Here is a 55,889-nt window from a genome sequence, read left to right as displayed (position 1 = left end):
GGGGAACGGGGCCTTGTCGGTATGCACTAGCTTGAGTTGTAGCGCACACCCTGTCAGGCACAAGTTCTTGCCCGCAAAACCGCTTACAGAAGCGTTCTAGTCTTGTTGTAGCTGCGTACCACTACGCCCACAGTTCTAGCCAGCACCGCAACGCTGGGTCTCGTCGGTGGCGCTGGATACTGCCGGGTCAGATAGCATGGCGACCGCTGCTGACGCGCAGGGTGCTCAGCAGCGTGTCGGTATCGTCGGTGCCGGTTTTCTGCAGCAAACGGCCCAGGCTGCTGCGTAGCCAGTCGAACTGGCCAGCATAGTGGCCGTCTTCATGCAGCAACCAGTTGGCCAGCCTGCATTCCTCGGTGCTGAAACCGTAGACCTGGCGCCAGATGGCGCTGGCGGGCGGTGCATGGTCGCCGACCATCAACAGCAGTGCGGTGCGGCTGATGCTGAATACCTTGTCGGTCCAGGCGGGTGGCATGGGCAGGCAAAGCAGCCGCCAACCATGACCTTGCCGTTGCAGCCGCAGCGAGCTGGCATGGGCTTGCCCCAGCAAGCCCGATGCAGCAGCCAATGCAACCCGCAGGGCGGTGTTCATCTCCGGTGCATGTAGCCGTCCATCAACCAAGCTCAGTCCGCTGTCGAGGCGGAACACCACGGCGGCGGCTGCGTTGGCGTGCAGCACCCTGCCGTCAATGCTGACTACGGCCAGGGCGGTGTCAGGATGACTGGGTTCAGCATGGCGCCGGACGATGGGTTGGCGCAGAAGGCGGGTGTGCGGCCTGCGCGGTGGGCTTGCTGTATTGGGTAGGTACAAGTGGGCTAGTGTCATGCTGGCTCTCCTCCAGTGATGCAAGATAGGCCAGTGTCTGTGCCCGGTAATCACCCGGATGGAGGATAGGGCGGTGCCATTTTTACCATGCCGACAAGCGGTCAGCTTGATTGGGCTGCCAACCAACCATACAACCGGCTGTTGTCTGCCCAGGCGGCGTTGAAGCGGAAGTGCCGGCTGCTACCGCCGTCCGGCAGGTAGAAACGCCCTGGAGCGAGGGCGATGCCTACGGTGGCGGCTGCTTCGGTCAGGCGGCTGACATCCATCTGCGGCGGTGCCTCCGCCCACAGGAACAAGCCGCCTGCGGGCTGGTGGAAAACCTGCCAGCCCAGTTCGGCCAGGCGGCCGCAGACGCGGGCCTGGGCTTCACCCAGGCGGTCGCGCAGGCGGTCCAGGTGGGTGCGGTGGTGGCCGTCGGTGAGCATGGACAGGGTGGCGGACTCCATGATGGCAGAGCCGGTCAGCCCCGCCACCATCTTGAGCTGTGTGGCGCGGGCCAGCAGGTCGGCACGGGCCAGCAGAAAGCCCACGCGCAGGGCTGGCGACAGTGTCTTGGAGAAGCTGCCCAGGTAGATGACGCGCTCCAGTCCATCCAGGCTGGACAGGCTGGGGCTGGGGTGCAATTGCAGGTCGGCAAAGGGGTCGTCCTCCACGATATGGAAGTCATGGCGGTCGGCCAGCTTGAGCAACTGGTGTGCCGTGGCGGCCGTGGTGCTGGTGCCGGTGGGATTGTGCAGGGCGCTGTTGGTGAATAGGGCCACCGGCTGGTGCCGGGCTGCTGCCTGCGCCACGGCGGCAACATCCGGCCCTGCCAGGGTGCGGGGGATGCCGACCAGTTTGGCGCCATGCAACCGTAGAGCGGCGATCAGGGTGGAGTAGCCGGGGCTGTCGACCAGTACGGTGTCGCCGGGCTTGACCAGCAGCCGTACCGCCAGATCCAGGCCCTGGCTGGCGCCGTGGGTCAGGAGGATGCGCTCGGCTGGCGCCTCCAGGCCCCGCAAGGCTAGCCGCCATTGCAGATGGCTGCGCAGTGTCGGCAGGCCTTGCGGATGGCCATAGCGGGTCAGTAGCTCGCCCGGTGCCTTGGCCAGATTGCGCAGCGCAGCGCGCACGCCGTCTTCGTAAAGCCAGTCATGCGGTAGCCAGCCGCCACCAGCTTGTAATTCCAGCTCGGCATCCTCGTAGACGCTGCGCAGCAGCCAGGCGTCATCCACTGGGGAGCGTACCGGCGCCACCGGCGTGCGCTGCCGTGAGGCCACAAAGTAGCCGCGTGCCCGCTGCGCCGTGATCCAGCCACCGGCTACCAGCCGGTTATAGGCCTCGGCTACGGTAAATGGGCTGACACCCGTCGCCTGGGCCAGTCCACGCACCGATGGCAGCCGGGCACCTTCGCCGAGCAGGCCGCGTTCTATCTTGCCTATCAGGCCCTGCACGATCTGCTCGGTGAGCGGGCTGGTGGCACTGGGGTCGAGTTGCAGCATAACTGTACTGACCTCGGTATCTGTACATCTAGCTGCCGGATGGCAGGGCTTGTATATGGCGGTATAGCTGAATTCTCGCTGATACTGGCGACCAGTGACAAATGGCCGGCAGGTGCAGCGGCCAGTACATGACCAATACAGATCAGCCCCCAGCCACGGAGACCACCATGGGCCAGAACGATAGCGAGCAACTGAATCTCAATCCCTACTGGATGCCTTTCAGCCATAACCGCTACTACAAGCAGGATGCGGCCCACCGGGTGCATCGCATGCTGGCCCGGGCAGAAGGCAGCTACTACTGGACCACCGAGAACCACAAGCTCTACGACGCCTTGTCTGGCCTGTGGTGCTGTGGCCTGGGCCACCGGCACCCGCGATTGGTGGAGGCCGTCAAGCAGCAGCTTGATGTGCTGGACTATGGTACGGCCTTCCAGATGGGCACGCCGGGCGTGTTCAAGCTGGCCGAGCGCATCGCCGAGGCGGCGCCGGCAGGCTTTGAGCATGTGTTTTTCTGCAATTCGGGCTCCGAGGCAGTCGATACGGCGCTGAAGATGGCGCTGGCCTATCACCGTGCCAGGGGTGAAGCCCATCGCACCCGCTTTATCGGCCGGGAGAAGGGCTATCACGGTGTGGGTTTTGGCGGCATCTCGGTAGGGGGCATGGTGGCCAACCGCAAGATGTTTGCTGCAGGCATGCTGCCTGGGGTGGATCATCTGCCGCACACCCACAACCTTAAGGAAATGGCGTTCAGCCGGGGGGAGCCGCAATGGGGCAGCCACCTGGCCGATGAGCTGGAACGGCTGGTGGCCTTGCATGATGCCTCCACCATCGCTGCCGTGATCGTGGAGCCCATGCAGGGCTCGGCCGGTGTCATCGTGCCGCCGCAGGGCTATCTCAAGCGCCTGCGTGAGCTGTGCACCAAGCATGGCATCCTGTTGATCTTCGACGAAGTGATCACCGGCTTTGGCCGCATGGGCCAGCCCTTCGCTGCCCAGTACTTCGATGTCACCCCCGACCTCATCACCTTTGCCAAAGGCGTGAACAATGGCCTGGTGCCGATGGGCGGGGTGATTGCGACCAAATCGATCTACGACACCTTTATGACCGGCCCGGACCATATGGTGGAGTTCTTCCATGGCTACACCTACTCGGGCCACGCGCTGGCGGTGGCAGCAGCCCATGCAGCGCTGGATGTGATTGCCGAGGAGCAGATCTACCCACGGGTCAATGCGCTCAGCAAGACTCTGGAAGAGGCTGTGCATGGCCTCAAGGGCGAGGCCAATGTGATCGATATCCGCAACTGCCAGCTGGCGGCGGCAGTGGAACTGGCACCCCTGGAGGGCAAGCCCGGCCTGCGCGCCATCCGGGTGTTCGAGGAGGCGCTCAAGCGAGGGGTGTTGTTCCGTTTTACCGGCGACATCATTGCCATGGGGCCGACTTTTGTTTCTACACCCGAAGAGATAGGCCATATGGCCGACGTGTTGCGGGAGTCGATCCGGGCGGCCGGCTGAGGCGCGCTCGTCATCAGTCACCTATCCGCTGCCGCCGCCTACGCTGGTGTGACGGCCGCATCTGAATTACCCATACGCAGGACAGGCATCATGGCAAATACCATACATCACTGGATCAACGGCGCCGAAGTGGCGGGCACCTCAGGCCGCTACAGCGAGGTTTACAACCCGGCACAGGGCGAGGTCAGCGGCCGCGTGCAATTGGCCAGCAGCGAGGAACTGGATCTGGCAGTGGCCGCCGCCAAGGCGGCGTTCCCGGCCTGGGCGGCCACCCCGCCGCTGCGGCGGGCGCGGGTGATGTTCAAGTTCAAGGAGCTGCTGGAGCGGCATGCCGATGAAATCGTGGCGGCCATCTCGCGGGAGCATGGCAAGGTCAGGGCTGATGCCCATGGCGAGCTGGTGCGTGGCCTGGAAGTGGTGGAGTTCGCCTGTGGCGCCCCCCATCTGCTTAAGGGTGAGTTTGCCGAGAATGTGGGTACGGCAGTAGACAGCTACAGCCTGCGCCAGGCGCTGGGGGTAGTGTCCGGCATCACCCCGTTCAATTTCCCGGCCATGGTGCCCATGTGGATGTTCCCGCTGGCCCTTGTGGCAGGCAATACCTTTCTGCTCAAGCCCAGCGAGCGTGACCCCTCCACTGCCTTGATACTGGCCCGCTTGCTGAAGGAGGCTGGCCTGCCAGATGGCGTGTTCAACGTGGTGCACGGCGATAAGGTAGCTGTGGATGCCATCCTGGCCAATGACGATATCCAGGCAGTCAGCTTTGTGGGCTCTACCCCCATCGCCCAGTATATCTATGCCACCGGCACGGCCCGTGGCAAGCGGGTACAGGCTTTGGGCGGCGCCAAAAACCATATGGTGGTGATGCCCGATGCCGATCTCGACCAGGCCGTGGATGCCCTGATGGGTGCGGCGTATGGATCGGCGGGAGAGCGCTGTATGGCTATTTCGGTGGCGGTGGCGGTGGGCGACGAGGTGGCTGATGCCCTGGTGGCCAGGCTGGCGCCCAAGGTGCGTGCGCTCAAGATAGGTAGCTGGGATAGCTCGGACGATGTGGAAATGGGACCGCTGGTGACACGCGAGCATCGCAACAAGGTGGCCACTTACATTGATGCCGGCGTGGCCGAAGGCGCAAGCCTGGTGGTGGATGGACGCGGCCATGTGGTGCAGGGTTGCGAAAGCGGCTTCTTCCTGGGGGGCTCGCTGTTTGATGGTGTCACCACCAGCATGAAGATATACCAAGAGGAAATCTTTGGACCGGTACTCTGCGTGGTGCGTGTCGCCAGCTACGAAGAGGCAGTACGGATTACCAACGAGCATGCCTACGGCAATGGCACCGCCATCTTTACCCGCGACGGAGACGCGGCGCGGGACTTTGTCGCCCGGATACAGGTGGGTATGGTGGGGGTGAATGTTCCCATACCCGTACCCATGGCGTTCATGAGCTTTGGTGGCTGGAAGCAGTCGCTGTATGGCGATCATCATGCTTATGGTGCAGAGGGCATACGCTTCTATACCCGCCTGAAGACCGTGACTGCACGCTGGCCGCAATCGATACGCTCGGGCGCCGAGTTCGTGATGCCTACCATGAAGTAGCTTGCACGGTGCCATCGCCTGCCAGGTGGCGCATGCCTGGCAGGTGGGTGATGGGCGGGGCGGCAATCCGTACGGTAAGGGCTAGACTGGACTTATCTGCAGGCCGACTGCAGACGGAGCACTATCATGGACAAGCAACGCAGAAAGGCACTGCAACTACTGGGTGCCTCACCCTTGCTGCTAGCTGCTGCCACACCGCCTGAGCGCTTTGTGGTCAGCTATAACGATGACTACGCGCCGTACTCCTATATAGACAGCGCCACCAGTACCAGCCGGGTGCTGGGGATACTGCCCGATGTGCTCGACCCCATCCTGAACGAGCTGAATGGCCTGGTGCCGTCCAACGTCGGTCTGCCCTGGCGGCGGGCGCAGATGATGGTGCAGCAGGGGCTGGCCGAAGCCCTCTGTACTTTTGCCTCGGACGAACGCAAGCAGTACGCCCTGTTCCATAGCGTGCCGGTGGTACAGCTGCAGCCGCATCTCTTCTTCAATGCCTACCACCTGCGCAGGGCAGAACTGGAGCGCATCAAGACCCGCGATGAACTCAAGGCTTTTTACCTGGTGGACCAGAAGGGCAACCAGTGGGCGGAACAGGTGCTGAAGGATTTTCAGCACGTGGAGTGGACGCCGGGGCATGACGCCATCTTCAGGATGGTGATGGCCACGCGCGGGGATGTGCATATCTCCTTAAGCCCCATCGTCACCAAATGGCGCCTGCGCAAGCTGGGCATATTGCAGGAAATCGTCTCCATCCCCGCGCCCTATATTGCGCCCAGCGTGCCGTTTCACCTGGGGATACGCAAGGATCACCCTCGTGCTGCCGAGATATTGGGGCATATCGACGAGGTACTGAGGGTGCCCGCCACCCAGCGCCGCATAGAAGATGTCGTGCGGCGCTATGCCTGAGCCCTGGCGGGGCCTGTAAATATTGACCGGACTGTCCCAGCAAAATGCAGGCAGTCAGCGGCTGGCTTGGTGCTATATTGCCGCGCACCGCTACCGCACGCCGCTACCGCATGCCGCGAAACAGATGCGCTGCATAGGCGGTAACACAAGATTCTGTTCAATACATTCAAGGTATGCACGTGATAAAAATATCCCGCCTCACCTCCCTGGCTGCGGCCTGCCTGTTGCTGGCCCAGCCCGCGTATGCAAGCGACCAGCCTGCCGTTGATCCTGCTGCACCACCCGCTGCCGAGCCTGCTGCAAAGAAGTCTGAAGCGGACATAGCCGCCGAAGCCATGCGCGAGATGCAGGAATCGGAACTGTTCCAGACCTATATGGGCATCATGGGTGAGCTCAGCCCCCTGGTCAGCAGCGAGCTGGACCTGGAGACCAAGCTGGAGCGCATCGAGAAGTTCGACTTCTCCGAGCCTACCCAGCAGCGCCTGAAAAAGCTGTTTGGCAACGCCAGGCCCTTGCATTTCAGCAAGCAGAAACTGGCCGATGGCGACATTGCCGTGGATTTCAAGCTCGACCCGCTCAAGTACCACGACGAGCCTGCTGCCAGCCTGATGAACTGGTCAGGCATGGCTGGCCGTGCCCTGGTGAAGTCCGACATGCGCCGGGTCACCATGACTGCCAGCTCCGATACGCTGGACATGGACAACAAGGAGCTGACGCTGAAAGCCAACGGGCTCACCATGGCGAGCAGCCAGATGCAAGGGCCGCTGGATTTGTGGTTCGGCAATGGTGAAGCCAGGGTGGAGCTGGTTACCGTCACGCCCAAGCGCTTGCCCATGACGGTGCAGCTGCAATCCATGCGCTATGGCTTCGATATACAAGCCAAGGGCAAGACGGCTGTCATCGGCTATGCCGGCTCGATCAAGGCCATCAAGTGGGGTGAGGACAGCGTAGAGGATGCCAATCTGGCCGTACGTATCAGTGGCCTGCAGTTGGAAGCCCTGGCGGCCATGAACAAGGAGGCCAAGGCACAGGCTGCGCAGAAGCAGGCACCAGAGGCCCAGCTTAGCGCTACCCTGGCCATGGTGATGAAGCACGGTGTGGCCATGGTGAAGCAGGGCGTGGTGCTGGATGTCGATGATATCTCTGCCCGCTATCACGGCCACAAGGCCCAGATCAAGGGTCAGGTCAAGCTGGCCAAGCTGACCGACCGCGACCTGCAGAACTTCGACCGTATCATGAAGAAGGTGCAACTGCGTTTTGATGCCAGCGTACCTCTGGGCATGGTTCGCGAACTGGCGCGCACCATGATGGGCAAGCAAGGTGGTGAGGGCGTGGACAAGCAGCAACTGGACGAGGCCAGCGAGCAGATGGTGCGCAGTGGTATCGATACGCTGAAGAAGAACAACTGGGCTCGCCTGGAAGGCGACGTACTGCGCAGCACCTTGGTGATGAACCAGGGCAAGCTGCTGCTGAACGGCAAGCCGCTGTCGCTGTCTGGAGGCAAGAAATCGAGCAAGCCTAAGAAGACTGCCAAGCCTGCCAAGGGCTAAGCCAGCTAGGTGCCGAGTACCCGCAAAGGGCCGCTGCAAAGCGGCCCTTTGTGTTTGATCGGTCGACAGCAGGGCAACTGGGCAGGGCGTGCCTTTTACGCGACAGGCAGACGCTTGAGGGCGCTGCTGTTTACACCGCGCGCGTCGCCGTGCGGCGTTGCGCTCTGGGTATTTTGTCCTTGGATATCAAGCCCGTGCCGCTTCGATGTCTAGATGCGTGCCATGAGTTGCTTGGTGGCAGAGTGTGCTTGAGGCACCCTGGCGTGTGCGGGGGCTTAGCCGGCGCTGGCTGGCTATGGCATGCTGCGCCGCTGACCCTAAGAGGAGAGTGCCATGACTGCTCGTGTTTCCCTGGTGCTGGGGGCTACTGCCGCCCTGGCTTGCTCGCTTGCCGTGTCCGCTGCTCCGCAGCGCAGCCCTGCCGATATTATCAAGCAGTCTGCCGCCAGCGATTGGCGCCCTCTGGACGGGCAAAACACCCTGGTGATGGAGCTGAACGGCGGGCAGGTGATTTTTGAATTGGCGCCCCGTTTTGCGCCGCGCCATGCTGCCAATATCCGCAAGCTGGCGCGCAATGGCTATTACGATGGTCTGGCGGTGATACGGGTGCAGGATAACTTTGTTACCCAATGGGGCGACCCGGTGGACGAGGAGAAAGAGCCCGCCAAGGTCAAGCCCTTGGGCGATGCCGAGGCCAAGCTGCCAGCGGAGTTCTCCATTGCGTACCGAGGATTGCCTATTGCCCGGCTGAAGGATGCGGATGGCTTTGCGCCGGTCACCGGTTTTAGCGAGGGCATGCCGGTGGCGGCTGACCCCAAGAAGAACCGTGCCTGGATACCACATTGTTATGGAGTGATAGGTGCAGGCCGTGGTAACACGGTGGACAGCAGCAACGGCAGCAGCCTTTACGTCATCATCGGACAAGCGCCGCGTGCATTGGATCTGAACATCACGGTGGTGGGGCGCGTGCTCAAGGGTATGGAGCTGCTTTCCGGCTTGCCGCGTGGCGGCAGCAATATGGGTTTCTATGACAAGCCCGAGCAGCATGTGCCCCTGCAACGGGTACGCTTGCTGGCCGATATCCCGGCAGCCGAGCGCCCTGCGCTGGAGGTGCTGCGTACCGATACGCCCACCTGGCAGGCACTAGTGGAGTCGCGCCGTCATGCCAGTGGTGATTGGTATGTGCATAGCGCCGAGCACACCAATGTCTGCAATATCGGCATTCCTACCCGCCCACTGGTGCCAGCAGCCAGCTGACAGGCGCTGGCGGGCCGCACGCCAGCTTGACTAAGAGCCTGTTCAAAGTCTTTTCGCTGCGTCGCTGATCTGGAAAAAGGCCAGGCACAAGGCGTGGTGCGCAGGCAATAACCAGTTATTGCCAAGCGCCACAACGCAGTGGATGGCCGTTTTCCAGCTCAGCCCTCCGGGTTCGCAGCCTTGCCGGCGAATGGCGGCGTTGCAAGCCGCTTATGGTACCGATACCGGAACCCGTACCGCTGCGCGGCTTGCGCCTTGCCCGTCATCCGGCAAGGTTGCGAACGACGCGGCGAAAAGACTTTGAACAGGCGCTAAGTGCCTGGGTGGTTACGTGCAAGCTCACGCAAGCCGGCCGCCAGGATGGGGTCGTCGGTGTTGTCGGCAGGCTGGGTCAGGTCTACCAGGATCGGGGGGAGGAAGTCCTCGCGCGGTGTGCCCCGGACATGGAGCAGCCGCTCGGCTGGGACATTGGCACTGATGCCGCTATGTGGCAGGGGGATGGTGTAGGTGGCGCCCAGCAGCCCGGCCATGGCGGTGCCGACGACCTGGGCACGGCCCAGGCCATGCAGGCCTATGGCCAGGCCTTCTCCCATGCTGCCGGTCCAATGGTCGACCAGTACGACCAGCGGGCGGGTGTACTGGAATGGGCCGCGTGGCTGTACCAGTTCCAGCCAGGCTCGGGCAATGCCGGTTTGCTGGGCTTCCAGCGGCAGCTCGTGCCGCTGATAGGCGGCTTCCACAGCAATAAAGCGGCTCATGATGGCGCGGGCTATCTTGCTGTTGCCGCCGCCTGGGGTGTCGCGCAGGTCAAGGATCAACCCCTGGCTGTCGCCTAGCTCGGCCAGGGCCGCATCAAAGGCCGTAATCAGTGCGTCCTGACCCAGGCTGTTGTTGAGCCGGATATAGCCGGCGCTGCCGATACGCCTATGACTCAGGGGCGTGCTGGCCTGTGTGCTGACACCTGCCAGTGTGACCTCCAGCGGCCTGCCGTCTGCCAGCAAGCGCAGCTGGCGCGGCTGGTCTCGCCTGCCGGCCAGCAGTGCACGCAAGGCCCAGTCGCGGGCCCGTTGGCTGGTCTGCGGCGCCACCCGTCCGAGTTTTTGCGCCACGGCTACGGTAATGGGCTGGCCCTGTATATGGGTCAGTACCATGCCCGCTTGCAGGCCCGCCCTGGCGGCGGGGCTGTCTGGCCGCACTTGTAGCAGCCGGGCGGTCTCGCCCTGCCAGGCTGCCCACAGGTCGGTGCCCGAGGGGACCAGCCTTGGTGAGCTGGCGGTGTTGCGGTTGAGCTGGGTGTGGTCGTCGTGCAGTTCTTCCAGCAACTGCTCCAGTACCGAGATAAAGGCCCGCTGATCGCCAGCCTTGGCGGCCAGGGGGCGGTAGTGCGCCACGGCGGCCTGCCAATGCTGTGGCCCGTCGGTGAAATAGGCGTAGTTGGCCGTGACTTCGGTGGCCAGGGTGTCGAAGTCGGCCAGGTAGTCGCTGGCATGTGGGGCTGGGGCGGCCTTGCTGCAAAGGGTGCCGAGCAGCAGGCCCAGGGTGCAGAATAACTTCCTCATGCAGATGGGGGCTTGATGTAGGTGGATGCCACATTCTCGTCCCCATGCGGCCTTGCGGGTGAAAAAACTCTCCTCGCGCAGTTCTGCCAGACCGCCGCAAAACCTGGCAGGTGTGCTTGGGGAGGGGGGCGCCGGCAATCCCGCTAGCGGAAATAAGGGGCAAGGTGCCGATCCAGCTCGGCGATCACCTCGTTGGCCAAGGTGATGCACCGGCCATCGCGATTGACCAGGGCGTCGCTGGCGCAGCCATGTAGGTGGGTGGCCAGGCAGGTGGCCTGCCAGGCAGTGAGGCCTTGTGCCATCAGTGCGGCGATCAGGCCACTCAGCAAGTCGCCTTGGCCGGCATTGGCCAGTGCGGCGCTGCCGCTCTGGTTGACCGCCATGAGGGCGCCGTCGACGATAACGCTACCTGCGCCCTTGAGCACGATGGTGGCATGGTAGCGGCGGGTCAGTTCTGCCGCTGCATCATAGCGGTGCTGCTGTACCTCGGCTGTGCTGCAGGCCAGTAGCCGCGCGGCTTCGGCCGGATGGGGCGTCAACACGGTAGGCGCCTGGCGCAGGCGGGCGGCCTGGGTGAGGCGTGGGTCGCTGGCCAACAGGTTGAGGGCGTCAGCATCCAGTACCAGTGCCTGTGGGCTGCTCAGCGCATGGTGCAACAGGTCGGCAGCTGGCGCGCCTTGGCCCAGGCCCGGCCCCAGCAGTATCAGATCGGCCGCATCCATCAGCAGGGTATCGGCTGGACGCAGCATCAACTCGGGGCGAGCCAGGTCTGCACTGGGTACCGGCCCCAGCAGGCCGGTAAAAACCTTGCCTGCACCGGCCTGCAGTGCGGCCCTGCCGGCCAGCAGGGCGGCACCGGTCATGCCCTCGGCGCCGCCTATGATGCAGATGGTGCCGTAGCTGCCTTTGTGGCTGTCGGCCGCGCGCGGTATGCGGATGGTTTGGGCTACGGTGGCGGTATCCGGCAGCGCAGCCTGATCCAGCGTGGGGGCGACCAGCCCCAGCTTGTCCAGCAGGCAGAGCCCGGTATAGTCGCGGGCTGCGCCGGTGGCCAGCCCACGTGCCTGACCGATGAAGCTCAGGGTCCAGCGGGCCTGTATGGGGGCGCCCAGCAGTGCGCCGCTGTCGGCATGTACGCCGCTGGGCACGTCCAGCGCCAGTATCGGTTTGCCTAGCTGGTTGACTTGGGTAATCAGCGCCTGCCAGTGTGGCGCCAGCGGGCGGTTCAGGCCCAGGCCGAACAGGCCGTCGATGATGACGGTGCAGGCCCCTGTCGGCGCCTGGGCGCTCTCGGTGCCGCCGCAGCGCTGCCAGTCGCGGTAGGCGGTGGCGGCATCAGCGGGCAGGTTGCCTGGCCCGGCTGGCATGCAGACGGATAGGCTATAGCCCAACTGCTTCAGCAAGGTGGCGGCAACCAGTGCGTCGCCACCATTGTTGCCCGGCCCTACCAGCACGCCGATGGGTGCTGCCTTGCCGAAACGGCGCGAAATAAAATCGGCGGCAGCGCGCCCGGCACGTTGCATCAGGGGTAGGTTCAGCTTGCGGGCCTGCTGTTCTATCTGGCGTAGCTGCGATACGGTATGGAACATGGCGGCTGGATACGGTCATAGCAAGAAGGGGCGATGTGTTCTGGATCATAGACTGCCCAGCGTGGCGCTTGTTGATGTAATACCTGCGGCGAGTGTGAGATAGGGAATGAAACAGCTGCTGATACTGCATGCCGGGCAGACCGAGGCCGGCCATACCTATGCGCTGGCGCAATCGGCGCGGATCGGTGCTGCTGCGCTGGCGGACGAGGTGGCCACGGTCATGCTGCCGGCGCTGCAGGCGGATCTGCCGGATTTGCTGGCGGCACAGGGCCTGCTGCTGGTGACGCCAGAGAAGTTTGGCTATATGGCGGGTGCGCTGAAGGATTTCTTTGACCGTACCTTCTACCCCGCCCAGGGCAGGATTGCGGGCCTGCCCTATGCACTGGTCGTGGTGGGCGGCAATGACGGCAGCGGGGCGGTCTTGGCGGTGGAGCGTATTGCCCGTGGCTACCCGCTGAAGGCCATTGCCGAGCCACTGGTGGTCAAGGGCGCGCCCACCGAGACGCAGTTGCAGCAGGCCTGCGAGCTGGGTGAGGCCATGGCCGGTGGTATCGCCATGGGCATATTCTGATGGAGTGGCCTGTGCCGCAAGGCTGGTGTGTCTATTTACTGCGCTGTGCCGACGATAGCCTCTATTGCGGTATCAGCAATGATCTGGCGGCGCGCATCGTCACTCACAATCGCGGGCGCGGTGCCCGTTACACCCGGGTACGTCTGCCCGTGGTGCTGGCCTATGCCGAGGCGTGCGAGGACAGGTCCAGTGCCTCGCGGCGGGAGGCGGCCATCAAGAAGCTGGATCGCAAGGCGAAGCTGGCCTTGGTGGCGGCAGGATGCAACTGATTGAAGAAAAAGGACTATGGCGCCGATTGGAAGAATCAATCGGCAGGCCCGCTTGAATTGACAGGAACTGGCCTGAAATTCTTGATTGGTTTACTCGGGTATTTGCTGCCCGGTACAATTGACCCCTATCGCATCAGGATCGCATCATGAACGCACCCCACAAGCCCGCGCCTCTCGAGGACGTGCAAAGCTCGCGCGATGTACGCAACATCGCCATCAACAAGGTCGGCATCAAGTCCCTGCGCCATCCCGTCAAGGTGGCCGACCGGGCCGATGGGGTGCAGCATACGGTTGCTGGCTTCGATATGTATGTGTATCTGCCTGAGCACTACAAGGGCACGCATATGTCGCGCTTCGTGCAATTGCTGAACAGCCACGAGCAGGCGATCTCGGTGGCGTCGTTCGAGCAGATGGCGCGCGAGATGGTGGGAAAGCTGGAGGCGGAATCGGGCTATATCGAGATGCGCTTTCCGTTCTTCATGAACAAGACGGCGCCAGTATCAGGCGTGCAAAGCCTGATGGACTACGATGTCAGCCTGATCGGCGAGATACGGCAGGGAGTGTTTACCCAGACCATCAAGGTGGTGGTGGCTGCGACCAGTCTTTGCCCCTGTTCCAAGAAGATCTCGGAATACGGTGCGCACAACCAGCGCTCGCATGTGACCATCACCGCCCAGGTGAATGACAGGGTGTGGCTGGAAGAGCTGATACGGGTGGCCGAGGAAGAGGCATCCTGCGAGGTCTACGGCATACTCAAGCGGCCGGATGAGAAGTATGTGACTGAGCAGGCCTACGACAACCCCAAGTTCGTGGAAGACTTTATCCGCGATGTGGCCGCCAGGCTCAACGGCGACCCCCGGATAGACCGCTATGTGGTGGAGGTGGAGAACTTCGAGTCTATCCACAATCACTCTGCCTACGCCTTGATCGAGCACGACAAGCGCATGGCCTGATCCAAGTGAGCGTAAAAAAACCGCCCGAGTGGCGGTTTTTTTACGGGCCGGTGATGCTGACAAGCGCTTACTCGTGTACCGGATAGGGCAGCGGCAGGAAGTTGAGTAGCGGGCCCTCGGGGCTATCAAGGTGGACACCGTGCTCCACGCTGGCCATCTGTACCACGACCAGCGCTTCCCATAGGCCTTCGCCAGCCGGCGCGGCCTGGGCAACCTGGCCGCAGGCCTGGCCGTTCATCTCCGGGCTGTAGACGGCTTGTCCGGCCTGCATGGGGGCGGTGGCACTGACTCGAAAGGTACGGCGCTTGAGCTTGCCCAGGTATTGGGTGCGGGCGACGATTTCCTGGCCGGGATAACAGCCCTTCTTGAAGCTGACGGCGCCGATCAGTTCCATATTGGCCATCTGTGCGACAAAGGCCTCTTGGGTTTCGGGCAATATCCAGGGTATGCCTGCGCGGATGTCCGACAGTGTCCAGGCAGCTGTACCCGATGCTTGGGCGCCAGCGGCCAGCAGGGCGGGCCACGCCGCCGTGGCGGCGTCGGGCGTCAGGCAGAGCAGCAGACGATCCTGCCCCAGACGGGCAAGCAAGCCGCCGGCCAGCTTGATGGTCTGCATGGCCTCGACTGGGGCTGTGCCGAACACGGCCAGCGCGATGGCGGTGGCTTGCGGGCCACTCAGGCCCAGCAGCACGCGCTCGTCGCTGGCATCGGTGGCGCGGGTCTTGCTGCGCAATACGTACATGCTCAGGCGCTTTTGTACCCCTGCCTGCAAGGTGCGCGGCAGCATCAGCAGGACATCGTCGGCTTCACGCAATACCAGGAAGCTGGCCAGCATACGGCCCTTGGGGGTGGAGTAGCTGGAGTACTGGCAACCGTCGGCGGGCATTTTCTTGAGATCGCTGGACACCTGGCCATGCAGGAACGCCAGGGTCTCCTCGCCGCTAAAGCGTATCAGGCCGAACTGCTGCAGTGGCACCAGCGCGGTGTCTGCTGCCGCAGTGGGAAAGCTGACCTGACCTTGTTCATCGGTTTGTGCGCCCTGGCTTGCCAGGTAAGTGTGCCAATCCATTGCTGCTATTGCCTCCAAATGACGATCGCCGGCCAGGGGCCGGCGATATCCATACTGATGATTAACTGTCGGCTCAACCGTCGGTTATCACACAGCTTAACGGTTAAAAGATCTGCGTGGTGTTCTCGCTGCTACCTGGCTTGTAAGCGCCAGCCGAGCGCAGCTCTGGAGCATCCAGCGTGCCGGCGATGGCCAGCGGCGCGTTGACCACGATGCTGCCACTGGACAGGCGGGTATTGATACGGCCACCCAGCTTGCGCTCCGGGCTGATGGTGAGGCCGCCACTGGCCGAGAATTTACCCGAGTTCAGCTGCAGGCTGCGCAAGGAGACCTGGGTATCTTCCAGCAGATATTCGCCGGCCAGGGTGTCGAAGCGGGTCTGGCCGCCGCGTTGCAGCACCGATGGGCTCTGCGACTTGAGCGGGGTGATCAGGTCGAAGTTATGCAGGTTGCCATCGCGTACCGAGAACTTGACCGACACGCGGCGCTTGGCGAACAGGTTCTCATAGCTGTCGCCGCTGAACTCGAAATCGGCGGTGGCAGCCATGCGGCCGGTGGAGCGGGTGGTGGCGCTGGCCAGCGAGATCAGCGGCTCAACCTGCATGCTGCGTGTCTGCAGGCTGCCAGTCAGCTTCCAGCCCTCCACCCAGCTCAGTTGCGCCACGCCCACGGCGGGCGAGCCGAAGATCAGTGCCTGAACATCGTCGATCAGGATACCGTCCTTGTCGGCCATGCCGCGGAGTATCAGCTGGTCAAAGCGAGCGTCGGGGTAAGGGCCAGGGGCAACCCAATTGTTGGCGGTAAAGTCGAGGCCGAACTTGTCGCCCTCTGGCTTGATGGTGAGGGTGGCGCGCTCGTCTGCGTCGGTCAGGGTGACCAGCTTGAAGGTGCCGTCCTGATTCAGCTGCAAGGTGCCGGACAGCGGGCCGATCTTGCGTTGGGTCAGCTGTATGGTCAGGTCTTTCAGCTTGAGCTTGGCGAAATTGATATCGCGACCACCCGGGTTGGGCTTGAGCCGGCCAGGCAGGGAAAGCGCAAAATCCTGCTTGAACTGGGCTTGCTCCAGTACCACATCGGTCAGCTCGGTACGCAGATTGATCAGGTTGCGCAGGGTAATGGGCACAATGATCTGGGCAATTTCTGCCTCGCCCTGCTTGCCCATGGTCAGCTGCTTGAGTGCTAATTGGGGTTTGGGGTCGTAGCTGAAAGCGATATCGCTGATGCTGACAGGGATGTCCAGGCGTGCGCTAACTGCCTGTTCGATATCGGCTTTGTAGCGATCGTAGGGGAATAGCAGCGGGATGGCAGCCACGATGGCAACCAGAACCACGACTATGATCAACAGTTTCTTGAGGGCAGACATGAGGCCTTCTTATAAGTTTGAAATCGAAACGGGTGTTGACACGCCAAGCACAGCCTTTTAGTATAGCGGCTTCTTTAGTTCCTCGATAGCTCAGTCGGTAGAGCGCCGGACTGTTAATCCGTAGGTCCCTGGTTCGAGCCCAGGTCGAGGAGCCAAGTTTCCAAAAGCCGCACAGTCGAAAGATTGTGCGGCTTTTGCTTTTTCCGCAAGGGTGTTTGACGCGAAGAATAGTAATCGCTAAAACACCTAGGTGCCTGCCACGGATTCCTGCGACTGCGTATGCGATTAATCATATGGCATGCAACTGGCTGGCGTCGCCAACGTTAAACCGAGAGGATCGCATGACAATGGCAAATGAACAAGCGGCCAAACTGCCCTTGATGAAGCGATTGATCCTTGCCATGCGAGGCGGAGTGGGCGGCGGGCTGTCTGCCATGCTGGTGGTTTTGCTGGTGGCACTGGTGATTGCCATTGGCGCAGGCGGCTTTCTGGGCGGCCTGGTGATGGCGACCAAGCGTAATCTGCATGCCGAGCAGAACCTGATTGCCCAGGTGAAAACTGCCAAGCAGGCGCAAGCCAAACTACTGGCCGAGAAGGCTGGGCTGGAGAAAGAACTCGAAGCCGCCAAGGACGCCAGCAGCATGCTGGGCAAGGATCTGGCTACCCTGAAAGAGCAACTGGCGGCAGCCCAGGTCGAGCGCGAAACCATGAACAAGGTACTGGCTGAAATCAGCGAAAGCCTGCGTAGTGGCGGCGCTGCAGCCAATCCCAAGGCCGCCGCAGTGGTGAAGGGCGCCATGCTGAAGTTTGGCGACAAGGAGTGCGAGCTGGAGGGCGGCGCCATCAAGAGCAAGGACGATGTGAAATGCCTGAACCTGAAGGACGCCATCGACGCCATGAATAGCGGACCGGGCGGCTATGGGGCCAAGCCAGCCAAGCCGACAGAGACGCCTGCGTCCAAGCCGGTGCAGAAGGGGCATTGAGCGGCCGTGCGCTAGGCGCTGGGCGGCATCGTATCCAACCCACCGGTTAGCGTAGGCTCAAACACGGCGGGATCTCGGCCAAAAAAGCCGGGCACCATCTCAAGATGGTGCCCGGCTTTTTTACGGCATTAAGCGGCCTTACCAGATACGGATGCGATCAGCCTCGGGCTTGAACATGCCGTCACCGGGTTGGGTGTTGAATGCCTGGTGGAACGCGCTACTGTTCATTGCCGGGCCGATGGCACGGAAATCATCAGGCGCATGCGCGTCGGCGGTCAGGCGCCGCAGGCGTTCCTGCTCGCGTATCTTGCCGCGCCAGAGTTGGCCGAAACCGATGAATACGCGCTGCTCGCCGGTAAAGCCGTCGAGGGTGTTTGATGGCTTGCCGTTCAGGCTCAGCTGGTAGGCCTTGAAGGCGATCTGCAAGCCGGACAGGTCGGCGATGTTCTCGCCCACCGTCAGGCGGCCGTTGACGAAATGTTTGGGCAAGGCTTCGTAGCGGCCATATTGCGCCACCAGCCTATCAGCCAGCTTCTCGAAGCTTTTGCGATCGACCGGGCGCCACCAGTTGCGCATATTGCCGTCACCATCGTACTGGCTACCCTGGTCGTCGAAGCCATGGCTGATTTCATGGGCGATGATGGTGCCGATTGCACCGTAGTTCACCGCGTCATCGGCGTCGGCCTTGAAGAATGGTGGCTGCAGCATGGCTGCCGGGAAGACGATCTCATTCAGGGGTGCGTCGTAATAGGCGTTGACGGTTTGCGGTGTCATGCCCCATTCATCGCGGTCGACAGGCTTGCCGAGGAAGGACAGCTTGTGCCGGTAATTGAACTGATTGGTGCGCAGTACATTGCCGACCAGGTCATCGGCACGGATATCCAGGCCGCTGTAATCGCGCCATTTGTCGGGATACCCGACCTTGACCCGATACTTGGACAGCTTGTCCCTGGCGGCGGTTTTGGTAGCCGGGCTTAGCCAGTCGACCTGGTCCAGGCTCTGCTGATAGGCCTTGAGCAGGTTACCGGTCAGGGTTTCCATTCTGGCCTTGGCTTCGGCGGGGAAGTATTGCGCAACGTAGCGTTTACCTATGCTTTCACCCAGCGAACTGTTCACCATGTTGACTGCGCGTTTCCAGCGCGTAGACATCTGGCTCATGCCGCTCAGTGCCTTGCCATGGAAATTAAAGTGGGCCTCGGCCAGCGGTTTGCTCATGAGATGCGCCGTGCCGTCGAGTACGCGCAGGCGCAGGTAGTCACGCCAGACCTCAAGTGGTTCGCTCGCCACCAACTGGCCCACTGCCTTGGCGTAGCTGGGTGTGCGCACGTCAACTACCTGCACCTGGCCCATCTCGGCACCGTCGAGGAAGGCTGCCCAATCGAACTTGGGCGCGGTTTTAGCCAGGCCGGCACGATCGAATTTATTGTGCGACTTGTGCGGATCGCGCAAAGCCATACCATCCCACTGGGACTTGGCTAGCCGAGTTTCCAGTGCCAGCACGGCTTTGGCGCGGCGGGCCGGATCAGTCTGGCCGGCTTGGTGCAGCAAGGCTTCCAGATAGCTTAGATAGCTGGCGCGGGTGCTTTTGTAGCTGGCGTCCTGCTTCAGGTAGTAGTCACGGTCGGGCATACCCAGGCCGTGCTGGTCGACCATCACCACATACTGTGAGGGGTCGTTGTCGTCGACATTGACGTAGGGCCGTAATGGTCCTTCCATGCCTTGCACAGCCAATCGGCCTAGCAATCGGGTCAGTCCCTCGCGGTCGGTCACGCCGTCGATCTCTGCCAGCAGGGGCTTGACCGGTGCCATGCCCAGCCGGTCGGCCAGGGCTTCATCCATATAGCTTTGATACAGCGCGGCCATCTGCCGGGATTCGGGAGAGTCGGGGTGGGCGACAGCTGCCTCCACTATCTCGCGCACCCGCTTCTGCGACAACTCGTACAGTTCGTCAAACGTGCCCCAGCTGCTTTCGTCGGCCGGGATCTCAGCCTGCTTGATCCACTTGCCATTGACGGCTTGAAACAGATTGTCCTGAATACGGACGCTGGGATCAAAATGGTCGAGTTCGATGCCGGAGCGCCCGGCGGCGGCGGCAGGCAGGGCCAGCATGAGAAGCAGGGCAAGCCGGCTCGGGTGGAGGTTCATCCTTCTATTTCCTTGTGTAGGGCGGAAAGAAACGGCGGCCAAGCAAGCATCCGCAGGGTAAACGGCGTAGCAAATGCTATGCCGCCGCGCTACGACAGAGCATCAGGCACAGAGTGCCTTGAGCACCAACAAATTGTGCATCTGACGGACGCTGCGGCGAGTCTGGCACTCACCGGGGCTGTCGGATTCCAAACGATGGTAGCCGCCCTCGGGCATGCCCAACAGCAAAGAACCCGCCTAGGGGCGGGTTCTTTGCAGGGTACTGCAGTGACATTAGCAAGCCATCGTCACTTCACGCGATTGGCGTACATAAAGCTTTCCAGCCCCGACTCTGCCAGGCTGAACCAGCCTTGCTCGATGCCGCGGAATTTCTTCCATTCGGTGTAGACCTTCTTGAATGAGGCATTCTTGGCGGCTTCTTCTTCGTACAGCTCGAAGGTGGCTTTCTGGGCGGCCTTCATGATATCGGCTGGGTACTTGTGCAGCTTCACGCCAGCCTGCAACAGGCGCACCAAGGCCTGGGGGTTTTTGGCGTCATACTCGGCCTGCATGGCGATGGCAGCTTCGGCGGTGGCTACTTCGAAGGCGGCTTGGTAACTCTTGGGGAGCTTGGCCCATTCGTCCAGGTTCACGTAGAAGGAAATCTGCGGGCCCGGCTCCCACCAGCCTGGGTAGAAGTAATTCTTGGCGACCTTGTAGAAGCCCAGCTTTTCATCGTCGTAGGGGCCGACCCATTCGGCGGCATCAATGGTGCCTTTTTCCAGGGCGGGGTAGATATCACCGCCGGCCAGGGTTTGCGGTACGGCGCCCAGGCGTGACCAGACTTCGCCGCCTATGCCAGGGATGCGGATCTTCAGGCCTTTGACGTCGGCCAGCGATTTGACCGGGTTGCGGAACCAGCCGCCCATCTGGGTGCCGGTGTTGCCACCGTAGAAGCTGATGACCTTGTAGTCGCGCAGGAACTCACGCATCAGTTGCAGGCCGCCGCCGTAGTACATCCAGGCAGCTTGCTGGCGCGACGACAGGCCGAAGGGGACGGCAGTGTCGAAGGCGAAGGTTTTGTTCTTGCCCACGTAGTAGTAACCGCAGGTGTGGCAGGCCTGCACCGTGCCGTTCTGTACGGCATCCAGCGCCTGCAGGCCGGGGACGATTTCACCGGCGGCGTGTACCTTGATCTGGAACTTGCCATCGGTGAGGTCGGATACACGCTTGGACAACTGTTCGGCGCCGCCATAGATGGTTTCCAGGCTCTTGGGAAAGCTGGAGGTAATGCGCCACTGTATGTTGGGCTCGGCCGCTGCGATGGCGGGGGCGGATATCCCTGCGGCAGCAACGCCGGCTACGCTGGCCTGTTTGAGAAAACTACGTCTTTCCACGGTCTGCTCCTTCTTCTTGGGTTTGAGTGCGGTATGGGCCGCACCCATCTACTAAGCGCCACTAACAAAACCCTTCTGGCGTTGTTGTGCGAGATTGCCGTACCCACGTACTGTCAGCGCACGCACGCCTAGCCAGAACCGCTACGCTGGGCTTTGTTAGCGGCTCCAAACCAAAACGCAAAGAAACTACGGCGACTTGCCTGCCTCCTCCAACAGGGCTGCCGCAGGGTCGGGTTCCGGCTCGGCGCCGGCAGGTAGGGTGGCGCCGCTGCCCTCCATCAGGGCGGCTCCCCCATCGCCCTCGGTCTGTTCAGGCGTATCTTGCGGCAGGCTCTGCAGAACTTCTTCGGTGGTCTGCGTACTCTCTGCCGCCGGGCCGTGCAGGGCGTGGGTGACCAGTTTGGGGAAGGCGATCACCAGGGCCACCATCAGGATCTGGATGATGACGAAGGGAATGGCGCCCCAGTAGATATCGGTGGTCTTGATGCTCTTGGGGGCCACGCTGCGCAGATAGAACAGGGCGAAGCCGAATGGGGGATGCATGAAGGAGGTTTGCATGTTCACCCCCAGCATGACGCCAAACCACACAAGGTCTATGCCCAACTTGGCGGCGATGGGTGCCAGCAGGGGGACGATGATGAAGGCGATCTCGAAGAAATCGAGGAAGAAGGCCAGCACGAAGACCAGGATATTGACCACCACGAGGAAGCCAACGACGCCCCCCGGCAGGCTGTCGAACAGATGCTCTACCCAGGCATCGCCATCCACCCCGATAAAGGCGATACGGAATACCCGGGCGCCGATGAGGATGAAGACCACGAAGGTGGTGAGCTTGAGGGTGGAGTTCATGGCCTGACGCGTCAGGTCCAGATTCAGCTTGCCCTTGATCATGGCCAGGATAATGGCGCCGGCGGCACCCATTGCGCCGCCTTCGGTGGGGGTGGCGACCCCCAGGAAGATAGTGCCGAGGACCAGGAAAATCAGCATCAGGGGGGGCACCATGACGAACACCACCTTTTCTGCCGCACGGCTGAGCAACCCCATCTTGGTGACGCGGTTGACCACGGCGGCACCAAAGGCGATGGCGATGCCGATCAGGGCGGAGACGATGATGCGTTCGTCCATGGGTCTGTCGGTGGCGGCGTAGTGGAACTGGTCGTACGCCACGCCAGCTACGATGGAAACGGCCAGCAGTGCCAGCAGGGAGGGGGTGCCGCTGGAACCATTGTCCTCGCGCAGGGTGCGGGCTTCGGGCGGCAGGGCAGGGGCCGCACTGGGGCGTACCACTGTGACGATGAAGACATAGAGCACATAAAGCAGGACCAGGGTCAGGCCTGGCACCAGTGCGCCAGCATACATATCACCGACTGAGGTGCCCAACTGGTCTGCCAGCACGATCAGCACCAAAGAAGGGGGGATGATCTGCGCCAGGGTGCCGGACGCGGCAATCACACCGGAGGCCACCCTGGCGTCATAGCCATAGCGCATCATGATGGGCAGCGAGATCAGCCCCATGGAGATGACCGAGGCCGCCACAACGCCTGTGGTAGCGGCCAGCAGGGCGCCGACGAAAATGACAGCGTAGGCGAGGCCACCACGGATGCGCCCAAACAGCTGGCCTATGGTCTCCAGCATATCCTCGGCCATGCCTGATCGCTCTAGTATCAGGCCCATGAAGGTAAAGAAGGGGATGGCCAGCAAGGTGTCGTTGCGCATGATGTCGAACACCTGCTGCGGCAGGGCTTGCAGCAGGGCGGCGGGCATAAAGCCCAGTTCGATGGCAATGACGGCGAACAGCAGGCCGACGGCAGAAAGCGAGAAAGCAACGGGATAGCCGATCAGCAGAAACAGGATCAGCGAGGCGAACATCAACGGCGCCATGAATTCTGGGCTCATGCCTTGTTCTCCTGCTTGGGCTGGGAATCCAGATTCTGGGCAATTACTTCTGCTATCTGGCCGGTGTGCTTCTCCGCTGGATTGGGAATCAGGCCTTGCAGGAAGGCCAACCGCTTGATGATCTCGGCTGCAGCTTGCAGGATCAGCAGGGTAAAGCCGATTGGAATCAGTGCCCAGACGGGCCAGCGCACCAGGCCGCCTGCATCACTGGAGGTTTCGCCCGAAGTCATCATCTGGGTCATGACCGGCCAGGAGAAATACAGTACGGCTATGGCCATGGGGAGCAGAAAGAGCAAGGTGCCCAGGATATCGACCACGGCTTGCTTGCGTGGTGAAAGCCGGCTGAGCAGGATATCGATGCGGATGTGTTCGTTGTGCTTGAGGGTGTAAGCCGCGCCAAGCAGGAACATGGCGGAAAACAAATACCACTGGATTTCGAGGAAGGCGTTTGAGCTGGTATCGAACGCCTTGCGGATAACTGCGTTGCCGGCGCTGATCAATACGCAGATCAGTACCAGCCACTTGGCCATCTGGCCGATGCGCTCGTTCAGCGCATCGATCCAGCCGGCCAGACGGAGTAAGGCTTGCATCTTGGATTGTCCCCCTTGTTCTTGGATGCTCCTTCATCCCCGGCCTGCAACCGTCTTGAGGGCTGGCTTGGCGGGATTAGAGCATTCGCACCATAGCATAGGGCGAAAGCCGCTGATAAGCGTGCCGAGCGGGTATTTCCGTAAACCCTGATCACTTGGGTGGCTTGTCGGGCACGCAATGGTGCTGACGGGGGTATATGTGTTGCCTGAAAAGCAAAAAGCCACCCCGCAGGGTGGCTTATTGTTTACGACGCGTAGCGATCAGGCCAGCGCGTTGGCGATGCGCGCCAGGGCTTTCTCGAGATTGCCCATGCTGGTGGCGAAGCTGATGCGGAAATAGCCTTCGGCGCCGAAGGCGGAGCCGGGAACCACGGCTACATCCTGCGCTTCCAGCAGATAGCTGCCCAGTGCCAGATCGTTGGGGGCGGCGATCTTGCCTTCCTTATACAGATTCTGGATGGCGTCGCGGGCATCGACAAAGGCATAGAAGGCACCCCCAGCAGTCAGGCACTTGAGGCCACGGATGCTGTTGAAGGTCTTGACCACGAACTCATGACGTTCGTTGAAGGCCTTGAGCATGGGGGCGAAGCACTCGGCCTGTGGGCCGTTGAGCGCAGCCTCGGCCGCCACTTGGGAGATGGAGGTGGGGTTGGAGGTGGATTGCGACTGGATGTTCTCCATGGCCTTGATCAGCCACTCGGGGCCGGCGGCATAGCCTATGCGCCAGCCTGTCATGGAATAGGCCTTGGACACGCCGTTGAGCAGAATGGTCTGCGGATACAGCTCGGGGCAGGCATTCAGGATATTGGCGAAGGTGGTGCTGCCCAGCATCACGTGCTCGTACATGTCGTCGGAGGCGATCATGACCTTGGGGTGCTTCTTGAGGACTTCACCCAGGGCCTTGAGCTCCTCCAGGGTATAGACGGCGCCGGTGGGGTTGGAGGGAGAATTGATCACCACCAGCTTGGTGCGAGGGGTGATGGCTGCGGCCAACTGGGCGGGGCTCAGCTTGTAGCCTTGTTCGATGCCACATTCGACGATGACAGGCTTGCCCTCGGCCAGGATGACCATGTCGGGATAGGACACCCAGTAAGGTGCAGGGATGATGACTTCGTCGCCTGCGTTGATATAGGCCTGGCAGAGGTTGTAGAAGCTTTGCTTGCCACCACAGCTGACCAGAATCTGCTTGGCGGTGTAGTCGAGGCCTTGATCGCGCTTGAACTTGGCGACGATGGCGTTTTTCAGACCAGGTGTGCCGGAAACCGGGGTGTACTTGGTAAAGCCTTTGTTGATCGCGTCAATCGCGGCGGCCTTGATATGGTCGGGCGTGTCGAAGTCGGGCTCGCCTGCAGCCAGGGCTATGACATCACGGCCGTCGGCCTTGAGTTTCTGTGCCTTGGCGGTAATGGCAAGGGTGGGCGATTCCTTGATGGCTTGGACGCGATGCGAGAGTTCCACGACAGGCTCCTGAATAAGCGGGAAAAAACAGAGGGAGGAAGATTCTATCAGCCACCGGCTGCTTTGTGCGGTGCAAAAAGCCCGGCGCGCCGAGTGGCGGGCCGGGCGTTCCGGGTGCATGGGGCTGGCCATGCAGAGCCTGCTGGGGTTGCCTAGAACAGGTAGGCAAACAATGAGGAATCGCCCTGCACGACCTGGCCGTTGATGGTGACGGAACCGGTGGTGCTGGCGGCGGTGATCTCGCCTGTGGGGCTGATGTTAAGCACGAACACCAGGTTGTTGAACACCACGTTGTAGGTGGTGCCGGCGTAGGTGTAGACCAGCGGGCCGTTGTAGCTGACGCGGTAAATGCCGTCGGTGTAGTTGTAGTTGAGGCCGAAGGTCAGTGAGCCGTTGGCCGTAAAGCCCGGTGCGTTGGGTGGGGCGAAGTTGCTGAAGGTGAGGGTGCCATCCCAGGTCAGCAGGGTGGGTGCTGGTACTGGGGTGGTGACAAAGCTGATGCAGATCTGTCCGGTCATGGACAGATGCCCGCCAGAGACCTGGGCAAAGAAGTCACTGCTGCTGTCGATAACGGTGCATTGCGACGGCAGGTTGGTGGCCTGGGCCGTGGGCGCAAGCAGGGCGAGTGCAAGGCCGAATAGCGCGAGTAGTTTCTTCATGGCGAGGTCTCCCAGGGGGGGGGCTGGCTTGGAATTCTCAGTCTAGAAAATTGCCAGCCTGGCGCCAGGGGGAATCGACGCCATTTATCCGATATTTTTTACCATGACAAAGTCGTCCATGAGGTAGCCCTGGCCGATATCCACGGTAACGCTGTCACGTACGGTAAAGCCGTTGCGGGTATAAGCCGCGATGGCTTTTGCGTTGTGCTTGTTGACCGCCAGGACCAAGGTAGCGCATTGCCGTGCCTGGGCTTGCGCCACCACATGCTGCAGCAACTGGCTGCCCAGGCCCTGGCCGTGCAGATCGGGTAGCAGGTAGAGCTTGTCCAGTTTCATTTCGCCAGGCGCGCTGCAGTAATACTGTGTGAAGCCGACGACCTGTTCGTCCGCCAGCGCCAGATCAAGCCACTGATCGGGGCCGCTGATCTGGTGCTGCAGGGCGGTGGGGTTGTAACGCTGGGCCAGCATGTAGTCTATCTGCGCCATGCTGATGATGGCTGGGTAATGCTGGCGCCAGATGACATCCGCCAGGGTGGCGATGGTGGGTATGTCGGCCGTGGTGGCGGGGCGGATGGTGACGGGTGTAGGCATGGGCTGATGACTCCAGCGGGTACGCTACGGCGCACCCGTCGCTGCGGTAATGGCTGCTGCAGGCAGCCTAGGGGATATCAAGCGGCCTTGCGGGAAAAATCCCGGGGGCGGAAGCCCAGCGCAGCCAGGGTGGCAAAGTAGACGAGGGCACCGACGCCGACCAGCAGGGCCAGCTTGCCGGCCTGGAGGACGTTGGAGCCGCCATGCCAGTTGCCCAGCGTGGTCTGTAGCCACCAAAGCAAGGCGGCCATCAGGCTGACGGCCAGGCCCAGCTTGCGGAGGAAGGCGAACCAGCCCGCGGCGGGGGTGTAGATGTTGCGGCGGCGCAGGCCGGCATAGAGCAGGCCGGCATTGAGGCAGGCGGCCAGGCTGATGGAGAGCGCCAGACCGGCATGGCCCAGGGGGCGATAGAGCGCTAGGTTGAGCAGTTGGGTGACGATCAGGGTGACGATGCCTATCTTCATCGGGGTTTTTACATCCTGCTGGGCATAGAAGGCTGGCGCCAGCACTTTGATGGAGATCAGCGCCATCAGGCCGACAGCGTAGGCACTGAGGGCGTGCTGGGTCATGGCGGTGTCGTGGGCGTCGAATTTGCCGTGCTCGAACAGGGTGGCGATCAGGGGCTCGGCGATCACGGCCAGGGCCACGGTGGCGGGCAGGGCCAGCAGCCAGCACAGGCGCAAACCCCAGTCGAGCATGGCGGAGTAGTCATCGTCCTGGCCCTGGGTCTTGAGCCGCGCCAGGCTGGGCAGCAGGATGGTGCCCAGGGCAACGCCGAGCACCCCGGCGGGCAGTTCCATCAACCTGTCTGCATAGTTGAGCCAGGACATGCTGCCGGCTTGGAGCCAGGAGGCAAACTGGGTATTGAGCAGCAGGCTGATCTGGGCGATGGAGACGCCGAACAGGGCGGGCACCATCTGCTTGAGCACCCGGGTGACGCCGACATCGCCCAGATTGAGCTTGGGCCGGCTGAGCATGCCGATGCGGGCCAGAAACGGGAGCTGGAAAGCCAGTTGCGCCACACCGCCCACCGCAACAGCGATGGCCAGGGCAAAGATCGGCTCCTCCAGGTGCGGAGAAAGCAGGATGCCGAAGGCGATCATGGAGAGATTGAGCAGGGTGGGTGTGAAGGCCGGGATGCTGAAGCGGTTCCAGGTGTTCAGGATGCTGCCGACCAACGAGGACAGCGAGATCAGGAAGATATAGGGGAAGGTGATGCGGGTAAGCTGGACGGCCAGGTCGAACTGGCTGCTATCCTTGCTGAAGCCCGAAGCCGACAGCCAGACGATGGCTGGTGCGGCAATCACGCCCAGTACGGTGAACACCAACAGGACGAGGGTGAGCAGGCCGGCGATATCGGCGATGAATTCGCGGGTGGCATCCTCACCGCGCTGCGCCTTGTATTCGGCCAGTATGGGGACAAAGGCCTGCGAGAAGGCGCCCTCGGCAAAGATGCGGCGGAACATATTGGGCAGCTTGAAGGCCACCACGAAGGCATCCATGGCGTGATTGGCGCCAAACTGGTGGGTATTCATCACTTCGCGGGCCAGCCCCAGGATGCGTGACAGCATGGTCATGCTGCTGGTGCGGGCAAGGGCTTTGAGCAGATTCATAGGGCCGAGTCATTGACAAAACGATGGCAGTGTACGCGATGATTGCCATCGTGGTGCAGAGTGGGCATAATGCGCGGTTTCGCGATAGTCCTTTTACCGGTTTAAGGAGTTGATTTAATGGCAAATAGCGCACAAGCCCGCAAGCGTGCCCGTCAGGCCGCCAAGGCGCGCCTTCACAACCAATCCCAGCGTTCGGAATTCCGCACTGCCGTCAAGAAGGTGCTGAAGGCCATTGAGGCTGGCGACAAGGCCGCCGCCGCTGAAACCTTCAAGGCTTCGGTCAGCAACATCGACCGCTTGGCTGACAAGGGTGCATACCACAAGAACAAGGCTGCTCGTCACAAGAGCCGTCTGGCTGCTGCCATCAAGGCAATGGCCTAATCGTTTCGTCAGGAACGATAGTCGCAAGACATAGACAAACGAATCGCTGGCCAGCATCGAATGTCCAAGAACCCGCTCCCAGGAGCGGGTTTTTTGTTGTTGTCGCCGCCGTTCTAGCGGCTATCGGTGTCGGGGCGGCGTAGTGCCAGGAAGGCAGACGGCTCCCAACTGCGCAGCGCCAGCAACAGGCTGGTGCCTTGTGTGGGTAGGTGGCCCTGATCAAGGCAGTCGGCGTGCAGCTCGTCGAACTCCTGCAGGAGTCGCAGCAGGCGTTGCTGCAGTTTGACGGCGGCGGCAGGGGAGAGCATGGCGTGCTGAAAACGCAGTAGCTCGCCGGGGGCATGGAAGGGCGCGTCCAGGAAATCGTCCTGTATCCGCGCACGGAAAAAGCGATGTATGGGGCCATTGGGCAGCCAGGCGAAATCCCGTGCTACCCGCAGCTTCACCCGGTTCTCGGGCAAGAGTTGTATCAACCCCAGTTTATCGAGCTGCAGCAAGGCGGCGACACCCTCTGCCGGCGTCAGCTGGTATTGCTGGACGATTTGCGCCAGGGGCCAATGATTGAGTGTGCAGACGGCCACCAACAACAACTTGGGGCTGGCGACCAGATCTGCTTCTTGTGCCTCGCTCAGGTGCTGCAACTGGGGTTGGGCGGCCTCCATTTCGCGCACCAGATCGCCCAGCTCCAGACCTGCCAGTTGGCAAATGGCATCAAGGGTCTGCAGGCTCAGGCTGCATTGCGAAAACTGACGTTTGACACTGGCTTCGCTCAGGCCCAGATGCGGGGCGATCTGGGCATAGGTGAGCCCTCTGGCCTTGAGTGCGCGTTTGAGCGCACTGACCAGTTGCAGGGTTTGTGACATGCCTTGCCTTTAAGTATCGAATTTCGATACCAGAAAGCCTATTTATTGATGAGTTGAATGGCAAGGTTTATTTGGCGATGCTGTATGGGCAAAGTGCGGGTCACGCAACCCGGAGCAAGCCTTGATGAACCCCGTACTTTCCCGCCGCCTATGTGTGGCTGTTGTGCTGTCTGTCCTGCTGATCATGGGCTGGCATGGCCCAATAGGGCAGCCAGCCGACTATCACCAATTTGCCGACACCCGTGCCTGGCTGAGCCTGCCCCATGCAGCCGATGTGTTGTCCAACCTTGGTTTCCTGGTGGTTGGGCTGGGTGGTATAGGCCATATATTGGGCCGCGAAACCAGGCTCCAACGTGGTGACCTGGGTTACGGCCTGTTTTTTCTAAGCCTGATGCTGACAGCGGCGGGCTCGGCCTGGTATCACCTGTCGCCCGACAATACCCGCTTGGTATGGGACAGGCTGCCGATAGCGCTGGCATGTGCCGGCCTGCTGGGGGCGGTGTTTTGCCGTTGCTATGAGCAGTTCAAGGAATGGGCTGTGATGGGTGGCTTGGTGGTCGCTGCGGTGTTCAGCGTCGCTTGGTGGCGGTGGACCGACCTGCAAGGGCAGGGCGATTTACGCCCCTATCTGTTGCTGCAATTGCTGCCACTGGTATTGATACCCCTGCTGCAGGCGGGTAGCGGCACTGACCGCAGGGAGCGGCAAGGATTTGCACTCGCCATTGCCTGCTATGTGATCGCCAAAGGCTGTGAACTGGCTGACCATGCGATTCTTGATAGCCTAGTTGTGGTCAGTGGGCATACCTTGAAACATGTGTTCGCGACGGCTGCGGCAACGGTGTTGGCGTGGGCATACGCATCCACTCACTGCGAAGGCTCATGAGCGGTCTTGAATGGCGGTGCCTCCCTGGCATCCGCTCGGCAGTGGTCTCACCACAGCAATCGGGGTTTATAAGTGCTCTATGAGGTACGCATTAGCTTCAGATAGTCACCCCGCCCTAGCTCGCAATGGCGGGGGTTATCCGATTCCTCGGCCGTGGCCTCGACGGCGACTTTGACGTAGCGGCCTAGTTGCTGCCAGATGGCGATGGAAAGGTGCTGGGTGAATGCGGCCTGGTCTTCGCCCTCGGGCAGTTCGGCCTCCATGGCAATTTCCAATAGCCAGGCACCGCGAGATTGGCGGCGGTTGACCCAGGCTGGGCTAAGCCAGGCTTCACGTATGGCCGACAGCACACGGGTGGGCTCGCTACTGCCTAGGGGGTAGACGGACAGGTGGACGTGATGGCGCAAAGGCATGATGGACTCGGAGTCTGTTCACTGACTTGCTGCGCGGCCCTGGTTCCGGTGCTGGGTGTGTATGGTGGCCCAACCAAGCTGCATCGGGCAATCGCATAGCGGGGCTTGGGCGCTATGCTGAACAGCTGGCACAAGCATCGTGAAGATGACACAAGGCCAGCGGTGACCATATCTCGTTTTATCAAAACCCCTGCAGCACCGCAATGTGAGTTGATCGACAGGCTGAGTGGACTGGTGATATAGAATGGGGCATCCAGACCAGCCCTTAGCCGCGCCATGAGCCAAACTGACATCATTTCCAACATGCCACGCATCCTGGTGGTGGACGACTCCCGCATCGTTCGTGCAACGGTCAAGAAGCATCTCTCCACGCAGTTCGACATCGTCGAAGAGGCTGATGGCGAGGCGGGTTGGTCGCGGCTTGAGGCAGACCCCGAGATACTGGTGATGATGACCGATCTCAGCATGCCCAAGCTCGATGGCTTCGGGCTGCTGGGGCGGGTGCGTAAATCCCAGGATGCCCGCATCAAGCATACCCCGGTCATTGTCATTTCGGGTGAGGAGGATCTGGAGGTCAAGCAGCAGGCCCTGGAGCGTGGTGCCAATGATTTTGTGACCAAATCGACTGATCGCGCGGAAATGCTGGCGCGGGTATCGGCAGCCGCTAAGCTGGCCCGCACCGCGCGCGAGCTGCGGGCGACGGAGGAGTCGCAGGCGCGTACCGCCACCACCGATGTACAGACCGGGCTGGCGACCGAGCACATGTTGCATGTGGAGGGCGACAAGGCCATGGCACATGCGGCTCGCTACCATGGCGAAACCACGCTGGTGCTGTTTGAATTGGATAAGTTTGACGAGGTGACCAGCGAGCTGGGCGAGGCGGCGGCAGGCCAATTGATCAATCTGGTAGCCAAGCTGGTGGCGGGCAAACTGCGCAAGGAAGAGACCTTGGCACGCCTGGATGGCCCTTGCTTTGCCGTGATGCTGTACGCCAATTTCAGTGGCGCGACCATTTACGCCGAGCGCCTCAAGGAGACGATTGCGGCCGCCAAGGTCAATTTCCGTGGCCAGTCACTGCGTATCACCGCCAGCATTGCGTTGGCCAACTCGGTGCAGGACGGCCTGGCTGACTTTGACGGCATGCTGGCGCTGGCCCAGTTGCGGCTGGCCCGCAAGCGGGCAGGTGTGGTGCAGCCCCTTGCAGAGGGCGCGGCACAGCCCGCAGACATGTCAGTGGCTGAGGCGCTGGCCCTGATAGCGCAAGGCAAGGAGGCGCTGGTGCTGCCACAATTGCCACGGCTGCTGGAGAGCCTGCAGCCCTTGCTGGCCTTGGCGAGCACGCCGACAGCGTAGTCGGCGGCCAGCTGGTCGGGAACTGGCCGTCTGTGTCGGTTTTCCCTGATACTGTCGTAGCTGCCCAACATTCTGAGCAGTGTTGTTGCAAATACGTATAGAAGAATTGCCCCGCACGACAAGTTGTAAGACGATCATCCCCAATTCCTGGGCTGCTACCCTGTGTTCGCGGCTCGACGGAATAGTGCGTACCAGCACATCAGGATGCTGGCAGCCAGGCCGACAAGAGCGGCCGGGCAGTCGGGATCACACTAACTGACCACTATTGATTCGGGAGATCACTCTAATGAGGATCAAGCAGCTCGCTTACGCGATCGGGATGATTGGTATCGCCACTTCGGTCGGCTTTGCCCATGCCGCAGAAGAAGCATCGAGTACCGAGAAGATTGAAATCACCGGCTCGAGCATCAAGCGTCGTGCCAACCAAGGTAGCCTGCCTGTTCAGGTGATGACCAAGGAAGAAATTTCTCGTAGTGGCGCCACCAGCACTGAACAATTGCTGGCTTCGATTTCCGCCATTTCCTCTGCTGGTGGTACGACCAACTCGACGGGCGCAGGTTCCTCGACTTACGGTTTGTCCTCGATCTCTCTGCGTGGTCTTGATAGCGACCGTACCCTGGTGCTGGTCAACGGTCGCCGCGTTGCTGCCTTTGCTGGCGGTGGCGGTGCTACTGTTAACGTGAACTCCATTCCGCTTTCCGCCATTGAGCGCGTGGAAGTGTTGAAGGATGGTGCATCTGGTGTTTATGGCTCGGATGCCATCGCCGGTGTGGTCAACTTCATCCTGTCGAAGAACTTCAAGGGTGTTGAGCTCGGCGCTCAAGCTGGCCAGTCAACGCGTGACGGCGGCGGCGACAGCGAGAAGTACTCGATCGTGGCAGGTTTCGGTAGCCTGGATGATCATGGCTTCAACATCACTGTTGCAGGCTCCTTCGAAAAAGAAGATGTACTGAAGGCCAGGGACCGTGAGTTTGCCAAGAGTGGTAACGTCCTGCCCTACTTCACCAACGGTGCCACCGGCCAAGGCAATATCGAGGGCGTATGGGTGAATGGCGATCGTCATCCCACCCTGTGGGGAACCTCGCCGGCTTCGGGTTACGGTAACCCTGCTGCTGTTGGTGGCAAGTGCGCCTCCATCCAGATGTTCAATGCAGGTACCACCAGCAAGGGCGGACCATACTGCGCCTATGACAGCGCACCTGATGTCGGCCTGGTGCCGGATCGTGAGTTGACCAACTTCGCTGCCAACTTCTCGGCGAAGCTGGGCGAGAACCTCAGCTTCTTCGGTGATGCGCTGTGGTCGGAAAGCGTGGTGAAGCAGAGCTTCCAGGCTAACCCAATCCGTAACAGCTTCTTGGTAACTGACTCGCTGTTTGCGGCTCAGGGCGTGGATGCCGCGCTGCTGATGAAGCCGACCAACCCCAACTACCAGATCGCTGCTGACTACCTGAATTCCATTGGTGCCGGTGCTTTGGTCGGTCAGACGCTGGCTGTGACCTCACGTACCCTCGGCTTCGGCGGCCGTAAGGGCGAAGACAAGTCCGAGCAGTCGCGCTTTGTGGCGGGCCTGCGCGGCAACTTTGCCAGCCAGGACTTTGAGGTTGCCTACTCGGTTAACAAGAGCGAGACCAATTCGCGCGTTACCGATGGTTACTTCTCGCAAGTGGCTTATGCCAAGATCATTAACGACACCAACTCCTGGAACCCCTGGGCTCCGGATGGTATCGGCAATGCCAGCGTGCTGTCGGCATTGAAGGGCGCGGCTTACGTTGGCCCCAGCCTGAGCGCCGAATCCACCAGCGACGTGTTTGACGGCAAGATCTCGGGTGATCTGTTCGATCTGGGCGATCGTCCGGTGCAGTACGCTGCTGGCTTCCAGCATCGTAAGGAAGAGTACGTTACACGCCCCAGTGCGGCGCTTGAGACTGGTGATATCGCTGGCCTGGGCGGCAGTGTGCCACCTGTGAACCGCGACCGTAATGTGCGCGCATTCTTCGGTGAAGTGGTTGTGCCGGTGCTCTCCAACTTGGAAGCCAACCTGTCGATTCGTAATGACCGATACAACGACGTAGGTTCCGCCAACAACTACAAGGCAGCTTTGCGCTGGAACCCGACACGCGCCTTCATGGTTCGTGCTTCGGCCGGTACGGGCTTCCGTGCACCTACCCTGACCGATCTGTGGCAGCCTCAGTCGCTGGGTACCTCAGAGCAATTCACCTACAAGAACCCCAAGGACGGTACGGTGAACGAGGATGTGCAGGTCAATTCGCTGACCGGTGGTAACCCCGGCCTGCGTCCTGAGGAGTCGGAGCAATCATCGATCGGCTTCCAGTTCTCGCCGAACTCCAAGTTCACTATCGGCGTGGACCTGTGGAATGTGAAGGTGGAAGACATCCTGTCGACGCCATCGGCACAGGAAACGGTTTCTGGCTTCCTGAAGGGTGATTCTGCCTACGCTGGCAAGGTAACGCTGGATGCCAACGGTGATGTGCAGAGCATTATTCAGACGCTGGCAAACGTCGGTAGCGCCAAGGTTAGCGGCGTAGATCTGGACTTGGCCTACCGTGACAGCTTCAGCTTCGGCCGTATTGAAGTGGCGTTGAACGGTACTTACATGTCCAAGTTCGACCAGACCAGCCCTGGCGGTTTCCTGTCGCACAAGGTGGGTACCATCGTCGAGCCGGACGGCAACCCGGTGCTGGATGCTGACGAGGGCGGCGTGGTGCTGCGCTGGAAGCACGCCTTGTCTGCAAATTGGTCGACCGGCCCCTGGGCTGCTGGCATCACTCAGAATTTCTACAAGCGCTACCAAGCTGGTAACGATCTGAATGGTGATCAGGTCCACGTGCCTAGCCAAGCTATCTACGACCTTAGCCTTGCCTATAGCGGCGTCAAAGGTCTGAAGCTGGGCCTGGGTGTGAAAAACCTGTTTGATCGCGATCCGCCGATCTTCGTGCCCGTCAGCAACCAGTTCCAATATGGCTATGACATCAGCCTGTACGATCCGCGTGCCCGCTTCGTTTACTTGAACGCCAGCTATAAGTTCTTCTAAGCGAAGTTAAGCTGTAGTTGCTTGTACGCGCGGTAACTTAGCAATAAAAATACCCCGAACATAGTTCGGGGTATTTTTTTGTCCGCTGGTGCGCGCTGTAGGAGTGCAGGTCAGCGCAGGAACCGATTCGTCACCGGATAACGCCAGTCTCGCCCAAACCCACGAGGGGTTATGCGGGCGCCGATGGCGGCCTGGCGGCGCTTGTATTCGTTGACCTTGAGCAGTTTCACCACGCGCAATACATCGGCCTCGCTGTAGCCGCGGGCGATGATATCGGCCATGGACAGGTTTTCTTCCACATAGAGCGCCATGATGGCATCCAGGATGTCGTAGGGCGGCAGGCTGTCTTGGTCTACTTGGTTGTCGCGCAGCTCGGCCGAGGGGGGGCGGGTGATGATGCGGTCGGGGATGATGTCGGACACGCTGTTGCGGTACTGGCTGAGACGATAGACCAGGGTCTTGGCGATATCCTTGAGTACAGCATAGCCGCCGGCCATATCGCCGTAGAGGGTGGCGTAGCCTGTGGTCATCTCCGACTTGTTGCCAGTCGTCAGGACCAGTCTGCCGGTCTTGTTGGATAGCGCCATCAGCAGCACGCCGCGTATGCGGCTCTGCAGGTTTTCCTCGGTCGTGTCTGGCGCCAAGCCGGCGAACTGCGGCGCCAGAGCGGCGCTGAAGGCTTCATACATGGGCTCTATGCTGATCTCGTCATACTGCACGCCCAGCCGGCGCACCATCTCGCGGGAGTCGTCCAGGCTGATCTGGGCGGTGTAGCGGGAGGGCATCATCACCGCCCGCACCTTGTCGGCGCCCAGCGCATCTACCGCGATGGCCAGGGTCAGGGCGGAGTCTATGCCGCCGGAAAGGCCGATGATGACACCAGGGAAGCCGTTCTTGACGATGTAATCGCGGGTGGCGACGACTAGCGCCTGATAGACCGTGGCTTCTTCGCTGCCTGTTGGGGCGATGTCGGCGGGTTCAATATCACCGTCGCTGAAGCTCAGCATGGCGGTGGCAGATTCAAAGCACGGTAGCTGTGCCACTAGTTCGCCTGCCCGGTTCATGGCGAAGCTGGCGCCATCGAATACCAGTTCATCCTGGCCACCCACCCAGTTGCAATAAACGATGGGTAGGCCGGTTTCCTCTATGCGCTGGCGCACAATCTGCTGGCGTACATCGTCCTTGCCAACGTGGTAAGGCGAGGCGTTGGGCACCAGCAGGATCTGTGCGCCCATGTCGGCGGCTTCCGAGGCCGGCTCCACATGCCAGATATCTTCGCAGATGGGTACGCCAACCGTGACCACGCTGCCATCGTGGCAGCGTTGCTCATAAACGCAGGGTAGGGCGCCGGGCGTGAAGTAGCGGCATTCATCGAACACTTCGTTATTGGGCAGTACCATCTTCTGACCACGGGCCAGGAAGTTGCCATCACGCATCACGGTGACACCATTGAAGCGCTCCTGCCCCAGCATGACGGGGTGGCCCACGATCAACGTGACGTCATCAGCGGCATCCAGCAGCCTGTCCAACTGCTCGTTGCAGGCCTGGTAGAAGCTGGGGCGCAGCAGCAGATCCTCGGGTGGGTAGCCGGCGATGGCCAGTTCGGGCACCAGCAAGACATCGGCACGGGCTGCGCGGGCCTCGCTGATCAGGCGCAGTATCTGGTCGGTATTGCCGGCGAGGTCGCCGACGGTGGCGTTGAATTGGGCGACGGCGATTTTCATGGTCATGGTGAGTCTTTGCTGTGGTGCGGGCGCAGCTTAGTCGTAGGTAGCGGCAGGCTCAAAACGGCAGAGCTTGGCCACCAGTACGGCGGGAAACTGGGCGATGTCGAGGTTGTAGAGGCGTACGGCGGCCTCGTGGGTATTGAGCCTATCTTCCCAGGTGCGGGCGTCGAAGGTTGTGGGGTCGCTCTCTCGGCGCAAGGTCATGCCATCCAGCTCGGCGCGCAGGGCGGCGATGACGTGCCGGGCGGCGACCAGGCGGTTGTAGCAGAGTACCAGGTAGACCACGCAGGTCAGCACCAACAGGATCAGGATCAAGAGTGGCATGGCTATCCTCTATTCGGTGCGGCAGACAAAACCCAGTATGGCGGAACTGGCTAGGCGCGCAGGCGCAGGTATGCGCAGCAGACGGTGCGCGGGTGTGGCGGCCTAGTGCAGCAACGCAGTGGGGCTAGGTCTGCGGCGATCATTTAGCGACCTGCATAAAGTACGAACATGGCCGGTTTTTTCTTCAGGTCCGGCCTGGCCTGTGATTTCCAGTTGCTCAGTGTTTGCGACACGATGAGTTCATCGTTGCAGCTCAAGTCGCGTGCCACGGTCAGTTGCGTGGCCGGTTTGCATGCCTGCAGTATGGCATCCACCATGGCGTCGTTGCGGTAGGGGGTTTCAATAAACAGCTGGGCTTCGTCTAATTTGCTTGAATCCCGCTCCAGCTCGCGCAGTCGCTCCTGCCTGGGGCCGGCCTCAACCGGCAGGTAGCCATGGAAGCGGAAGCGCTGGCCGCTGGCGCCGGCGGCCATCAGGGCCAGTAGGATGGAGGATGGCCCCACCAGCGGCACGACTCGTATACCACGCCTATGCGCCAGCCTGACCAGGTTGGCGCCGGGGTCCGCCACGCCAGGGCAGCCGGCTTCCGAGATGACACCCACATCGTGGCCGGCTTCCAGCGGGGCGAGCAGGGCGGCCAGCTCGCTCTCCTTGCTGTGCTCATTGAGCTCCATCATTTTCAGCTCAGCGATGACGCGCTCAGGGCCGTACAGCTTGAGGAAGCGACGTGCCGTCTTGGCGTTCTCCACCACCCAGTGGTCTATGCGATTGGCCTGGGTACGCACGTCCTGCGGCAGGATGGCCTCCAACGGGCCTTCGCCCAATGGTGCCGGTACCAGATAGAGTGTGCCCTTCATAGCAGTGGATAACCTTCCTCGCGCAGCATGTGGCACAACGCTATCAGGGGCAGGCCGATGATGGCAGCAGGGTCGCTGCCTTCCATGCGGTCTATCATGGCGACGCCCAGACCTTCTGTCTTTGCGCTGCCGGCGCAGTCATAGGGCTGTTCGCGCTCCAGATAGCGGGTGATCTCGGCATCACTATAGTTGCGCATGCTGACCTGCCAGGGAACGACGATCTCCTGAGTGCGACCGCTGGCGCTATTGTGCAGGGCCAAGGCGGTATGGAACACCAGGGTCTGGCCGCGCATGGCACTCAGTTGCACGAAGGCGCGCTCGAAATTGCCGGGCTTGCCCAGTTGCTCGCCATGCAGCAGCGCAACTTGATCCGAGCCGATGATAAGGGCGCCGGGATAGCGGCCAGCCAGCGATTGAGCCTTGATTCTGGCCAGGCGGGTGGCCGTTTCGGCGGCAGTCTCACCGGCAAGGGGGGTTTCGTCGCAATCCGGGGCGGCGACTTCGAATGGCAGGCCTAGGCGCGTAAGCAGCTCGCGCCGGTAGCGCGAGGTGGAGCCGAGTACGAGTGTTGGTGTGCTCATGGTGGAGGCGGTTCCAGCGGGTTTACTTGATCTTGTGCCCTGCGGTGGCGTACCAGAACCTTGCCTGGCCGGCAGATTTGCAGGGGCCGTTAAGGGGCGGGCGGACTGTGCCTGTATCGCACGGCAAAGGCTAGATTTTTTTGACGTTTGAAGGACTTGGAGTATATCATCCACCGTTTATGTCCGACCTCACCTTCGACAACGGCGAATTTGCCAGACGTGAACGCACCCTGCAGGGGGAATTGGCCTTGGCCGAACTACCCCGTGTGGCGGCCGACGTGCTGGGCGGTAGTGCCATACAATTTGCCCTGGCCGGCAATGCAGACAAGTACAAGCGCCTGACGCTGGACTTGCGTGTAGGCGGCCAGCTTGAGTTGAAATGCCAGCGCTGCCTCAAGTCCTTGCCGTTCGAGATAGACGTAGCGACACGCTTCACCCTGTTTGCCGATGAGGCCAAGCTGGATGAGGCGGAAGCGGAAGATGAGGACATGGAAGGTTTGCTGTTTGAGCAAGAGTTCAGCCTGCTAAACCTGATTGAGGACGAGATTTTGCTGTCGCTACCCTATGCCCCGGCACACGATGCATGTGTTGCTGAGGCGGGTGTGGCGCCAGATGCGGACGTAGTGCCGCAAAAGCCGAACCCGTTTGCCGTGCTGGCGGATCTTAAAGGCAAGTTGCAGCGCGGCGAACACTAAGTTTTTGTCATTTTCGAGTTTGATCCAGGAGTTAGAACCATGGCCGTTCAACAGAACAAAAAATCCCCCTCCAAGCGCGGCATGCATCGCGCCCACGATTTCCTGACCGCTCCTGCGCTGGCTGTTGAGCCCAGCACCGGCGAGGCACACCTGCGTCACCACATCAGCCCCAACGGCTTCTACCGTGGCCGTCGCGTGGTCAAGGCCAAGGGCGAGTAATTGTCCTTTGCTTCGGCAAGCAATACCAAGGCGCGCTTCCTACGAAGCGCGCCTTTTTGTTTGTACTGTTTCAAGCTAGCGCTTGGCGAACATCGCGCTAGCCCGTAATCTCCCGCCCATGGAAATCACAGTCTCTATCGATGCAATGGGCGGCGACCACGGTGTGCATGTCACCGTGCCCGCCGCACTCAAGTTTCTCAAGGCACATCCCGACGTCAACGTGGTCCTGGTGGGTTTGCAAGATGCCATCGAGGCCGAGCTGAAGGCGCGTCATGCCTCGGTCGGCCCGCGTCTGCGCATTCATCACGCCAGCGAAGTCGTGGCCATGGACGAGGCGCCCCAGTTGGCCCTCAAGAACAAGAAAGACTCGTCCATGCGGGTGTCCATCAATCTGGTCAAATCCGGCGAGGCACATGCCTGCGTTTCGGCGGGCAATACCGGTGCGCTGATGGCCACGGCCCGTTTTGTGCTCAAGACCCTGGCGGGCATAGATCGCCCGGCTATTGCCAAGATGTTGCCCACCATGCACGGCACCAGTTGCGTGCTGGATCTAGGGGCTAATGTCGACTGTACGCCCGAGCAGCTGTATCAGTTCGGCGTGATGGGGGCGGCGCTCAGTAGTGCGCTGAATCACCAGGACAGGCCCACAGTCGGCCTGCTCAATATTGGCTCAGAGGACATCAAGGGCAATGAGGTGGTCAAGGAGGCGGCCGAGTTGCTGAAGGCATCCAGTCTCAACTTCCGTGGCAATGTGGAAGGCAACGACATCTACAAGGGAACGGTGGATGTGGTGGTCTGCGACGGCTTTACCGGCAATGTGGCCTTGAAGGCCTCGGAAGGCCTGGCCAAGATGCTGACCGAGATACTGAAGGACGAGTTTTCCCGCAGTTGGTGGCGCAAGTTGATTGCCCTGGTGGCGATGCCGGTGTTGCTGAGTTTTCGCCACCGCATGGATACCCGGCGCTTCAATGGCGCCAGCCTGTTGGGCTTGCGCGGTATTGTGGTGAAGAGCCACGGCGGTGCAGACAGGCTGGGTTTCTACTATGCGCTGGAGCAGGCGCTGGAAGAAGCCCGCTCCGGCGTGCTGCACAAGATTACCGAAACCATGGCAGACCATGTGGTGGCCAGCAAGGCTGCGGCCGAGCGTGGCTAACCGGTTGGGGTGTGGCGCAGCTTGCCTGGTGCTGTGTTGGTTCGGGCCGGGCGAGATGCGATCAAGTGTGTGGATGGTGGCTCGGGCGAGATAGCCGGGCCGATAGCCTGCGCAGGCAGCGTTTCTGCGCGAAACAAGATGGGGGTTGTGGGCGAGCCCTGGTATTTTCTGACCCGTGCGACCATGTCTCGTGCGGGCATTACCCCAGCGTACCGCTGCCCACGAGGCGGCGGATGGAGAGACCGAAGTGCAGTATTCCCGCATTGCCGGCACGGGCAGCTATTTGCCCGCGCGCGTACTGGCCAACGCCGAGTTGGCCCAGCAGGTTGATACCAGTGACGAATGGATAGTGACGCGTACGGGTATCCGTGAGCGCCGTATCGCCGCTGCAGACGAACTGACCAGTGATCTGGCGCTCAAGGCCAGCCTGGCCGCGATGGAGGCGGCGGGAGTTACCGCAGCCGATATCGACCTGATCATCGTGGCTACCACCACGCCCGACGTCGTGTTCCCCAGCACGGCCTGCATATTGCAGGATAAGCTGGGTGTGCACGGCTTTCCCGCCTTTGATGTGCAGGCCGTTTGTGCCGGTTTTGTCTATGCCCTGGCAACGGCTGACCAGTTTGTTCGTGGCGGCATGGCCAAGACGGCGCTGGTGGTGGGGGCGGAGGTGTTCTCCCGCATACTGGATTGGGATGATCGCAGTACCTGTGTGCTGTTTGGCGATGGTGCTGGCGCGGTGGTGCTGAAAGCCACTGAGCAGCCAGGCATTCTGGTCACCAAGCTCAAGGCAGACGGTCGTTACCGCGACATTCTGACTACCCCGGCCAGCATCATGCATGGCGATGTCAGCGGCAAGCCCTTCCTGCATATGGATGGCCCGGCGGTGTTCAAGTTTGCGGTCAAGGCGCTGGCCGAGCTGGCTACCGAAACGCTGACTGCGGCGGGTCTGCCGCAGTCTGAACTGAGCTGGCTGGTGCCGCATCAGGCCAATCTGCGAATTATCGAATCCACCGCCAAGCACCTGGGTCTGAGCATGGACAAGGTGGTGGTCACCCTGGATAGGCATGGCAATACCTCGGCCGCATCCATCCCGCTGGCCCTGGATGAGGCGGCCCGAGCGGGTCGTTTCAAGCCGGGGGAGCTGCTGCTGCTGGAGGGGATAGGTGGCGGATTTGCCTGGGGATCGGCCCTGCTGCGCTGGTAGGTGGTGGGCGGAGGTGCATCAAACAAGCGCCTGCTTGCTAGCGGTTTGACCGCTTGAAGGGTAGTATCTGCGCTTATTTTCTGGAAACGTCGTCGAAAAACAAGGGTGATAGCGTGTTCAGACTCTACGGCTCAGCATTCTCGAACTACTCCAACAAGGTCAAGCTGACTTTGCTGGAGAAGGGTATCGCTTTCGAGGAGATCGCGACAGGCCCCTCGCAAGAGGCGGATTTTCTGGCGCGCTGCCCCACAGGCAAGGTGCCTTACTTCGAGGTGGATGGTACTCGCTTTTGCGAGAGCCAGGCTGCATTGGAGTATCTGGAAGAACGCTATCCTGAGGTGGCCTTGCTGCCCAAGGACCTGCTGGCGCGTGCCAAGGTGCGTGAACTGATACAGATATTGGAGCAGGATGTGGAGCTGGTGGCCCGTCGTTTACTGCCGCACGCCTTGTTTGGCGCGCCAGTGGCCGATGGTGTCAAGGATGAGGTGGCACGCCAGCTGGACCGAGGGGTGCAGGCGTTTGGTAGGGTGGCCCGCTTTTCACCCTACCTGGCGGGCGAGATGTTTACCCTGGCGGACTGTGCCGCTGCCGTCCATTTTCCCTTGATCAGTCGGATTACCGACAAGGTCTACGGTCGAGACTGGTTTGCAGGGCTGCCGGTGGCGACTTATCTCGAACACATGAAGCAACGCCCTGCCTATGCGAGGGTGCTGGCCGATATGGCGGCAGCCCGCGCAGCGCGGGGATAGGAAAGCGCGATAGATGAAACTTGCATTTGTTTTTCCTGGCCAGGGTTCGCAAGCCATAGGCATGTTGAATGCCTTCGCTGATAGCGATGTGGTGCGGCAGACGCTGGCTGAAGCGAGCGAGGCGCTCGGTTTTGACCTGGCGGCCATGATAGCGGGCGGCCCGGACGAGGCGCTCAATGCGACCGTCAATACCCAGCCGGCAATGCTGGCGGCAGGCGTAGCGGTATACCGAGCCTGGCTGGCGGCCGGCGGGCGCAAGCCTGACTATCTCGCCGGCCACAGCCTGGGCGAGTACTCGGCTCTGGTGGCGGCCGATGCGCTGGATTTCAAGGATGCTGTGCGCCTGGTGCGCCTGCGGGCAGAGGCCATGCAGGCCGCAGTGCCAGCCGGGCAGGGCGGCATGGCTGCCATTCTGGGCCTGGACGATGACGCCATCCGTGCCGCCTGTGCCGAGGCGGCGCAAGGCGAGGTCGTAGAGGCGGTGAACTTCAATACCCCTGGCCAGGTGGTGATTGCAGGTAGCAAGGCTGCCGTGGATCGTGCCTGTGAGGCCTGTACGGCACGGGGCGCCAAGCGGGCCTTGCCACTGCCGGTATCGGTGCCTTCGCATTGCGCGCTGATGAAGCCTGCCGCCGTGCAACTGGAAGCGGCCATGGCGGGCATGACGCTCCGCACGCCCGCGATTCCGGTGATTCATAACGCAGATGTCACTGCCTGGTCACATGATCATGAGATTAAAGGGGCCTTGGCGCGCCAGCTCTATAGCCCGGTGCGTTGGGTAGAGACCGTGCAACTGCTGGCCCAGTATGGCGTGACCGTAGTGGCTGAATGCGGCCCAGGCAAGGTGCTGGCAGGTATGACCAAGCGCATCAATGGCGAGCTGAGCGGCATGGCACTGACCGAGCCGGCCAGTTTCGACAAGCTGAAGGCGGCCCTGTGAACCGGGTGGTAGAGGCATTTCGCCGCATGCGCTGGATAGACCGGTTGTTTATCCCGCTGGCACTGCTGCTGGGGGTTACCCGCGTGCATGACGGCCTAGTCAACGGTGTGGCATGGTCGCTGGCTGCCGGTGCGGGGTTTTTCCTGTACGCAGCTGGCAAGCTGGGGCAGTACATGAGCGGTGATGATGCCAGGCCCAGCGGCAAGGCCTTGGTCATGCAGGTGGCGGGTGTTGGCCTCTGGCTGGCCTCGATGATCTGGCGCCTGACGAACAATTGACGAATGAGCAAGTGAGCGAGGAAGACGACGCATGTCCCTAACAGGCAAAGTAGCACTGGTTACCGGTGCATCCCGCGGCATAGGCCGAGCTATCGCTGAGACCCTGGGCAAAGAGGGCGCCATCGTGATAGGTACGGCCACCAGCGACACGGGTGCGCAGGCCATATCGGACTACCTGGCGGCTGCCGGCTATCAGGGCCAGGGCCTGGCGCTCGACGTGAACGACAGCGCCGCCCTGGATGCTGCGCTGGAGCAGGTCGAGAAAACCCACGGCACCATTGCCGTGCTGGTGAACAATGCGGGTATTACCCGTGACCAATTGCTGATGCGGATGAAGGAAGAGGACTGGGATGCCGTCATGGATACCAATCTGCGTTCCGTATATCGGCTCTCCAAGGCCGTATTGCGTGGCATGATGAAGGCCCGCTGGGGGCGCATCATCAGTATTGCTTCGGTAGTAGGTGCATCCGGCTCTGCGGGCCAGACCAACTACGCCGCTGCCAAGGCGGGCATGATGGGTTTTACGCGGTCGCTTGCACGTGAGGTGGGTAGCCGCAATATCACGGTCAACTGCGTGGCCCCCGGTTTTATCGATACGGATATGACAGCCAGCCTGGCGGATGACTACAAGCAGAAGCTGCTGGCGCAGATCCCGCTGGAGCGTTTGGGGCAGCCGCAGGAGATTGCCGATGCCGTGGGCTTCCTTGCATCGGACCGAGCCGCTTACGTGACGGGTAATACCCTGCATGTAAATGGTGGTATGTATATGAATTAATTGGAGTTTTCACTCCGTTTTTTGGCGTCGCCGTTTTTTGATAGAATGCGGGCGCTTTTGACCATCCAACACGAAAGGTTTGGGTTCAAGAATGGAAAATATCGAACAACGCGTGAAGAAGATCGTCGCCGAACAGCTGGGCGTCAACGAAGCCGATATCAAGATCGACTCGTCCTTCGTTGAAGACCTCGGTGCCGACTCGCTCGACACCGTTGAGCTCGTGATGGCGCTGGAAGAAGAATTCGAGTGCGAAATTCCGGACGAAGAAGCCGAAAAGATCACCAACGTTCAGCAAGCCATCGATTACGTCAAGAGCCATCAGGGCAAGTAATCCAGCTGTGTGCCAGACCTTGACCGGCTTGGCTGCAGGGTGTGCAAGACCCCGACGCGTTTGCTCGCGGCGGGGTCTTGTCACATTTGCTGTTCAATTTGATCGGTCGCTTGTTTGACCGTGGTGTATTGTCATGCGAGTCATGTAGAGTGATGCGCAGCTGTTCTCGATAGGAAGTTCCAATGTCCAAACGCAGAGTTGTCGTTACTGGCCTGGGCCATGTTTCTCCTGTAGGCAATGATGTCGCTTCGGGATGGGCCAATTTGCTGGCCGGCAAGAGCGGTATCGGCACCATCACCCGTTTTGATGCCAGCGATATGGCCTGCCAGATCGCCGGGGAAGTGCGTGGCTTCGATGTCACCCAATACATTTCGCCCAAAGAGGCACGCCGCATGGATACCTTTATCCATTACGGCATCGCCGCTGCGCTGGATGCCATCAAGGATGCCGGCCTGGACGATATCGCTGGTCTGGACAAGACCCGTGTCGGCGTCAATATCGGCTCGGGTATCGGCGGTCTGCCCCTGATTGAGGAAACCGGCGTGGATCTGCTGCAGGGCGGCCCGCGCAAGATCGGTCCATTCTTTATTCCTGGTTCGCTGATCAACCTGATCGCGGGCCATGTCAGCATCATCAAGGGCTATCAAGGCCCCTCCTACGGCATCGTGTCGGCGTGTACCACTGGCGCTCACTGCATAGGAGATGCTGGCCGCATGATCCAGTACGGCGACGCTGACATTATGGTGGCGGGCGGTGCCGAATGTGCCATCGCCCGCTTGGGCATAGGCGGTTTTGCGGCCATGAAGGCACTGTCTACCCGCAATGATGACCCGACCACGGCATCGCGCCCCTGGGACAAGGGTAGGGACGGCTTTGTCATGGGCGAGGGGGCTGGGGTGCTGGTGCTTGAGGAGTACGAGCACGCGGTCAAGCGCGGCGCCACCATCTATGCAGAGCTGGCCGGCTTTGGCATGAGCTCGGACGCCCACCACATCACCGCGCCGAATGCCGAGGGCCCGGCCCGTGGCGTGCAGAATGCGTTGCGGGATGCCGGCGTCAATCCTGACGAGGTCGACTACGTCAACGCCCACGGCACGTCCACGCCGCTGGGCGATGCCAACGAGACCAATGCACTCAAGATTGCCTTTGGTGACCATGCCCGCAAGCTGGCCATCAACTCGACCAAGTCCATGACGGGTCACTTGCTGGGCGGCGCGGGTGGGGTAGAGGCGGTGTATTCCATCCTGGCCTTGCACCACCAGAAGAGCCCGCCCACCATCAATCTGTTCGAGCAGGATATCGAGGGGGGCTGTGATCTGGATTACGTGGCCAATACGGCCCGTGACATGACTATCCGGGTGGCGATCTCTAACTCCTTCGGCTTTGGCGGAACCAATGGCACCCTGGTGTTCAAGCGGGCCTAGCCTGGGTGCGGGAGGCGTTGCGCGCTAGAACGACGTAGCGTACTGCCCTGTGGTGGCGGGCCTCCTGGCGGAATAGCCGCCAAGCAGCTTGCCAAACAGAATGCCGCGCGGGAGACTGCGCGGCGTTTTCATTGATTTGCTGCGCGATGCCAACCTTATCGCTAGATACCACGCCCGATCTGCTGGCGCTGGCTGCGGCCCATCCGGCTGCGTTTCCCTATCTGTTGCAGTCTGCTGGCGACACCGGCTGGGACATCCTGTTCGCCCTGCCTATGTCGGTGCGTGTCTATGCCGGGCACGAGGGGCAGATGCTATACGACGACCTTGCCCGTATCGCCGTCGCGCCCCGGATAGAGGCAGGGGAGTTACCCTTTAGTGGTGGCTGGTTCACCTATCTGGGCTATGAGTGGCTGGAGACACTGGAACCCACGGTACCGGCACGACAGGACAGGGACTTCCCCTTGGGGCTGCTGGCCAGGGTGCCGGCTGCCATCTTGGTAAGGCGAGGCCAGGGTGGGGCGGTGCTGGTGGCGGAGACCGAGGCGCAACTGGCCAGTCTGCAGGCATTGCTGGCTGCCGTGCCGGTCTTTGCGCCACAAGCCATTGCCTTGCAGCAACTGGGGGAGGACGAGCCGGCGGCATTCCTGGCGGGGACCTTGCGCTGCAAGGACTATATCCGCGAGGGCGATGTATTCCAGGTCAATCTGTCGCGCGGCTGGGACGCCAGGCTGGCCGATGGCGCCGGGCCGCTGGACCTGTTCGCCCAGTTGCGCCGCGCCAATCCTGCGCCGTTCTCTGCCTATGTGGATCTGGGGGGCGGCCAGGCTATCGTCAGTTCATCGCCTGAGCGCCTGGTGAAGATAGACAGGCAGGGCCGGGTGGAGACGCGTCCCATCGCAGGTACGCATCCCCGTTCTGCTGATCCGCAAGAGGACGCTGCGCAGAAGGCTAGGCTGCTGGCTTCGACCAAGGAGCGGGCGGAGCACATCATGCTGATCGACCTGGAGCGCAACGATCTGGGGCGTATTGCCGTGCCGGGTACGGTAAAGGTGGATGCCTTGATGGAAGTGACCAGCTATACCTATGTCCACCATATCGAGTCCACCGTCAGTTGTACCTTGAGTGCAGGGCAGCATGTGGCTGGGGTATTGCGGGCCTTGTTCCCCGGCGGCACGATTACCGGTTGCCCCAAGGTTCGCTGCATGCAGATCATCCGGGAGCTGGAAGACAGGCCGCGCCGTGCCTATACCGGCAGCCTGGGTTATATCAATCGAGATGGCTCGCTGGACCTGAATATCCTGATTCGTACCTTTATGCAGGATGGCGATGCCTTGTACTTCCGCGCAGGTGCTGGCATCGTGGCCGATAGTGATCCCGAGCGGGAGCTGAATGAGACGCGCGCCAAGGCCAGGGGCTTGCTGCGCGCCCTGGGGGTGCAGCACTAGTGCGGTGGCCACACCGGCTAGGTGAGGGAAAGGGAGAGGCGTGACCGAGCAAACCACCTTGATCAATGGCGAGGTTGATACCGTAATCTCTCCACGGGATCGCGGACTGGCCTATGGCGACGGGGTGTTCCGTACCCTGCGCTGCCAGGCCGGACGGGTGCTGGCCTGGCCCAGGCAGTATGCGAGGCTGCAGGCCGATTGTGATCGCTTGGGCATGGTGTGCCCGGATGAAGCCCTCTGGTTGGCCGATCTGGCAAGACTGGCGCCCTGGGATGCCAGCATCAAGCTGATAGTGACGCGCGGGGTGGCCGCCAGGGGCTATGCCTGTGCACCGGACGCACCGCCTACCCGGCTGGTATTGGTCGGTCCCTTGCCCGCCTACCCGGAGGCGCTTTACCGCGATGGCGCAGCCATCAGGCTGTGCGACTGGTTGTTGCCAATACAGCCCGGATTGGCCGGGGTCAAGCATCTCAACCGGCTGGATCAGGTGATGGCCAGGCGGGAGTGGAGCGACCCGGCGATATTCGAAGGCCTGATGCGTAATGCGCGAGGTGAGCTGGTAGAGGGGGTGATGAGCAATCTCTACCTGCTGCAGGATGGCTGCTTGCTGACGCACCCGCTAACGGATTGTGGCGTGGCTGGCGTAATGCGCGAGATGGTGTTGCAGCTTGCCACCGAGTTGGGCTTGCCAACCGTGTTGCGGTCTTTCGATGCGGATGTCATGCTGGGGGCCGAGGCTGTGTTGCTGAGCAATAGCCTGGTTGGCGTAGTGCCGGTGGGGCGTTGTGGCCAGCGCCTCTGGCAGGATTTCAGCTTGGCTGCGCAACTTAACCGCCGTATCAACTCGTTGTGTCTTGAAGAGAGCCGCTTATGCTTGCCCGTTTGATCTTGCCCATGCTGCTGCTGGCACCCGCCATGGCCGCGCAGCCGACATTGCCGGATAAGTATTCCCCCATCTTCTACGAGCATCTGCCGGGCAAGGAGAAAGCCCGATGCGAGAAGTACGTCAACGAGTTGGTGCTGATAGAGAAGCGCAAGAAGATGGGTGCCAAACCTTGGGACCTGGAGAAGATGGCGGCCAAGCAGGCCAAGATAGAGGCCGACTACGACAAGTACTGCCTGCGTCTGCAGAAGTAACCGTAACGGTGCACAGTAAGCCGGCTGATTGCCGGCTTTTTTGCAACTGTACTTGCCATGAATGGCAGTAATGTTTAAATTTCCAGAAAATACTGGAAATTGAGCATGAACCTGACTCCGCTGGCTGAACGCTTTGTGCTGCACTTTGGTGAAATGGGCTCCCGCTGGGGGGTCAACCGCACTGTGGGGCAGATCTATGCCCTGCTCTATATCAGTGGCAAGCCGCTATGTGCCGACGAGATAGGCGAGACGCTGGCGTTTTCCCGTTCCAATGTCGGCATAGGCATCAAGGAGCTGCAGGCCTGGCGGCTGGTCAAGCTGGTACACCTGCCCGGTGATCGGCGCGACTTCTTTGAGCCGCCCAAGGATGTCTGGGACATCTTCCGGGTGTTGATGGAGGAGCGCCGTCGCCGCGAGATAGAACCTACCCTCAGCATGCTGCGCGAGGCCTTGCTGGAGCGCCCCGATAGCGAGGCGGACCAGATTGCCCAGGACCGCATGCGCGAGATGCACGGGCTGATCGAGCTGACCACGGGCTGGCTGGACGAAGTGCAGCGGCTCTCGCCAGAGACGGTGATACGGCTGATGCAACTGGGGGCCAAGGTACAGAAGGTGCTGGAGTTCGCCGACAAGCTCAAGTTCGGTGCCCGTGATGGCGGCGAGGCTTGACCGCCATGGCTGACCCCGACCCTGGCCCCAGACCTGCCCTTGCCACGCGCCGGCCCCGCTTGTGGCTGGAATTGAGCGTGATCGTGGCGGTCAAGCTCTCCCTCTTCTTTACCGCCAAGCACCTTTGGTTCAGCGAGCCACTGGCCCGCCACATGACCGTACCCCAGCCGCAGGTGGAGCAGCAACTGCTCGGCACGGCGGCCCAGCCCCTACCCCCTGTATCCCCCACTCGCGGAGCCTCCCATGATCTCACCCGATGACGTGGTCACCCTGTCACGCCTGCAGTTTGCGTTGACGGCCATGTTCCACTTCCTGTTTGTGCCATTGACCTTGGGGCTGTCCTGGATACTGGTGATCTGCGAGGCCGCCTATGTCATGACCGGCCGGCAGGTGTATCAAGACATGACCCGCTTCTGGGGCAAGTTGTTCGGTATCAATTTCGCCATGGGGGTGGCCACCGGGCTGACGCTGGAGTTCCAGTTCGGTACCAACTGGGCTTACTACTCCCACTATGTAGGGGACATCTTCGGCGTGCCCTTGGCGATAGAAGGCATGATGGCCTTTTTTCTGGAGTCCACCTTCATCGGCTTGTTCTTCTTTGGCTGGAACCGCCTGAGCCCGGTCAAGCACCTGATGGTGACCACCTTGCTGGCGTTGGGGACCAATCTCTCGGCCTTGTGGATCTTGATCGCCAACGGCTGGATGCAGAACCCGGTGGGCGCCGAGTTCAACTATCACACCATGCGCATGGAGCTGGTGAGTTTGTCGGAAGTGTTCTTCAACCCGGTGGCGCAGGCCAAGTTCGTGCACACGGTGGCGGCTGGCTATGTCACGGGGGCCATGTTCGTGCTGGGCATATCGGCGCTTTACCTGCTGCGTGCCCGTGATACCGGTTTCGCCATACGCTCGTTTGCCATTGCGGCGGGTTTTGGCCTGGCTGCCAGCCTGTCGGTCATCGTGCTGGGCGACGAATCGGGCTACACCACGGGCGAGGTGCAGAAAGTAAAACTGGCGGCGATCGAGGCGGAGTGGGAAACCCATCCTGCGCCAGCAGGGCTGACCCTGTTTGGCCTGCCCAATCAGGCCGAGGAGCGTACTGACTATGCGGTGAAGGTGCCCTACGTACTGGGCCTGATCGCTACCCGCTCGGTCGACGAGCCCGTGATCGGGATCAAGGATCTGAAGCGCAATCATGATCTGCGCATACGCCGTGGCATGAAGGCCTATGAGGCGCTGGTGAAGCTCAAGGCAGGTGACAAGTCCGACGCTGTGCTGCTGCAGTTCGAGCAGCACAAGGCCGATCTGGGTTTTGGTCTGCTGCTGAAGAAGTACACGCCCAGGGTGGTGGATGCGACCGAGGCGCAGATCGCCCAGGCGGTGAGCGACACCATTCCGCAAGTGGCACCGCTGTTCTGGGCCTTCCGTGGCATGGTGGGGCTGGGCTTTCTGTTCCTGTTCATCTTTGGCGCCAGCTTCTGGTATCTGGCGCGTAAGCAGCTGGCCCCCCGGCGCTGGCTGCTGCGCCTGTGCGTGGTCGCCATCCCCTTGCCTTGGGTGGCGGCGGAGTTGGGCTGGTTTGTGGCGGAGTATGGCCGGCAGCCCTGGACCATCTCGGGCATCCTGCCTACCCATCTGTCGGTCTCCAGCATTGAGGCCAGCCAGGTGTGGACCAGTCTGCTGGGTATAGGTGCCATCTACCTGGGCCTGTTCGTGGTGGAGATGTATCTAATGCTCAAATACATACGGCTGGGGCCGGCCAGCCTGGGCACGGGTCGATATCACGGCGAAGCCACCACTGCTTAGAAGGAGCGCCACATGCTGGATTACGACACGCTGAAATTGATCTGGTGGGGACTGCTGGCGACCCTGCTGATCGGCTTTGCCTTGATGGACGGTTTTGACATGGGGGTTGCCATGCTGCTGCCCTATGTAGGCCGTACCGACGAAGAACGCCGGGTGGCCATCAATGTGGTGGGCCCCACCTGGGAGGGAAACCAGGTCTGGCTGGTGCTGGCCGGCGGCGCCATCTTTGCGGCCTGGCCGCTGGTGTATGCGGCGGGCTTCTCGGTGTTCTATTACGCCCTGGTGCTGGCGCTATGTGCCTTGTTCCTGCGCCCGGTAGGTTTCGACTACCGCAGCAAGCTGGCCAACCCGTACTGGCGCAGCTTCTGGGACTGGGGGCTGTTTGTTGGCGGCTTGGTGCCGGCGCTGGTGTTCGGGATTGCGATTGGCAATCTGTTTGTCGGTCTGCCCTATCGCTTCGACGACACCATGCGGGTCAGCTATGGCGGTGGTCTGCTTGATCAGCTGAACCCGTTTGGCCTGTACTGCGGCTTGGTATCGGCCTGCCTGCTGGCTTTGCATGGCGCTACCTTGTTGCTGCTGCGCACCGAGGCTGCGGTTTGCTGGCGTGCGCGGCGGGCTGCCATGGTGTTGGGCTGCCTGCTGGCGCTGCTGTTCGTACTGGGTGGCGTGTGGCTCGCGGACATGCCGGGTTTGAGCCTGCAAAGCCAGGGCGAAGTGGCCAAGGCGCTGACGCCATTTGAGAAGACGGTCAGCCGGGTAGCAGGCGGCTGGTTGCACAACTATGCTCGCTGGGACTGGCTATGGCTGATGCCTGCCAGCGGTGTGGCGGCGGCCTTGCTGGCTAGCCTGTCGGCCTGGCGTAGTTGGCGTTGGGCGGCGTTTCTAGCCAGTGGTATGGCGATAGTCGCCATTCTGCTGACGGCGGGCTTGTCGCTGTTTCCGTTTGTGCTGCCTTCTAGCATGGATGTCCAGAGCAGCCTTACCCTGTGGGATGCCAGTTCCAGCCATAAAACCCTTTGGGCCATGCTGTTGGTGACCGCCATCCTGCTACCCATCGTGCTGCTCTATACCAGCTGGGTCTATCGGGTATTGCGTGGGCCGGTGACGGTAGAGGCCATCCGGCGCGACAGTCATACCGCTTATTAAGAGAGGACAAGCAATGTGGTATTTCGCCTGGATACTGGGTTTGGGGCTGGCACTGGCCTTTGGCGTGGTCAACGTGATGTGGCTGGAGGCCAACTATGCCTTTGGCCAGCGTGATGAAGATGAAACCCGGCGCCGCTTCGAGGCGCACAAGGAGTGATGCCTGTGGGCCGGCCAGATTCGTCCGACCCTGCCTGGCTGGGCGAGTCTGGCCGTCCTGTCGGCTTGCCGGCCACTGGGGCATCTTATATATATGCCTGCTGGGCGGCGTTCAGCCATCCACCGGTTGTTGTGGTGTAGGCAGTAACAACTGGTAGAACGCCAGATCCAGCCAGCGGCCAAACTTGAAGCCTGCCTGCCGGATGGTGCCGGCGTGACTGAAACCCAGCTGCAGATGCAGGGCGATACTGCCGGCATTGTCGGCATCGATGCCACCTACCAGGGTATGCACCCCGCGCGCTTGGGCTTCGACTATCAATGCCTCCAGCAGTTTGCGACCCAGGCCGGCGCCGCGCTGGTCTTTGTGGACATAGACGGAGTGCTCGACCGAATACTTGAAGGCCGGCCAGGCGCGGAAGGTGCCATAGCTGGCAAAACCCAGCAGCGTGCCCTCATCATCCTCGAAACCGATGACGGGAAAGCCATTGGCCCGCTTGGTCTCGAACCAGCCCACCATGCTGGCGGCCGGCCTGGGGTGGTAGTCATACAATGCAGTGGAGTTGACGATAGCGTCATTGAAAATGGCCAGTATGGCCTCGGCGTGGCGGGCTTCGGTACAGTGGACAAGACGCATGGGATTCCTGGATGGCGGGTGCTGATTCGCCATGTTATCCAAAGGCCCCAGGCACGGTAAGTGCCAACCCTATCCAATACCTGGGGTATTAGCGTGTCGCCAGCAGCCTGCGTATCACACTGTGCAGGTGCCGGTGTCGCAGGCCAGTTGCTGTGACGGCCGGGACTTGCTGCCCACATTTGCCAGCCTGTCGCGCAACCAGGCTTGCCATTCAGTGGGTTTGCCCAGGTAGCGGTCCAGCGGCAGGATTTCCTGCTGCGTGTCATTGACCAGAACCAGGGTAGGGAAGCCGCGTGCGCCCAACTGTGCCATCTGCGCTCGGCTGCTGGCGATATGGCTGGCGGTTTCGGCGCCTTGCAGCTTGTCGTAGGCGTTGGCGTACGCATGGGTATCCAGCCCCAGATCAGCGGCCAACTGATGCAGGACTGCAGGGGCGGCAATCTGCAGGCCCGCAACATAGTGGGCTTGCTGCAGGCGATGCAGCATGGCCAGGCCCATGCCAGCGGCTGACTCGGCTGCCAGGATGGCGCTGATGGGTGGTGCCGAATCGAGCACGGCCGTCCTATCGCGCAGCAGTCCATCGCTATAGCCTGTGCCAAAGGGCTGGCCGGTGAGTTCGGCGATACGTTGATCGTGTGGCAATACAAAATCTCGCCAGGCCGTGCTGATGGTGCGGCGTTGATCTCCCGCCAGCATACCGCCGGCATGCAGGTGCAGGGCGACGCCGGGCAAGCTTGCCGCGATGGTAATCAAGGGGGCGGCGCCGTAGCACCAGCCGCACAGTGGATCGTAGTAATAGTGCAGGGTGGGGCTTACCATTTCATGTCTCCCATACGGACCTTGGCGCCTATATCAAGTGTAATGCCCAGGCCGGCTTCGGGGTAGGCGCGTTGCATGGCGGCTATCAGTTCGTCACTGGTCTTGGCTTGCTGGCTGGCTGCGTCGAAGCGCAGCAGATAATCACGGGTGTATTGGATGGCACTGGCGTCAAGTGCGCCACCTGTCGCCATATGGCCGGGGATCACAACGGCAGGCTGCAGTGCCTGCATCTCCGCCAGTTGGCTCAGCCAGGCCTTGCGCTCACTTTCTTGCTGCGTATCGGCGGTCCAGACATGCAGCTTGCTGAAGACGGCGACATTACCCGCGATGGTGCGCAAGGAGGGAATCCAGACATAGGGCCGATGCGCCAAGACGCCTTGGGTGCCACGCAACTCGATGGTGGCACCATCCAGCAGCAGGGTAGTGCTGGAGAGTGGCTGCGGCAGTACCGGCTGCAGGGGGGCATTGGCGCCCATCTTGGGGCCCCAGTAAGCCAGCTTGGCGGCCTGCTTGGCCTTGATCTTTTCCGCCACCGCGGGGCTGGCGACGATGTCTGCCTGGGGGAACAGGTTTTTGAGTGTTGCCGCACCGAAGTAATAGTCAGGGTCGGCATTGCTGATCAATATGGTCTTGAGCGTCTTGCCGCTATCAAGTACGTGGGCGGCAATGCGATAGGCATCTGCCCGGGTGAAGCCGGCGTCGATGACCATGGCTTCGCTGCTGCCGGTGATCAACACTGAATTGGCGTGAAAGCTGCCTGCATCGGCATTGTAGAGTTTGAGCTGCAGGGGCTGGGCTGCCTGGGTGGTGGCGGCAAGGCTGAGCAGAGCGGTTGCAAGCAGGGTGGGGCGCAGCATGGTGTAACTCCTTGAGGGTGGCGACAACGGGCCTAATCCCGCGTCGTTTTCAGTGAGGTGCACTTTAGTGGCTTAATTCGTCCGGATAAATCGGCTAATCTGTTCATGTTTGTTGCGTATATCGAGCAAGTGATATGGATAGATTGTTGGCGATGCGTGTTTTTGCCGATGTGGCCCAGACCGGCAGCTTTACCGCCAGTGCGGAGCGCCTGGATATGTCGCGCGCCATGGTGACCCGCTATGTGGCAGAGATGGAGCAGTGGCTGGGTGCCCGCCTATTGCAGCGCACGACCCGGCGTGTGGCGCTGACCGATGCCGGCGAGCAATGCCTGCGGCGCAGCCAGCAGATGCTGGCGTTGGTCGAGGAGGTGGAGGCGGAGATATCCCCGCCCGACGGGTTGCTGCGAGGGCAGCTGCGGTTGACCTGCAGCATGTCGTTTGCCTACGGCCACCTGGCGGCGGCCATCAGTGACTTTCTGGCCATGCATCCGCTATTGAAGATAGATCTGGATGTGGGGGACCGTGCCGTGAATCTGGTCGAGTCGCGCATCGACCTGGCGGTGCGCATCAGTGCCGACCCGGACCCCGCGCTGATTGCCCGGCCATTGGCACCTTGCGATTCCGTCCTGGTGGCAGCGCCTGCCTATCTGGCGGCGCATGGCTATCCGCAGCACCCAGCGGAGTTGGGCCGGCATTGTTGTCTGGGCTATGCCAATTTTGGTCGCAGTACCTGGCGCTTCAACCAGGAAGGCGCGTGGCAGGAGGTCAGCGTCACCCCGCGCTTTACTGCCAATGAGGCAACGGTGCTGTTGCAGGCAGCACTGGCGGGGGGTGGCATCGCGCTACAGCCCACCTACCTGGCCAACCGTTTGCTGGCGGGGGGTGAGCTGGTGGCCGTGTTGCCAGCCTGGCAGCCGCCGCAGATGACTATCTATGGTTTATATCCATCGCGCCGGCAGCTATCGCCAGCTATCCGGGCGCTGCTGGATTTTCTGGTTGTACGATTTGCTGATCGGCGTTGGTAATTGCCGGCGTGGCGAATACACGTGGCTGAATCTGCGTTTAGGGCCGCCAGATCAGGCTAAACGGGCCTTCCGGCACCCCGGTCTGATACGGGAGATTTGCGCCGCCGAGAAGAATTTTGCGAATAGGTGTTGACGCGATTATCTGTGGGACGTATAGTTCGCCTCCTTGCTGCTGACGCAGG

At 61.3% G+C, this 55,889-nt stretch carries 56 protein-coding genes and 1 tRNA gene; 34 read left to right on the top strand and 23 right to left on the bottom strand.

The features are described from left to right. Window positions 1-187 precede the first annotated feature (187 nt). Window positions 188-826 (bottom strand): hypothetical protein, encoded by a 639-nt coding sequence (locus V7714_RS18195; protein ID WP_335710989.1) that lies wholly within the window; start codon window positions 824-826, stop codon window positions 188-190. Window positions 827-927: 101 nt separating this feature from the next. Further along, entirely contained in the window at window positions 928-2,307 is a 1,380-nt protein-coding gene (locus V7714_RS18190) for an aminotransferase-like domain-containing protein (RefSeq protein ID WP_335710988.1), read from the bottom strand. A gap of 128 nt (window positions 2,308-2,435) precedes the next feature. Between V7714_RS18190 and V7714_RS18185 the strand changes: the two genes are divergently transcribed. The 5 genes from V7714_RS18185 (at window position 2,436) to V7714_RS18165 (ending at window position 9,124) form a co-directional block, all read left to right on the top strand. Continuing rightward, complete coding sequence (locus tag V7714_RS18185; protein ID WP_335710987.1) at window positions 2,436-3,818, top strand: aspartate aminotransferase family protein; 1,383 nt, start codon at window positions 2,436-2,438, stop codon at window positions 3,816-3,818. Window positions 3,819-3,908: 90 nt separating this feature from the next. Next, entirely contained in the window at window positions 3,909-5,411 is a 1,503-nt protein-coding gene (locus V7714_RS18180; protein WP_335710986.1) for a CoA-acylating methylmalonate-semialdehyde dehydrogenase, read from the top strand. 126 nt (window positions 5,412-5,537) lie between these two features. Beyond that, window positions 5,538-6,317, top strand: a complete 780-nt coding sequence (locus V7714_RS18175; RefSeq protein WP_335710985.1) for a substrate-binding periplasmic protein — start codon at window positions 5,538-5,540, stop codon at window positions 6,315-6,317. Between the two features lie 179 nt (window positions 6,318-6,496). After that, window positions 6,497-7,867: a DUF945 family protein gene (locus V7714_RS18170; protein ID WP_335710984.1), complete on the top strand. Its 1,371-nt coding sequence runs from the start codon at window positions 6,497-6,499 to the stop codon at window positions 7,865-7,867. A gap of 333 nt (window positions 7,868-8,200) precedes the next feature. Then, window positions 8,201-9,124 (top strand): peptidylprolyl isomerase, encoded by a 924-nt coding sequence (locus V7714_RS18165; RefSeq protein WP_335710983.1) that lies wholly within the window; start codon window positions 8,201-8,203, stop codon window positions 9,122-9,124. Window positions 9,125-9,435: 311 nt separating this feature from the next. On the opposite strand, the gene V7714_RS18160 is transcribed toward V7714_RS18165, so the two are convergent. Further along, window positions 9,436-10,683, bottom strand: a complete 1,248-nt coding sequence (locus V7714_RS18160) for a S41 family peptidase (RefSeq protein ID WP_335710982.1) — start codon at window positions 10,681-10,683, stop codon at window positions 9,436-9,438. Window positions 10,684-10,826: 143 nt separating this feature from the next. Continuing rightward, window positions 10,827-12,272: an NAD(P)H-hydrate dehydratase gene (locus tag V7714_RS18155; protein WP_335710981.1), complete on the bottom strand. Its 1,446-nt coding sequence runs from the start codon at window positions 12,270-12,272 to the stop codon at window positions 10,827-10,829. A gap of 106 nt (window positions 12,273-12,378) precedes the next feature. On the opposite strand from V7714_RS18155, the gene V7714_RS18150 reads away from it, so the two are divergent. Genes V7714_RS18150 through folE2 form a run of 4 tightly spaced genes read left to right on the top strand, consistent with a single transcriptional unit; the run spans window position 12,379 to window position 14,065 of the window. After that, window positions 12,379-12,843 (top strand): flavodoxin family protein, encoded by a 465-nt coding sequence (locus tag V7714_RS18150; protein WP_335710980.1) that lies wholly within the window; start codon window positions 12,379-12,381, stop codon window positions 12,841-12,843. Continuing rightward, window positions 12,843-13,112, top strand: a complete 270-nt coding sequence (locus V7714_RS18145) for a GIY-YIG nuclease family protein (protein ID WP_335710979.1) — start codon at window positions 12,843-12,845, stop codon at window positions 13,110-13,112. The genes V7714_RS18150 and V7714_RS18145 overlap by 1 nt, the downstream gene beginning before the upstream one ends. Then, window positions 13,113-13,262, top strand: a complete 150-nt coding sequence (locus V7714_RS18140) for a hypothetical protein (RefSeq protein WP_335710978.1) — start codon at window positions 13,113-13,115, stop codon at window positions 13,260-13,262. After that, window positions 13,259-14,065: a GTP cyclohydrolase FolE2 gene (gene folE2 / locus V7714_RS18135; protein ID WP_335710977.1), complete on the top strand. Its 807-nt coding sequence runs from the start codon at window positions 13,259-13,261 to the stop codon at window positions 14,063-14,065. The genes V7714_RS18140 and folE2 overlap by 4 nt, the downstream gene beginning before the upstream one ends. A 67-nt stretch (window positions 14,066-14,132) precedes the next feature. Here the strand turns inward: folE2 and ygfZ are convergent, their stop codons facing one another. Continuing rightward, window positions 14,133-15,134 carry a CAF17-like 4Fe-4S cluster assembly/insertion protein YgfZ gene (gene ygfZ / locus V7714_RS18130; protein WP_335710976.1) on the bottom strand — a complete coding sequence of 334 codons (1,002 nt, stop codon included), beginning with the start codon at window positions 15,132-15,134 and terminating at the stop codon, window positions 14,133-14,135. Window positions 15,135-15,237: 103 nt separating this feature from the next. Continuing rightward, entirely contained in the window at window positions 15,238-16,497 is a 1,260-nt protein-coding gene (locus V7714_RS18125) for a hypothetical protein (RefSeq protein ID WP_335710975.1), read from the bottom strand. 79 nt (window positions 16,498-16,576) lie between these two features. Here V7714_RS18125 and V7714_RS18120 point away from each other — a divergent pair. Then, window positions 16,577-16,652 (top strand) — tRNA-Asn (locus V7714_RS18120). A 192-nt stretch (window positions 16,653-16,844) separates the two neighbouring features. Then, entirely contained in the window at window positions 16,845-17,480 is a 636-nt protein-coding gene (locus tag V7714_RS18115) for a hypothetical protein (RefSeq protein ID WP_335710974.1), read from the top strand. A gap of 138 nt (window positions 17,481-17,618) precedes the next feature. Here the strand turns inward: V7714_RS18115 and V7714_RS18110 are convergent, their stop codons facing one another. From V7714_RS18110 to murJ, 8 genes are all read right to left on the bottom strand, one after another. Beyond that, the gene (locus V7714_RS18110; protein WP_335710973.1) at window positions 17,619-19,625 is read right to left on the bottom strand and encodes a M13 family metallopeptidase; all 2,007 of its coding nucleotides are present in this window, start codon (window positions 19,623-19,625) and stop codon (window positions 17,619-17,621) included. Between the two features lie 287 nt (window positions 19,626-19,912). Further along, the gene (locus V7714_RS18105; protein WP_335710972.1) at window positions 19,913-21,049 is read right to left on the bottom strand and encodes a TRAP transporter substrate-binding protein; all 1,137 of its coding nucleotides are present in this window, start codon (window positions 21,047-21,049) and stop codon (window positions 19,913-19,915) included. Between the two features lie 138 nt (window positions 21,050-21,187). After that, window positions 21,188-22,897: a TRAP transporter large permease gene (locus V7714_RS18100; protein ID WP_335710971.1), complete on the bottom strand. Its 1,710-nt coding sequence runs from the start codon at window positions 22,895-22,897 to the stop codon at window positions 21,188-21,190. Continuing rightward, complete coding sequence (locus tag V7714_RS18095; protein WP_335710970.1) at window positions 22,894-23,487, bottom strand: TRAP transporter small permease subunit; 594 nt, start codon at window positions 23,485-23,487, stop codon at window positions 22,894-22,896. The genes V7714_RS18100 and V7714_RS18095 overlap by 4 nt, the downstream gene beginning before the upstream one ends. Window positions 23,488-23,748: 261 nt before the next feature. Further along, complete coding sequence (locus V7714_RS18090) at window positions 23,749-24,945, bottom strand: pyridoxal phosphate-dependent aminotransferase (RefSeq protein ID WP_335710969.1); 1,197 nt, start codon at window positions 24,943-24,945, stop codon at window positions 23,749-23,751. A 152-nt stretch (window positions 24,946-25,097) separates the two neighbouring features. Further along, entirely contained in the window at window positions 25,098-25,604 is a 507-nt protein-coding gene (locus tag V7714_RS18085; RefSeq protein ID WP_335710968.1) for a hypothetical protein, read from the bottom strand. A gap of 84 nt (window positions 25,605-25,688) precedes the next feature. Continuing rightward, window positions 25,689-26,195 (bottom strand): GNAT family N-acetyltransferase, encoded by a 507-nt coding sequence (locus tag V7714_RS18080; protein ID WP_335710967.1) that lies wholly within the window; start codon window positions 26,193-26,195, stop codon window positions 25,689-25,691. 77 nt (window positions 26,196-26,272) lie between these two features. Further along, on the bottom strand, window positions 26,273-27,808 hold the full coding sequence (murJ, locus tag V7714_RS18075) for a murein biosynthesis integral membrane protein MurJ (protein WP_335710966.1): 1,536 nt from the start codon (window positions 27,806-27,808) through the stop codon (window positions 26,273-26,275). Between the two features lie 117 nt (window positions 27,809-27,925). Here murJ and rpsT point away from each other — a divergent pair, with 117 nt between their 5' ends. Next, a complete protein-coding gene (gene rpsT / locus V7714_RS18070; protein ID WP_284198405.1) occupies window positions 27,926-28,189 on the top strand; it encodes a 30S ribosomal protein S20 in 264 nt (87 codons plus the stop codon). Window positions 28,190-28,302: 113 nt separating this feature from the next. On the opposite strand, the gene V7714_RS18065 is transcribed toward rpsT, so the two are convergent. Continuing rightward, window positions 28,303-29,052 carry a helix-turn-helix domain-containing protein gene (locus tag V7714_RS18065; protein WP_335710965.1) on the bottom strand — a complete coding sequence of 250 codons (750 nt, stop codon included), beginning with the start codon at window positions 29,050-29,052 and terminating at the stop codon, window positions 28,303-28,305. Window positions 29,053-29,176: 124 nt separating this feature from the next. Here V7714_RS18065 and V7714_RS18060 point away from each other — a divergent pair, with 124 nt between their 5' ends. Then, the gene (locus V7714_RS18060; RefSeq protein ID WP_335710964.1) at window positions 29,177-29,935 is read left to right on the top strand and encodes a hypothetical protein; all 759 of its coding nucleotides are present in this window, start codon (window positions 29,177-29,179) and stop codon (window positions 29,933-29,935) included. A gap of 77 nt (window positions 29,936-30,012) precedes the next feature. On the opposite strand, the gene V7714_RS18055 is transcribed toward V7714_RS18060, so the two are convergent. Next, on the bottom strand, window positions 30,013-30,348 hold the full coding sequence (locus V7714_RS18055) for a hypothetical protein (protein ID WP_335710963.1): 336 nt from the start codon (window positions 30,346-30,348) through the stop codon (window positions 30,013-30,015). A 276-nt stretch (window positions 30,349-30,624) separates the two neighbouring features. Between V7714_RS18055 and V7714_RS18050 the strand changes: the two genes are divergently transcribed. Together V7714_RS18050 and V7714_RS18045 are read left to right on the top strand one after the other, a co-directional pair. After that, complete coding sequence (locus V7714_RS18050) at window positions 30,625-31,701, top strand: GGDEF domain-containing response regulator (protein ID WP_335710962.1); 1,077 nt, start codon at window positions 30,625-30,627, stop codon at window positions 31,699-31,701. A 265-nt stretch (window positions 31,702-31,966) separates the two neighbouring features. Beyond that, complete coding sequence (locus V7714_RS18045) at window positions 31,967-34,753, top strand: TonB-dependent receptor (RefSeq protein WP_335710961.1); 2,787 nt, start codon at window positions 31,967-31,969, stop codon at window positions 34,751-34,753. A gap of 110 nt (window positions 34,754-34,863) precedes the next feature. Here V7714_RS18045 and V7714_RS18040 read toward each other — a convergent pair whose 3' ends face one another. From V7714_RS18040 to V7714_RS18025, 4 genes are all read right to left on the bottom strand, one after another. Next, window positions 34,864-36,483 (bottom strand): NAD+ synthase, encoded by a 1,620-nt coding sequence (locus V7714_RS18040; protein WP_335710960.1) that lies wholly within the window; start codon window positions 36,481-36,483, stop codon window positions 34,864-34,866. A gap of 30 nt (window positions 36,484-36,513) precedes the next feature. Continuing rightward, on the bottom strand, window positions 36,514-36,804 hold the full coding sequence (locus V7714_RS18035; RefSeq protein WP_335710959.1) for a hypothetical protein: 291 nt from the start codon (window positions 36,802-36,804) through the stop codon (window positions 36,514-36,516). 143 nt (window positions 36,805-36,947) lie between these two features. After that, window positions 36,948-37,661, bottom strand: coding sequence for an SAM-dependent methyltransferase (locus tag V7714_RS18030; protein ID WP_335710958.1), 714 nt, complete (start codon window positions 37,659-37,661; stop codon window positions 36,948-36,950). Beyond that, window positions 37,658-38,242, bottom strand: a complete 585-nt coding sequence (locus tag V7714_RS18025) for a Maf family nucleotide pyrophosphatase (protein ID WP_335710957.1) — start codon at window positions 38,240-38,242, stop codon at window positions 37,658-37,660. The genes V7714_RS18030 and V7714_RS18025 overlap by 4 nt, the downstream gene beginning before the upstream one ends. A 179-nt stretch (window positions 38,243-38,421) precedes the next feature. On the opposite strand from V7714_RS18025, the gene V7714_RS18020 reads away from it, so the two are divergent. From V7714_RS18020 to cydX, 18 genes are all read left to right on the top strand, one after another. Continuing rightward, window positions 38,422-38,937: a YceD family protein gene (locus V7714_RS18020; RefSeq protein WP_335710956.1), complete on the top strand. Its 516-nt coding sequence runs from the start codon at window positions 38,422-38,424 to the stop codon at window positions 38,935-38,937. Between the two features lie 39 nt (window positions 38,938-38,976). Continuing rightward, a complete protein-coding gene (gene rpmF, locus V7714_RS18015; RefSeq protein ID WP_099405109.1) occupies window positions 38,977-39,156 on the top strand; it encodes a 50S ribosomal protein L32 in 180 nt (59 codons plus the stop codon). A 118-nt stretch (window positions 39,157-39,274) separates the two neighbouring features. Beyond that, window positions 39,275-40,309: a phosphate acyltransferase PlsX gene (gene plsX, locus V7714_RS18010; RefSeq protein ID WP_335710955.1), complete on the top strand. Its 1,035-nt coding sequence runs from the start codon at window positions 39,275-39,277 to the stop codon at window positions 40,307-40,309. Window positions 40,310-40,556: 247 nt separating this feature from the next. After that, complete coding sequence (locus tag V7714_RS18005) at window positions 40,557-41,516, top strand: beta-ketoacyl-ACP synthase III (protein ID WP_335711019.1); 960 nt, start codon at window positions 40,557-40,559, stop codon at window positions 41,514-41,516. Window positions 41,517-41,629: 113 nt separating this feature from the next. Continuing rightward, window positions 41,630-42,265, top strand: coding sequence for a glutathione S-transferase family protein (locus V7714_RS18000; protein WP_335710954.1), 636 nt, complete (start codon window positions 41,630-41,632; stop codon window positions 42,263-42,265). A 13-nt stretch (window positions 42,266-42,278) separates the two neighbouring features. Next, window positions 42,279-43,205 carry an ACP S-malonyltransferase gene (gene fabD / locus V7714_RS17995; protein ID WP_335710953.1) on the top strand — a complete coding sequence of 309 codons (927 nt, stop codon included), beginning with the start codon at window positions 42,279-42,281 and terminating at the stop codon, window positions 43,203-43,205. Next, the gene (locus V7714_RS17990; protein ID WP_335710952.1) at window positions 43,202-43,483 is read left to right on the top strand and encodes a hypothetical protein; all 282 of its coding nucleotides are present in this window, start codon (window positions 43,202-43,204) and stop codon (window positions 43,481-43,483) included. The genes fabD and V7714_RS17990 overlap by 4 nt, the downstream gene beginning before the upstream one ends. A gap of 31 nt (window positions 43,484-43,514) precedes the next feature. Then, complete coding sequence (gene fabG / locus V7714_RS17985) at window positions 43,515-44,258, top strand: 3-oxoacyl-ACP reductase FabG (protein WP_335710951.1); 744 nt, start codon at window positions 43,515-43,517, stop codon at window positions 44,256-44,258. Window positions 44,259-44,349: 91 nt separating this feature from the next. Continuing rightward, window positions 44,350-44,589, top strand: coding sequence for an acyl carrier protein (gene acpP, locus V7714_RS17980; protein WP_284198422.1), 240 nt, complete (start codon window positions 44,350-44,352; stop codon window positions 44,587-44,589). A 182-nt stretch (window positions 44,590-44,771) separates the two neighbouring features. Then, window positions 44,772-46,013, top strand: a complete 1,242-nt coding sequence (fabF, locus tag V7714_RS17975; protein WP_335710950.1) for a beta-ketoacyl-ACP synthase II — start codon at window positions 44,772-44,774, stop codon at window positions 46,011-46,013. 146 nt (window positions 46,014-46,159) lie between these two features. After that, window positions 46,160-47,458, top strand: coding sequence for an aminodeoxychorismate synthase component I (locus V7714_RS17970; protein WP_335710949.1), 1,299 nt, complete (start codon window positions 46,160-46,162; stop codon window positions 47,456-47,458). A gap of 40 nt (window positions 47,459-47,498) precedes the next feature. Beyond that, a complete protein-coding gene (gene pabC / locus V7714_RS17965) occupies window positions 47,499-48,344 on the top strand; it encodes an aminodeoxychorismate lyase (protein WP_335710948.1) in 846 nt (281 codons plus the stop codon). Continuing rightward, on the top strand, window positions 48,329-48,595 hold the full coding sequence (locus V7714_RS17960; RefSeq protein ID WP_335710947.1) for a hypothetical protein: 267 nt from the start codon (window positions 48,329-48,331) through the stop codon (window positions 48,593-48,595). The genes pabC and V7714_RS17960 overlap by 16 nt, the downstream gene beginning before the upstream one ends. Before the next feature lie 105 nt (window positions 48,596-48,700). Continuing rightward, on the top strand, window positions 48,701-49,264 hold the full coding sequence (locus V7714_RS17955; RefSeq protein ID WP_335710946.1) for a GbsR/MarR family transcriptional regulator: 564 nt from the start codon (window positions 48,701-48,703) through the stop codon (window positions 49,262-49,264). A gap of 5 nt (window positions 49,265-49,269) precedes the next feature. After that, the gene (cydP, locus tag V7714_RS17950) at window positions 49,270-49,524 is read left to right on the top strand and encodes a cytochrome oxidase putative small subunit CydP (RefSeq protein WP_335710945.1); all 255 of its coding nucleotides are present in this window, start codon (window positions 49,270-49,272) and stop codon (window positions 49,522-49,524) included. Continuing rightward, window positions 49,508-51,067, top strand: a complete 1,560-nt coding sequence (locus V7714_RS17945) for a cytochrome ubiquinol oxidase subunit I (protein ID WP_335710944.1) — start codon at window positions 49,508-49,510, stop codon at window positions 51,065-51,067. Before cydP ends, V7714_RS17945 begins: the two co-directional genes overlap by 17 nt. Window positions 51,068-51,079: 12 nt before the next feature. Beyond that, a complete protein-coding gene (cydB, locus tag V7714_RS17940; protein ID WP_335710943.1) occupies window positions 51,080-52,216 on the top strand; it encodes a cytochrome d ubiquinol oxidase subunit II in 1,137 nt (378 codons plus the stop codon). Between the two features lie 13 nt (window positions 52,217-52,229). Next, entirely contained in the window at window positions 52,230-52,373 is a 144-nt protein-coding gene (cydX, locus tag V7714_RS17935; protein WP_284198430.1) for a cytochrome bd-I oxidase subunit CydX, read from the top strand. Window positions 52,374-52,484: 111 nt separating this feature from the next. Here cydX and V7714_RS17930 read toward each other — a convergent pair whose 3' ends face one another. The 3 genes from V7714_RS17930 to V7714_RS17920 form a co-directional block, all read right to left on the bottom strand. Beyond that, on the bottom strand, window positions 52,485-53,006 hold the full coding sequence (locus tag V7714_RS17930) for a GNAT family N-acetyltransferase (protein WP_335710942.1): 522 nt from the start codon (window positions 53,004-53,006) through the stop codon (window positions 52,485-52,487). A gap of 114 nt (window positions 53,007-53,120) precedes the next feature. After that, entirely contained in the window at window positions 53,121-53,825 is a 705-nt protein-coding gene (locus tag V7714_RS17925; RefSeq protein WP_335710941.1) for a DsbA family protein, read from the bottom strand. Continuing rightward, window positions 53,819-54,682 (bottom strand): MBL fold metallo-hydrolase, encoded by an 864-nt coding sequence (locus V7714_RS17920; RefSeq protein ID WP_335710940.1) that lies wholly within the window; start codon window positions 54,680-54,682, stop codon window positions 53,819-53,821. Before V7714_RS17920 ends, V7714_RS17925 begins: the two co-directional genes overlap by 7 nt. Before the next feature lie 134 nt (window positions 54,683-54,816). Here V7714_RS17920 and V7714_RS17915 point away from each other — a divergent pair, with 134 nt between their 5' ends. After that, window positions 54,817-55,707: a LysR family transcriptional regulator gene (locus V7714_RS17915; RefSeq protein ID WP_335710939.1), complete on the top strand. Its 891-nt coding sequence runs from the start codon at window positions 54,817-54,819 to the stop codon at window positions 55,705-55,707. Window positions 55,708-55,889 lie beyond the last annotated feature (182 nt).

This window comes from Chitinimonas sp. JJ19, assembly GCF_036961565.1.
Taxonomy (GTDB): Bacteria; Pseudomonadota; Gammaproteobacteria; order Burkholderiales; family Chitinimonadaceae; genus Chitinimonas.
Note: the sequence above shows the minus strand (reverse complement) of the source record. Positions and strands in the feature narration are given on the sequence as shown.

Bases quoted from the DNA above. Each gene is read 5' to 3' on its own strand.
- fabD (WP_335710953.1), top strand. From the start codon at position 42,279: ATGAAACTTGCATTTGTTTTTCCTGGCCAGGGTTCGCAAGCCATAGGC.
- V7714_RS18105 (WP_335710972.1), bottom strand. From the start codon at position 21,049: ATGGGTGCGGCCCATACCGCACTCAAACCCAAGAAGAAGGAGCAGACC.
- V7714_RS18155 (WP_335710981.1), bottom strand. From the start codon at position 12,272: ATGTTCCATACCGTATCGCAGCTACGCCAGATAGAACAGCAGGCCCGC.
- V7714_RS18100 (WP_335710971.1), bottom strand. From the start codon at position 22,897: ATGAGCCCAGAATTCATGGCGCCGTTGATGTTCGCCTCGCTGATCCTG.
- V7714_RS17970 (WP_335710949.1), top strand. From the start codon at position 46,160: ATGCCAACCTTATCGCTAGATACCACGCCCGATCTGCTGGCGCTGGCT.
- V7714_RS18145 (WP_335710979.1), top strand. From the start codon at position 12,843: ATGGAGTGGCCTGTGCCGCAAGGCTGGTGTGTCTATTTACTGCGCTGT.
- V7714_RS18030 (WP_335710958.1), bottom strand. From the start codon at position 37,661: ATGAAGGGCACACTCTATCTGGTACCGGCACCATTGGGCGAAGGCCCG.
- cydX (WP_284198430.1), top strand. From the start codon at position 52,230: ATGTGGTATTTCGCCTGGATACTGGGTTTGGGGCTGGCACTGGCCTTT.
- V7714_RS18125 (WP_335710975.1), bottom strand. From the start codon at position 16,497: ATGTCTGCCCTCAAGAAACTGTTGATCATAGTCGTGGTTCTGGTTGCC.
- V7714_RS18050 (WP_335710962.1), top strand. From the start codon at position 30,625: ATGAGCCAAACTGACATCATTTCCAACATGCCACGCATCCTGGTGGTG.
- V7714_RS17955 (WP_335710946.1), top strand. From the start codon at position 48,701: ATGAACCTGACTCCGCTGGCTGAACGCTTTGTGCTGCACTTTGGTGAA.
- rpmF (WP_099405109.1), top strand. From the start codon at position 38,977: ATGGCCGTTCAACAGAACAAAAAATCCCCCTCCAAGCGCGGCATGCAT.
- V7714_RS18055 (WP_335710963.1), bottom strand. From the start codon at position 30,348: ATGCCTTTGCGCCATCACGTCCACCTGTCCGTCTACCCCCTAGGCAGT.
- V7714_RS18190 (WP_335710988.1), bottom strand. From the start codon at position 2,307: ATGCTGCAACTCGACCCCAGTGCCACCAGCCCGCTCACCGAGCAGATC.
- V7714_RS18150 (WP_335710980.1), top strand. From the start codon at position 12,379: ATGAAACAGCTGCTGATACTGCATGCCGGGCAGACCGAGGCCGGCCAT.
- rpsT (WP_284198405.1), top strand. From the start codon at position 27,926: ATGGCAAATAGCGCACAAGCCCGCAAGCGTGCCCGTCAGGCCGCCAAG.
- V7714_RS18095 (WP_335710970.1), bottom strand. From the start codon at position 23,487: ATGCAAGCCTTACTCCGTCTGGCCGGCTGGATCGATGCGCTGAACGAG.
- V7714_RS17925 (WP_335710941.1), bottom strand. From the start codon at position 53,825: ATGGTAAGCCCCACCCTGCACTATTACTACGATCCACTGTGCGGCTGG.
- V7714_RS18040 (WP_335710960.1), bottom strand. From the start codon at position 36,483: ATGACCATGAAAATCGCCGTCGCCCAATTCAACGCCACCGTCGGCGAC.
- V7714_RS18175 (WP_335710985.1), top strand. From the start codon at position 5,538: ATGGACAAGCAACGCAGAAAGGCACTGCAACTACTGGGTGCCTCACCC.
- V7714_RS18180 (WP_335710986.1), top strand. From the start codon at position 3,909: ATGGCAAATACCATACATCACTGGATCAACGGCGCCGAAGTGGCGGGC.
- V7714_RS18020 (WP_335710956.1), top strand. From the start codon at position 38,422: ATGTCCGACCTCACCTTCGACAACGGCGAATTTGCCAGACGTGAACGC.
- V7714_RS18035 (WP_335710959.1), bottom strand. From the start codon at position 36,804: ATGCCACTCTTGATCCTGATCCTGTTGGTGCTGACCTGCGTGGTCTAC.
- folE2 (WP_335710977.1), top strand. From the start codon at position 13,259: ATGAACGCACCCCACAAGCCCGCGCCTCTCGAGGACGTGCAAAGCTCG.
- acpP (WP_284198422.1), top strand. From the start codon at position 44,350: ATGGAAAATATCGAACAACGCGTGAAGAAGATCGTCGCCGAACAGCTG.
- V7714_RS18160 (WP_335710982.1), bottom strand. From the start codon at position 10,683: ATGAGGAAGTTATTCTGCACCCTGGGCCTGCTGCTCGGCACCCTTTGC.
- fabF (WP_335710950.1), top strand. From the start codon at position 44,772: ATGTCCAAACGCAGAGTTGTCGTTACTGGCCTGGGCCATGTTTCTCCT.
- V7714_RS18165 (WP_335710983.1), top strand. From the start codon at position 8,201: ATGACTGCTCGTGTTTCCCTGGTGCTGGGGGCTACTGCCGCCCTGGCT.
- plsX (WP_335710955.1), top strand. From the start codon at position 39,275: ATGGAAATCACAGTCTCTATCGATGCAATGGGCGGCGACCACGGTGTG.
- V7714_RS17930 (WP_335710942.1), bottom strand. From the start codon at position 53,006: ATGCGTCTTGTCCACTGTACCGAAGCCCGCCACGCCGAGGCCATACTG.
- V7714_RS17915 (WP_335710939.1), top strand. From the start codon at position 54,817: ATGGATAGATTGTTGGCGATGCGTGTTTTTGCCGATGTGGCCCAGACC.
- V7714_RS18195 (WP_335710989.1), bottom strand. From the start codon at position 826: ATGACACTAGCCCACTTGTACCTACCCAATACAGCAAGCCCACCGCGC.
- V7714_RS18085 (WP_335710968.1), bottom strand. From the start codon at position 25,604: ATGAAGAAACTACTCGCGCTATTCGGCCTTGCACTCGCCCTGCTTGCG.
- cydB (WP_335710943.1), top strand. From the start codon at position 51,080: ATGCTGGATTACGACACGCTGAAATTGATCTGGTGGGGACTGCTGGCG.
- ygfZ (WP_335710976.1), bottom strand. From the start codon at position 15,134: ATGGATTGGCACACTTACCTGGCAAGCCAGGGCGCACAAACCGATGAA.
- V7714_RS18080 (WP_335710967.1), bottom strand. From the start codon at position 26,195: ATGCCTACACCCGTCACCATCCGCCCCGCCACCACGGCCGACATACCC.
- V7714_RS17920 (WP_335710940.1), bottom strand. From the start codon at position 54,682: ATGCTGCGCCCCACCCTGCTTGCAACCGCTCTGCTCAGCCTTGCCGCC.
- V7714_RS18025 (WP_335710957.1), bottom strand. From the start codon at position 38,242: ATGAGCACACCAACACTCGTACTCGGCTCCACCTCGCGCTACCGGCGC.
- V7714_RS18065 (WP_335710965.1), bottom strand. From the start codon at position 29,052: ATGTCACAAACCCTGCAACTGGTCAGTGCGCTCAAACGCGCACTCAAG.
- V7714_RS17960 (WP_335710947.1), top strand. From the start codon at position 48,329: ATGCTTGCCCGTTTGATCTTGCCCATGCTGCTGCTGGCACCCGCCATG.
- V7714_RS18185 (WP_335710987.1), top strand. From the start codon at position 2,436: ATGACCAATACAGATCAGCCCCCAGCCACGGAGACCACCATGGGCCAG.
- cydP (WP_335710945.1), top strand. From the start codon at position 49,270: ATGGCTGACCCCGACCCTGGCCCCAGACCTGCCCTTGCCACGCGCCGG.
- murJ (WP_335710966.1), bottom strand. From the start codon at position 27,808: ATGAATCTGCTCAAAGCCCTTGCCCGCACCAGCAGCATGACCATGCTG.
- V7714_RS17945 (WP_335710944.1), top strand. From the start codon at position 49,508: ATGATCTCACCCGATGACGTGGTCACCCTGTCACGCCTGCAGTTTGCG.
- V7714_RS18115 (WP_335710974.1), top strand. From the start codon at position 16,845: ATGGCAAATGAACAAGCGGCCAAACTGCCCTTGATGAAGCGATTGATC.
- fabG (WP_335710951.1), top strand. From the start codon at position 43,515: ATGTCCCTAACAGGCAAAGTAGCACTGGTTACCGGTGCATCCCGCGGC.
- V7714_RS18110 (WP_335710973.1), bottom strand. From the start codon at position 19,625: ATGAACCTCCACCCGAGCCGGCTTGCCCTGCTTCTCATGCTGGCCCTG.
- V7714_RS18060 (WP_335710964.1), top strand. From the start codon at position 29,177: ATGAACCCCGTACTTTCCCGCCGCCTATGTGTGGCTGTTGTGCTGTCT.